Raw genomic sequence first — 57,671 nt, 5'->3', positions numbered from 1 at the left:
CAGCTTGATGGAAATTTTAAGGGGTTTGTTGGACTGGGCGATTATATTGTCTATTGCCAGATTCCGTAACTTAAAAAAACTATATGATGTTTTTCCTGCAAATCGCTCAGCATGGTCAATATCTAAATATGCAGTTTTAAATCCCAACCACTTAACCGATATGGGGAACAAACGGTTCTGCTCCCTCAAAAGCCTGAAGCTTTCAATCACCTTAGCATGGTATATGCCAAAATTGGCTATTGTATTGTCACTTTGCTGTTCGGTGAAATAATCCAAAGTTTTATAATAAAGTTTAGATCCAAGTTTTTTGAAAAAACCGTCTTTTCTCTCTGCTCTTCGTCCGAAAACAACCTCATATCCCTCCTTTACCTTGTGGTACAATTTTGGGATCTCTTCTGGCTGGTCCTGAAGATCGCAGTCCATAACAACGACCCACTGTCCTTCCGCAAAATCCAACCCGGCTGTGATCGCATAATGCTGGCCAAAATTGCGAGAAAAATTGATACCTTTTATTCGGGAATCCTTCTGCGTTAGGTCTTTAATCGCGGTCCAGGCTCCATCAGGGCTATCATCATTAACCAGTATTATTTCATAATTATCTGCAATCTGAATTAATGCCTTTTCAAGTCTTTTTACCAACTCTCCTAAACATTCCCTGCATCCATACACAGGCACAACAACTGAAACTTCATTTTTAAAAACCATGGTAGATTTTCTATATTTTTCTTAATCTATTTTTTCTTTATTCGATCTTAGCTTATCTATCTTTTTATAAACTTCAAACATCCCATTTTCGAATGTCTTTTCGTAATTTTTATCTTTCATCCAGTATCGAATATAATCAAATTTTTTTAAGTCTGGAATCCAGGCAGTGTCTTTTTTTCGGTACACCTCATCCTCTAGTGGCCAGAACGGATTTCGGGTTATTACTTTTGAAAAAGTGATATATATTGGCGGAAACTTTTCGCTATTTAGATCGTACTCTTTCCTAAATTTATGAAAAACCACACAACCGTGCCACGGATTGTTTGCCATACAATTTGTTTCTGTCAAATAATACATTATTGGAATCCAGCTTAAGAATAAAGCGGGAGTATTATTACGTTCATATTTTTCGTTCTTAAAATACTCCAGAACCTCATCAACCACTTTAACTCTTTGGGGAAAAGTGTGGATACCAAAAAGCTGAGGTGATTTAAACATTTCAACCATCAAGGACCTGTCGGCGATATCCCTGTGAGAATTATTATATCCCCATGGTTTTAAAATCCCAAACATAATGGCGCAGACAAATATGATGACATAATTATTAAGGTTAAATATATGATTGTTCACCTTCAGTTTTCTATGAATCATAAAAGATAGCGGAAATGCTAAAAAAAGAAGGCCGGTCCCAGACCTGTATATGACATTAAAGGATATATTCGACCCAGGAAACGAAAATAGAGCTAACAGAAGAATCAACACTGTAGGCCCAGTAAGGTTACCATTATATCTCAGGCAATAAACAAGATAAATATAGGCCGGAAAAATCAACGCACTTAAAAAAATGAAATCAGCCCCCTCAAGCCTTAGATATGTTGCATAATAGAGGATAAAAGAAATTATCAGTAATACAGGATATCGTTTGACACTTATTTCCTTCCCAAGAAGAAGAAGGATAATAACAAGCAAAACAGAGAATAGGGCTCCCATTTTAAGAATCTGCCAGAACCCTATAAAATAACTGTTAAACAGATTTTTCAGAGAGTGTGGGTCTGCATCATTCGAATAATATGGATTTTGGCGCTCTGAAGTGATTTTTTGGCCTTCTGTTAAAAAAAAGAATTTATCCTGGTCGCTGCCGATGGGTTGTTCAAATGATTTTTCATTAACTATAATATCTTTAATATTTTGATCATACTCGGAGATATAAGATTCTTTATTTACCAGATTTTTATCAATATAGTTTATATAAGTTCCAAGGTGTCCGACCGCAACCAATAATAAAACTCCTGCAAACAGAACAACAATATACCCTGCATATAAGTACAAGGTTTGAAGCAGCCATTTTTTTTCTTGTTCGAAAAGAATCCACCCGTATATCCCAGGTAAAACAATGATGAAAATAAAATTAAATTTCAGCCATATGGTTAAAGATAAAAAAACACCGGAAATAATATAAGACACCCATCTTTTTTCTTTTTTAAGTAAGAACCAGATACCCGTAAGGGCTGATAAGACAGGGAGATTATCGTAGTTGATGGACAGATAATAATTAAAATGTATAAAGAACAGGGACAGTACGAAGAAAATAAACCACTCAGAGAGCCTTGTAAAATAAACGGAAAAAATCTTAAACGAAACAATGGAAATACTTGTAACAACTATCACATATCCGAACCTGGCCCATAAAACGTTTGGCTCACCTGCGATACATAACCAGAGTCCGTTGACAAAACTTGTCCCAACCAGAAAATCAACATTTTGCGTCAGGCTGCCGTGGAACATCCCCCAAGCCTTTGTGAAATGAAATCCTGTGTCTGTCACATCCAGGCTTTTAAATGTTCTGAACAGCGCATAGAAAAAATTTACAAATATTAAAAGTGGAAACTTGTGGTCGGCAAGAAAACTTTTAAAATTCGCTTTTGAAAAAGCATAATATAAAAGAGGAATGGAAATCAGTATCCATATAAAAAATTCAAGGTAAAAATAATAAACTTCTAAAAAGCGTGATTCAGTTACAGCCGAATCGTTAACAGAAGCAGTAAACGTAATTGGTGATTTTAAAATAAGCCAAAGCAACACCCCTAAAAGCATCAATAGCTTAAAATACCTGTGAGACAGAACATTTTCTATTTCGCGTTTATTGGGAATATTCATATAGGAAGCGTTAAAATAAACAACAACCGACAATCAAGATTGCCGGTTGTTGTTGTGGTTTCAGATCTTTCTGTTGAAGATTAAGGCATTACCCAATCATCAGACACACCCGTATTAAGTGCCACACCTTGAACCTGAGTAACAGTGATTGTCGCACCTGTTCCACTTGGAGCTATAGTGGCAGTAAAATCAGCTCCCATCGGTACTGCTCCGCTTGCATTAGCAGGCATAATAGTGGCATCAGAAATACCGCTTGCACCACAAACAGCAGCTGCGTTAGCAGGTGCAGCACCGTCATTTTTAAGAAGATACTGGCCGTAACCGGTAGACAGCCTGGCCTTTGCTTCTGCTATTGCAGATTCCGCAGCCTTGGTCCTTGATTCATCCTGAAGATCGATATATTTGGGAACTGCAACGGCAGCCAAAATGCCGAGAATAATCAATACCGCAATAATTTCGATCAGGGTAAAACCGTTCTGATTCTTTAAAACATTTTTTCTTTCCATGATAAATCTCCTTAACAACAGTTAAAAATTAAAAAACAACAAAAGTTAAAACAAGTACAACTCGTCTGGGTTAAAGCCAAAGATAGCAAGTACCGGGCCAACACCAATCAGCCTGTATTTATCCTTTAAATTTAAAATATCTTACACTTTTTTCCTGCAAATTTTGCAGATCCATCTACAAAGTTTGATGCACTATAGTTGCACACATTTCAGGTATATTTCTTAGTTGCTGCAACCAGGCACGAACTTCCGAAAAAAACCGGCCGCTTTGCTGCTATTTGTGACACTTCCTTCTGGAACAGCTTATCTATCATTTTAACAAAAATCCCGTCTTTGACTCTATGATCTCTTTCAATGTTTTGATCATCTCTTTTTTCATATCCGAATTTTGACGGCATTGTCCGAAAAAGATAAATAGGAAGAGGAAGAAAACTAAAAAAATAAGAAGCAAAATCAACAGAGAATCCAGCTTTGGTAACTTTTTTTATGATCTGATTTAGCGAATACCTTCTGAAGTGTCCGGCTTTAAAGTCTTCGTTTGACCATAAAAAAGAATATGCAGGTGCTGTAACATAAAGTCTTCCGTGGATTTTAATAATTTTGTTTACAGACCTGAGGAACTCAAAATCATCTTCGATATGCTCGATAACATCAAATAGACTAACGGCAGGTAAAGATTCTGGTTTGAACCCGGCTGTATCCGTTGTGGCGCAGATAATATTTTTAACACCTCTTTTTTTTGCATTATGCACACCAGTCAGCCCTGGCTCCACCAACACGACTTTAAAACCTGCGCTGGCTAATCCAGCCGATACAAATCCATTCCCTCCCCCCACATCAAAAATGGCCCCATTTTTTCCTGGAGGATAAGACTGGACAGTGGAAATGATGCACCTATTTCTATGTTTAAACCAAAAAGAACTGTCTTCAACCTCAAAACATGCGCTATTACCTTTGGTTGGATATGATATGGGTCCTGTACTCTTTGAATACCAGATACCGTCGTCTCCAAGGTTAAGCCCATTGGATATCTGTTGTATGTAGTCTGTTTCGTTTTTACACGGCATTTCTATAATCTGGTTTGTTTTTGTACCTTCCTGCATCGATATTATACTTTTTAACCCTGTTCCACAGACTGCGTTGTTTTATGCCTAAATCCTCCGCTGCCCTGGCCTGGATTCCGTTGTTCATTTTTAAGGAAGTGCAAATGAAATTGATTTCTATTTCAGCCATTCTTTGATCCAGGTTTTTACAGTCCCTATCAAAACCAAGGGAATCTTCTGATTTTAAAGAATCATATATAGCTGTTGGCAGATGTTCCGGAAGAATAGTTTTTTGGTCATTTGAAATGATATTCGCTCTTTCCACAACATTTTTAAGTTCTCGCACATTGCCAGGCCAACTATATTCTTCTAATTTTTTTATAGCTTTATGTGTAATGCATTTTCCCAATCGGTTGCAGTCTATAAAAAATTCAGCCAAAGGCCCGATATCCTCTTTTCTCATTCGCAGTGGGGGCAGATTTACGGGAAACACATTCAGCCTGTAATAAAGATCCTCTCGAAGTTTTCCTTCTTTTACCAGAGTTTTTGGATTTTTATTTGTGGCTGCGATGATCCTGACATCAACTTTTACAGGCTCTTTTCCACCGACTCTGTAAAACTCCTTTTCCTGCAATGCCCTTAAAAGCTTCACCTGAAGTTCCAAGGGCATGTCTCCTATTTCATCAAGAAAAAGAGAGCCCTGATCAGCCAACTCAAAACACCCTTTTTTCATTATGCTGGCCCCTGTGAATGCCCCTTTTTCATGACCAAACAATTCGCTCTCAATTAAATTTGACGAAATAGCCCCGCAGTTGATTTTAATAAAGGGATTGTTTTTTCTGGTGCCTATTTTTACTATGCTATCCGCAACAAGTTCCTTTCCGGTGCCGCTTTCACCTAAAATAAATACAGTGGCATCGGAGCGGGCAACTTTTGTTATATGTGACAGCACTCCCCGCATTATCTTACTTTTGCCTATTATATTTGGGAACAGGGATTCTGCAGTGGAAAGGTCAAGCGCCTCCCCGACCTGTTCGAATATGGTTGAAATCTCATCCAGCTTATCCATGTTCCGGATATTTTCTTTTAAGTTGCTTTCCGAGCAGACGGCCGGATGATTTTTAGCTTTCTCTATTAAGCGTTCAGAGGGTTCTAATATCTTTTTGATGATAAAATAGCCTGCAATAATGGAGAGCAATGGTAGGGCCACAGCCGGTGTCAGTAAAAGCAAATCAGCAGAAATCCTCCTTGTGGAGGCATATTCTATGACGCGGTAGGTGACAATAAAGGAAAAAAAAGAAAACATACCCATGATGAGGGGAACGATTAAGTATACGCTGATCTGTATTTTCTTCATTTATACTTTAAACCATTTTTGTCAAATCCCACATGGGCAGAAAAATTGCCATGGCAAAAAATCCGACAACGCCTGCCAAACCTACAATCAAAAGGGGTCCTATGGCTTCTGACATGGCTTTGGTGGAATATTCCACCTCCGCATCATAATGGACCGATATTTCAGCCAGCATATCGTCCAGGTTTCCGGATTCCTCTCCGATGGCCACCATATTGATCACCATGGGGGGGAAATATTTTGATCTTTTCAGGGGCTGGGAAATCCCCCGGCCTTCCGTCAACAGTTCGGTAATTTTTTCAAATTCCTTTGTAATAGCAGCATTATTTATTGTTTTTCCCAATACTTCCATAGATTCCAACACGGTCACCCCGCTCATCTGAAGGATGGAAAAAATTGAAGCAAATCGTGACATGGCAGCTTTTAAAACAACCGGTCCTATAAGCGGTGTCTTTAAAAAAGCGGTGTCTTTGAATACCCTGCCCTGATCGGTTTTAAACAGGGCATAATATAGGCCGATTCCGCCTAAAACCATCCCGACAATTCCCACATGCCAGTATGCTTCTATGGCCTGGTATAAATTCATACAAATTTTTGTGGGAAGCGGCAACTCCAGGCCGGCTTTTTGGAATATGGTAATAAATTTTGGGATGACAAATGTCAGCAGTACGAAAAATGCAATGCCGAGACAGAACACAACCATCATGGGATACCGCATGGCTGACTTAATATCGGATTTTATTTTGTGTTCGTGGTCAAGTATATATATCAGCCGTTCGAGAACATCAGGCAGAGAACCCGATGCTTCACCGGCCTGGAGCATATTGCAGTAAAGCTCTGAAAAAACGGTATCATGCTTGGAAAAAGCGATATAAAGATTGGCGCCTTCCCGGATATCCGCCCGGATTACCCCGATGACTCTTTTCAGTCTTTTGTTTTCTGTCTGCTCCTCCATGGTGGAAAGAATATCCATCATGGCCACCCCGGCCTGGATCAGGGTTTTAAACTGTTTGGTAAACAGGATAAGATCCCTTGGTTTTACAGGGGTTAATGCATCCTCAATTTTGGAAGCAAAGTCGGAATCGTTAAGAGCGGATGCGCCCTTTTCCCGGACCGATTCAGGTATATATCCCCGGGCGGACAGGATCTCAAATGCCTCATCCTTTGATCCGGCCTGGAGTTCGCCGGTAATTTCGTTGCCGATTTCATTGATGGCTTTATAGGTATACTTCATGGCGTTACATCATTACGGCCGAGGCCGCCTCTTCCGGGGTGGTGATGCCTTTGGCCACCTTTTCGGCGGCATCCTGTTTCAGGGTGGTGAGCTGGCCGGAAAGTTCGCAGGCCTTGGTGATCTCCTGGGCGGACTTGCCGGTAAGGATCATGTTCTGGACGTCTTCGTTGACGTGAAGCACTTCGTAAAGGCCGGTCCGGCCGGAATAGCCCGTGTCCTTGCAGTTGATGCAGCCACGGCCCCGGACAAAATCAACGCCGTCGGCGTTTTCAAGGCCCCAGTATTTTCTGACTTCCGGGGGCGGGGAATAGGATTCCTTGCAATGGGGGCAGACCCGACGGATCAGGCGCTGGGCAATGGTAACCAGCATGACAGATGAAACCAGGAAGGGTTCGATGCCCATGTCCACGAACCGGGTGATGGCGCCGGCCGCGTCATTGGTGTGGACGGTGGAGAGCACCATGTGGCCGGTAAGGGCGGCCTGGGTGGCGACGCCTGCGGTTTCACCGTCCCGGATCTCACCGATCATGACCACGTCCGGGTCCTGGCGGAGGATGGAACGAAGCCCCGAGGCGAATGTCATGCCGGCCTTTCTATTGAGCTGGCCCTGGCGGACATGCTCCATCCGGTATTCCACCGGGTCCTCCAAGGTGATGATGTTGATGTCGGGGCGGTTGATGATCTTGAGCATGGAAAACAGCGAGGTACTCTTGCCCGAGCCGGTAGGGCCGGTGGCCAGGATCATGCCGTAGGGCATTTTGATCATCTTTTCAATGGTGGCGATGTCCTGAGCAGCCATGCCCAGCTTGTCCAGACTGTAGATGCCGGAACTGGTATCCAGGAGCCGGAGAACCACATTTTCCCCGTATACCGTGGGGATGGTGGAAACACGGATATTGATCTCCTTGTCCTGGACAAATACGGTGAACCGGCCGTCCTGGGGAATCCGGGATACCGAAATGTCCAGGGAGGCCAGGATTTTAAGCCGGGATACAATGGAGAGGAACATGGATTTGGGCGGGGCCGGGATGTGATGGAGCTTGCCGTCCACCCGGAAACGGATCTCCACGTAATTTTTTTCCGGGGAGATATGGACGTCCGAAGCCCCTTCCTTGACCGCCTGGGTGAGGATGGAGTTGACCAGGCGGATGACCGGGGCTTCTTCGGCCATATCCATGAGGGAGGTGATGGCATTTTTCTGCTCGTCTACCTCGTCCTTGACCTCCATCTCCTCCATCTCCTGGATGTTTTCCATGACCCCGTCGGAGCCGGAATAGGTGCCGTAGATGGTGGAAATCAAAGAGTTTAACTCCTGTTCCGTGCAGATCACAGCCTCGGCTTCGGAATCGGTATGGACCTCCAGATGGTCCAGGGCGTTGATATCCAGGGGATCTGTCATGGCCAGGGTGACCATTCCCCCTTTTTTATTGACGGGCACGGCCTGGAATTTTCTGGCCGTGTCCACATCGATGATGGCGGCCAGTTCCGGGGATATGGTGAAATCGTTGGGGGTATACCGGTTGATGCCCACCTGGGTGGATATCAGGTCCACGATGGCTTTTTCACTGACGACGCCTTCGGTCACCAAATACTGTCCCAGGCGCTTGCCCTGGTTTTTGATGGCGATCAGGGCCTTGTCCAGCTGGGCCTTTTCAATGAGGCCCGCATCCAGCAGCATTTCTCCCAGGCGTTTACGTTTGGTTAACATCCCTATCCTCTTTCTCTCATAGTATGGTTCTGCCCTGAACCAGAGCAGCGATTGTCGATTCTTCCAGCGGCAGTTTTTTGTTTAAACCGGATTTTCTCCGGCAGGCCTCTTCGGCGGTGTTGAACACCCTGTCCAGGACCACGGCATACATAAATCCGTCATCGGGTCCCCAGGCGGAGATTACCCGGGCATCCAGCCCTTTGCTCCGGCACGCCCTTGCCTTTTCATAGGCCGCTTCAAAGCTATTTTCCCGGGCGGCGATGAGGCAGGCACGGGTTTCTTTCCACCTTGCCCGGCTGTCGGCGATCACCGGGAAATCCACCAGGATGCCGTGGCGGATCCTGTTGGGGTTTTCAATATTTTTATTTTCTTCCATGAACCGGGCCACATAGGGCCGGGTATAGCGGCCGTATACGGTTTCCAGCATATTGTACAAGGTTTCGTCTTTGGGGATCCTGATGCTGCCCAGAATGTCCGGCAGGAGGATTGTCCGGGCCGGCACTTCGGCAGGGAGGACCACCGGGACAGGCTTTGGAGCCGGAGTTTCGTCAGGGGGCGTTTCCGGTACGGCTACCGGTTCCGGCGGTACGGCCTTTTCCGGTACGGGCATGGAGACGGCGGCAACGGCGGTTTCCGGTGCAGGCTCCGGCAGGGAAACCCGGGCGGCAATAATCCCGGTTTTAATCCGTTCCGGGATCAGGTTTGTCATTTTATCCAGGTTCATGAGGCCGGCGGCGGTGAGAAGGATAATCACCGGCATGGCCACAGCGGCAAAAGAAAACCCCGGTTTTACATTCTCCGGGGATAATACCTGGCGGGCGCAGGACTTTACAAAAAAATACCCGGCATTTGATTTCTCTTTGATGATCAGGGCCAGGAGGACATGGTGGCAGAGATTGATTATTTTCCGGGGATATCCCTGGGTCAGCCGGTAGACGGCCCAGAAAGCCGGGTAGGAAAATTCCGGCAGCCGTTTGCCGGTATAGGCGCCGCAGGAGGACTGTTCTATCCGGTAGCGGATCAGGCCCCGGGTTTCCTTGAAGTCCAGGGGGGAAAAGGTGTACCTGAAGTTGATCCGGTCCACAAAATTTTCCATGCCCGCGATCATGGGGTTGAACTCTTTCTGGGCGAAGATGACGATCTGCAGCAGCTTGGTGGCGTTGGTTTCGTAGTTGAGCAGTTCCCGCAGGGTCTCCAGGCAGAAGGGAGGCAGTTTCTGGCCCTCGTCAATGAGGAGCACCGTGGTCATATCCTGGTCAACCCCCACGGAAAAGAGAAAACTTTTGATTTTCTCTTTGAGCAGGATTTCGTTTTCAGCCTCTTCTTTTGGGGGAATGATGCCGGTGAACTGGGCGAGAACGGCGCAGAGGAATTCCGCGGCAGAGGCAAACCCGGGGTCAAGAATCAGATAATACCGAATCTTTTCATCGCTGGATATTTTGCGGATGAGCTGGCGGCAGACCGTTGTTTTTCCGGTGCCCACATCCCCGGTGACCACATTGAGCCCCCGGCGCAGCCGGATGGAAATTTCCAGTTGCTGCAGTGCCTCCCTGTGCTGCCGGGAGTTAAAAAACAGGCCCGGGTCAGGGGAATTGGAAAAGGGTTCCTTTTCCAGGTTAAGGGTCCGAAAATAATCCATTATACGTTTTCTGCCTAATTCCCTATTGTGCAGCTACCTTGGCCGGCAGTTCGCTTTTACCCTCCAGGATGTGGGGGGTAATGAAAATGAGCAACTCTTCCATATCGGCGGCATCCTTCTGGGTTTTAAACATGTATCCAAGACCGGGGACATCCTTGAGCCAGGGCACACCGCTTTCACCTTCTTCGATCTTTTCCTTGTTCAGTCCGCCGATGACTGTGGTCTGGCCGTCAAAGAGGTTAACCATGGTCTGGGCGTTTTTGGTGATGATGGTGGGGTTGCCGTTGACGGTTTTGGTAAAATCCAGTTCATCCTTGTGGGTAATAATATCAAGCTGAACGATTTTATTGTCAATGACATGGGGGGTGACGTCCAAACTAATCACCGCCTTTCGCCATTCAATCTTAACCTCTCCGTCCTCAACGGTCTGGAAGGGGACTTCCTCCCCGCTTTCAATGGTGGCCTTGCGGTGGTCCAGGGTGGTAATGGAGGGTTTGGAGAGGATGTTTAGTTCACCTTCCTCCTCCAGGGCCGTAAGTTGAGCGTAAAGGGCGTATTCCCCGATTTTCTGGGTCATGACCCCCAGGGACATGCCGGATGCGGCCACGTCGACCGGGAAATTCACGATGCTGCCATCTGTGGGATCATAGGCCTGGTTGTTACCGTCGGAATCCCGCAAACTCTGGCTGAAATCCGTGAACTGACCGCCGCCGATGGAGTGGCGTTTGGTGCCGTTGCTCTGGGATACCTCACCCAGGCCGCCCCATTGGATGCCCAGTTCCTTGGCCGTTTCCGAAGTCGCTTCTACAATGTGGGCCTCGATGAGAATCTGGCGGTTGGGCCGGTCCAGTTTGGCGATGATGGGCATGATCTTTTGTATGTCGGCTTTTGTGGCGTGGATGATCAGGGAGTTGGTATTCATATCCTTAAGAATAGCCCCTCTAAATCCTTCTGAGCTGTCTGAAGAAGCTGTTTTACTTTTCCCGCTTTCCATGGAGGCTTTCTTCAGTTCAGTTTCCTTAAAGTTAGACTTTAGATATTTTTCAAGATTTTCCCTCAGGGAACATATATTGGCAAAGTTTATTTTTACCACCCGGGTGACCAGGGGTTCAAGCTTCTCGGCCTTGCGGGCAATTTCCCTCAGGGCCAAGGCGTGCTCTTTTTTGGATTTCTGAAATTTTTGGGTGGCCTCCATGAGGGCAATTTCCTTGTTCAGGTCTTCCACGGTGATAACCCGCAGGATGTCACCACTCCATTTGTAGGTTAACCCGTAGGTGGACAGCAGCCCTTCAAAGGCCTGGTTCCAGGGAATGTTGACAATGTTAATTTTGGCCTGCCCGGTGACGGTTTCATTGATCATGATGTTGAGGTCGGCGGCCCGGGCCAGGGTCCGCAAAAGAACGGCCACAGGTACGTCGTGCATCTTCATGGTCAGGCGTATTTTGGGCAGGGGTTTGACGGGGGGTTTGGCTGGTACGGCTTCTGCCTCTTGCTTTTCTTCAAGGGCTCTGACAATTTCCTCGGCATCCCTGTCCAGCTTTTCAGTCATGGGCCTGGGGTCCGGGGTGAGCTTGGGGGAATCTTCGGCCAGAACCCGCCATTTTTCAAAACGGTCCGGTTTTTCCGCCTTTTTTTCCGTGGTTTTGCAACCGGAGATCAAAAACATGGTCATCAGTACTATGATACAGATTTGTAAGCTCTTTTTCATTTTTATTCCCATCGCCTGTTGGATTTAATCTTCCTGCAAGTAAATTGTGATCTGTTTGTTGGATTCGGTTAATAGGACCACCTTGGAGGGGGTTATATTATGGACCTTATATCCGATATCGGCAACCAGTTCGCCCACCGTGTATTCCATCCCGTTGATGACCGCGAGGACTGCGGCGCCCGCCCGGATGTAACCAGAATATATGATTTCAGGCAGGTCGGCGGGATTGATCTCCTCCTGGTCAACGGTTTTATCCGTGCCGGTGTGAACGATAAATGGATCCCGGGGCCAGGGGGTTTCGGCCATCTTCTTTGTATAGGTGAGGTTCTTTCCCTTATTCTGGGTGACCATTGCCGTGAGTTGGGCCGTGGCCGCAGCGGCAAAGGCGTCGGTCTGCTGTACGGCAGCCTTTATTTTATCCTCTTCCCCTGTGGCTGAACTCTTTTTACCCAGTACAAAATAGTCCAGGGCTCCATAGAGGGCCATTAGCCCGGCCAGAAAAATAATGATCTTTTCTCGTTTATTCATGGTTTAGCTGTTCCCCTTGGGGGTCTGGTTTTTCTCGACGGCAATTTTCAGCGTTGCCCCGCACTGCCTGACATTGCTCTGGTCTGTGGTAATATCAATATTTTCGATGCCCTTGAAATAGGGCAGCTCTGCAAGGAGGATCAGGCATTCCCTGAAATTGAACAACCCGCCTTTGAGTTTGACATCCATGGAGAGGATGCCGGATTCCCGGTCAAGGCCGCTGATGTCCAGGCTGTTTTCCTCAAGGGTCATCCCCCCCTTCATGGCGATATTATTAAATACCGTGGACAGGGTGGTAATCTCATTCCTGGGCATGGCCTCTCTTTCAGGACAGGGAAGCTGGGGCTCAAACTCTCTATTGGCCAGGCGGTCGGCCTGGGCGTAGATGGGGAAGAGCCGTTTCTGCTCCTCCAGGCGGATGGTCTTTTCCACCCTGTCCTTTTTGACCAGCTGGATGCGGCGGTACTGGGGATAGAGCACCCCCAGGGCAACGGCAGCCACTGCAACGGCCGACCCCACGATCAGGCCCAGGGTCAGGGGAGATATCTTTTTGAGTTTATCCTTATCCTTGTCTGCCATTAGAGTATCTCCATATTTGCGGTGAATTTCAGGACGCTGTTTTCACCGGCCTGTTCCACTTTTTTGTTTTCCAGATCGATTTCCCCGAAGAGCGGGGAATCGCCCAGTTTGAATACATAGCCGGTGAGGGAGGATTCCAGTGATGTAAATTCTGCCGAGACAATCCCCTGGATCTTCAGGTATTTTTTATGGGCCGTGTCTTTGGCCGGTGCTTTACCCGCCCCTTTTTTACCGGTTTTTGCCGGGGCTTTATCTTTCAGATCCGCATCCAGGGAAACAATGGAGATGTTGGCCGGGGTGAGGGTGCAGATTTCATTGACCACGGCCAGGGAGATGTAATCGCTGACATATTGGCTGATAAACGCCATATGTTTCCTGGCATCACCAATTCTTTTGTTCAGGACATCCTGGGTTACGGATTTTGTAAATCCGGCCAGTTCCTTTTCCACGGCGGTGCGTTTGGCCACTTCCTTATTCTCAATACGGTCCATGTAGAACCAGATCCCGCCGCAGATCAGCAAACCGGCAATGCCGGCGGCGACGATGCCACGGTTCAGCTTTTTGGCCCTGTTTTCAACTTCTTTTTCAAGGTAGGTGTACAGAAAATTCGGGGTATAGTCATTGTTGGACAGGGCCAGGCCCAGGGCCGGGATAATGCCGTTTCTGGCCTGGGCGTCGGTTGGGAGCTTGACGCCTACGGCGGCGATGTCATTATCGGTGGGGGTAAATGACGCGGTCCTGTCCACAATCATTTCAGAGGCAAAGGTATTGAAAGCCGGGCAATTGTCTGTTTCACCGAAAAAATAGTACCGGGATATGGGTTCGTTGGACAGGTACATATTTGAACAATATTCCCCGGTACGCTGGATCTTGCCGATGAGGCGGGAGGCCGGGCCTTCCATGGGCTCGAAATCCGGGCTGTCATGGGCGGTGCGGACAGCCAGCAGGGCCGGGACGTCCGCCTGTACCGGTCCGGTGCTGCCCACGGCAGCTTCCAGGTAATTTTCCACCAGGCTGTAGGAACCGGTTTTAATGCTCCTGGCCACCAGGATGCCATTGTTGGAGAGGCAGAATATTTCAGACCTGTACCGGCGGACATTGACCACGACGATGGGATCGCTGCCGGTATCGAGGCGGCCGGTGAGGATATAGTTCTGGATGGCAAAGGGGGTGGCGGTGATGCCGGCCAGGTTGACGCCGGCAGCGGAGAACATGGCCTGGATCCGGTTTATATTTTTTTTATCCCCGGTAAAGGCCACCACATTTTTCTTTTTGACACCGTTGATCCGGGTATCTTCGATGAATTCATAATCAAAGACTTCAGATTCCTGGTTGACTTCGACTTCTTTTTTCAGTCCCCAAAGGGCGGCGTTGGCTATTTTGGCATCCGCCACATGGGGAATGATAAGATTTCGCAATTTCAGGTGGTTGGTTGAAATTGACGCCCAGACCGAGATATTTTTTTTCTTGCCGAGGAACGCATTCAACGATGCGCCGAGAAAGGAAGAAAACCGGCTGCTTTTAAACTCCATATGGTCTGGAAAGGGGATCACCTCCCATTTCACCACTTCCTTTCGGCCCCCCTGCTTCTGCTCCCCGGTGAGCACCAGGGAAAGGGTACTGCTGCCGATATGCACGCCGGCACATAGGTTGTGCTTTATGTTGGTCTTAATATTGGCACCCCCCCGGGGCTCGGGTCTGGGCACCCGGGTTTCAGGTGCAGATGCGGCAGGAGGCGGTGCATCCCCCCGGATGGTATCGAGAAGTTTTTCTGTTGAGCTTAGATCTTGTGAAATTTTCACAGCAGCCTCATGGGTTCGAACTCTAATTTTGACATCTTAACCGCCTGTTAACCGCCGAAGAGTTATATGGTAAGTAAGCAGAGCTCCGCCCTTTTAATTACATTCCATCCGTCGGGGTAATGGCACGGCAATTAAACACTGTTAACATTTAAAAATAGTCAATTAGTAAAGAAGCTATAAAAAAGCAATAGGTAAATCTACCTAGTTCTTACAGAAAAAAATAACTAATTTTAGTTTTTTTTAATTAAAAGGCAGAAAAAAACAGTTTAACGAGTCACGATAACCATAAGTAATCATGGATAAATCGCAATTTGAGATATGTTTTATACGGGCAGAACAACTATCTGCAGGTAAAATGAAGTTGCCGGCCCGCGATCACCCGCAGGCCGGCAGAGGCTATTGGATGGCGCAGCAGATTGTCGCCACAGTTTTATCCACGGACAGGGTGCCGGTGTTCAGGACCATATCGTAGTTTTCAGGATTGGCGGCGTCTGCATTAAAATACCGTTTAACAAAGGCGATTCTGTTGGCGTCGGTGCTGTTCATATATTTCCAGGCATTATCGGCATTCATGTCACGGTTGCGCTGGATATATTCCCTGCGAATCTTTTCAGGCGCAACGATCCTTATTTTCAGGGCATGTATTTTTTCAAGGGCAAAATTGGCACCCCGTCCGAGGATAACTGCATTTCCGTGTCTGCCCACGGTGTTGAGAATTTTGAGGAGCAGCTTTGAATACTCGTCCGGCCAGAGGTGGTGTTCATTGACAAAATTGGAGACAATGTCGTCCACCACATTCATGGCTTTTTCATCCAGGGTTTCCAGCAGGTTTTTTGTGGTTTGGGAGGACTGGATCATGGCTTCAAGGATTTCATTGTGGAAAAGGTCGAATCCTATTTTTTCGGCCAGTTTCTGTGCAACTTCGTGCCCCCGGCTGCCGCATTCCCGTGAAATGGTAATCACGCGGCAGGTGTCGATGCGTTCCGGCGAGGTATGTTTGGCCATCTCCCACCGTTTGATCTGTTCGTCAATGATTTGATGAATGGATCTTGTCATGGGGCCTCCTTTCTCCTTTTCAGGAAGAGAAATAAATTATATTCACATAATAAATCATATTTATTGCTAAATCAATTTATTTCATTCCGCCGGAGGCTGCGGCGAAGGGATGAATCCGCACAAAAAAAGAGGCGGGTACGGGGATATACCTCCCGAAACCCACCTCTCTTTGTATAAATAGAATGACTGAATTAATAATCCAGGGATGACACCTCAAGGGCATGCTTCTGGATGAAATTCCGCCGGGGTTCGACTTCTTCACCCATGAGCAGGGTAAATATTTCGTCGGCCTTTTCGGCGTCCTCGATGTCCACCTTGAGCATGATGCGTTTTTCCGGATTCATGGTGGTTTCCCACAGCTGGTCGGCGTTCATTTCACCCAGGCCTTTGTACCGCTGGATGTTGATGCCTTTTTTGGCCTCGGCCATTATAAAGCCGTGCAGGTCTTCCAGGTTGTCCACCGTGTTGACGGTCTTGGCATCGGCCTGTTTTGAATATAGGGCAAACGGGGCGCAGTCTTTATCTTTGATTTTGTCGTAGGCGGCGCGCATCCTCTGGTAATCAGAGGTGGACAGGATTTCACGGCCGACCCTCAGGAGCTTGGTCTGGCCGGATTCGTCCAGAATATCCATTTCGTATATTCCTCTTTCCGCATCAAACTCAATCTCCCCGGCCCGGTATTTGTCAGCGGGCAGTTTGGTGGCCAGGGTTTCAAGTTTTTGCCTGTCTTCCAGGAAAATCTTGGAGCTGACGCCCTCGCTGATGAGGGTAAAGAGAAGATCCGTATCAAAATCCCGGCGGCGCAGAAGGTTCAGGGCCTCGAAATAGGCATTCATATCCTGGAGGAAGCTGTAGAATTCCTCTTCGGACAGGGGCTCCTGTTTCATAACCGCTTCCTCATCTTCTGCGGCGTTGAGTACCAGGTTCTTCTGGGAAGATATCCTGCGGACCAGGTAGGTGGCATATTCATCTTCGTTTTTCAGGTATACCCCGCTTTTGCGTGACCCCACCCTGAAGAGGGGCGGCTGGGCAATATAGAGATACCCCCTGGAGATCAGATCCGGCATCTGGCGGTAGAAAAAGGTGAGGAGCAGGGTCCGGATATGGGAACCGTCCACGTCGGCGTCGGTCATGATAACGACCTTGTGGTAACGGATCTTTTCAATATCAAACTCTTCACGGCCGGCACCGGTGCCAAGGACCGTAAAGATATTTTTAATCTCATCGCTTCTCAGGATCTTGTCGAACCGGGCCTTTTCCACGTTGAGGATTTTGCCCTTGAGGGGGAGAATGGCCTGGAACCGGCGGTCGCGGCCCTGTTTGGCCGAGCCGCCTGCGGAGTCGCCCTCGACCAGGAAAAGTTCGCGTTCGGCCGGATCCGCGTACTGGCATTCGGCCAGTTTGCCGGGAAGTGAGGCGTCCAGGAGGGTGCCTTTTTTACGGGCCAGTTCCCGGGCGCGTTTGGCGGCATCCCGGGCCCTTGCCGCATCCACGGCCTTGGCAATGATTTTTCTGGCCACCCCGGGGTTTTCCTCCAGGTATTCGGCCAGTTTTTCATTGAGCAGGGATTCCACAATGCCTTTGACTTCATTGTTGCCCAGCTTGGTCTTGGTCTGGCCCTCGAACTGGGGCTCCATGAGCTTGACCGAAATGATCACAGCCAGGCCTTCCCGCATGTCGTCCCCGCCGATCTTGATGTTCTGCATGTTCTTGGGCAGGTTGTTGTTCCCGGAGATGTAGGCGTTGACGGTACGGGTCAGCGCGCCCTTAAAACCGGAAACGTGGAAACCGCCTTCGATGGTGCGGATGTTGTTGGCAAAGGAGTAGAGTTTTTCCTTGAAGGTGTCATTGTACTGAATGGCCACCTCGATCTGCACATCCTTTTTATCCCCTTCGATGTGAATGGGCTCGTGGAGGGCGGTGCAGGAACGGTTCAGGTATTCCACGAAGGAGACGATGCCGCCTTCGTAATGGAAATCATCCTTCTGGGCCGAGCGTTCGTCTTCAATAACGATTCTGACCCCTTTGTTGAGGAAGGCCAGCTCACGCATACGGCGGGACAGGGTTTCGTAAATGAACTCGTTGGGGTTCATCACCGTGAAATCGGGGTGAAAGATAATTTTTGTTCCCCGTTTTACGGTGTCACCTTTGATTTCCAGTTCCGTGAGCTTATTGCCCTTGGAATAGGACTGATGGTAGATTTTTCCATTTTTGTACACCTCCATGACCAGATGGTCGGAAAGGGCATTTACAACGGAAATACCCACGCCGTGGAGGCCGCCGGACACCTTGTAGGCGTCCTTGTCGAATTTACCGCCGGCATGGAGCTTGGTCATGACCACTTCGCAGGCCGGAATATTTTCGGTTTCATGCATTTCCACGGGGATGCCGCGGCCGTTATCCTCCACACTGACCTTTCCGTCTTCGTGGATGGTAATGAGTACGGTGTCGCAATGGCCGGCCATGGCCTCGTCAATGCAGTTGTCCACCACCTCGTATACCAGGTGGTGGAGCCCTTCCAGGTCCACGTTGCCGATATACATGGAGGGGCGTTTGCGGACGGCCTCAAGGCCTTCCAGTATTTTAATGGAGTCCGCGCTGTATTCTTTGGTTACTTCGTTTTTATTCATGATATATGCATTGCCATAATTACGCAGATTAGATTGTCAGCATCAAGGCCTTTGACGATACACGGGCTGTTGCTGCCCCTGAAATTCAGGGAGACCATGGGCTCTTCAAAGAGGCTCAGGGCGCTCATAAAATATTTGGGGTTGAAGGCACTTTTGATTTCCTCGCCTTCGAATCCGATCATGAGCTTTTCCTTGGACTCGCCGATTTCCGGGTTGGTGATGGTGACCGTGAGCTGGTTTTCCTGGAAATTCATGATCACGCTTTTGTAATCGTCCGAGGTCAGAATGGATACCCGGCGCATCAGGGTGGAAAACATGGTGCGGTCCACTTCCACGGGGGTCATTCCCTCATAATTGATGATGGGGAGGTAGTCGGGATATTCGCCTTCCAGCAGCTTGATCATCACCGATTCATTGGCCCGCTGGAATATAAAGTGGTTGTCTTTGATGCCGACCTTGATTGTTTCCGATCCGGCATCAATGAATTTGCCCAGTTCTGACAATCCTTTTTTGGGGATGAGGATTTTCTCTTCACCCAGCTCAAGGCTGCCGGTAAATGGGGCCTCATAGCTGTGCAGCCGTCTGGAGTCCGTTGACACCATACGAAGGCGCTGTTCTCCGTCCACTTCGGCTCTGTCCACAAGGACGCCCAGCACATAGATCCGCTTTTCATCGGTCTGGTATCCCACCATGGAAGATACAGAGACCATTTTTTTCAGATCTTTGGATGCCATTTCAATGAAGTTGATATCTTCAATAACCGGGGTTTCAGGAAAATTTTCATAATCCGAGGATACAATATGGTATACGGTATCACCGGTGCCTATTTCAACCCAGCGGTTTTCCACTTCATTAACAAAAATTTCATTCTCAGGGTATTCTCTGATGATTTCAAAGAATTTTTTGGAATTGATGGACAAAATCCCTTCTGTTTCCACCTCGGCTTCGTAGGTACCGGTAAAGACGGTCTCCAGATCGTTGGCCGTGATGCTGATCTCCGAACCATACGCCTTGATCAGGATATCCGACGTGATGGTCAGATTGGTTTTCCTCCCTGTGATGCCCTGAATCTTGGATAAGATTTCAAGAATATCTTTTTTGTTAAACGAAAATTTCATTTAAAGTCCTTTTCCTAATTTAAAAATACTCCGAAGTTTATATCAAAACCCTTATTTTATCAAAACTTTTCTTTTTCCAGACGGTACTGTTTTATTATATTTTTAATTTAAATAAAGATAACAACAATAATAAGGGCGGTTCAGATGTTCATAACTTTTCAATACATTGAATTTATAAGGGTATATTTATGTGCGCGGCGTTTAAAACCCGGTGTAAAACCCGGATAAAACCCTTTGGTTTTGTGCACATATTCATTCATGTTTAAAACCTGCAAGTTTTGAACATTTTATTGTCATGAATGAATCCAGTCTGAAATGGCTTTAAATTCAGTGCTTTTAAAGTCATCTGAGATTCTTTTCTCAATATATTTTAAAAAGAGGGTGTCAATAACCTGGGTAACCTTCAGTAATAGATAGGTTTTTTCAATGACCATGCCCTCAATTTCATCTTCGCCGGTTGAGGTATCCATGGACGGGGTTTTCAGGCCGGTGAGGTTGAAGCTCTCCCCTTTTATGGAGAATTTGTATTCTTCCTCTCCGATTTTGCAAAGCAGGTTGATGTCCGTGACCTGGGCCCCCTTTTTAAGGGCGGTGGTGCCCTCTTCCAGGCCGGCCTGGTCCCCTTTAATGGTAATTTTTTCTTTGGACTTGTCTCCAAGATTGTTTTCCAGGACCAGTGAATTGCCGATTTCAAGGGCGACCGGTTCTTCTGATCCGGAAAGCGCCGTAATGTCCTGGCCGGTTTCAATGAGGAACCAGAGCCATGTCAAAAACTCGTTGCCCAGAAAACTGTATCTATTGTATGCGGTGGCGATATCAAGCATGTTTATTATACCTTATAAAAAGAGATTAGTATTTCAGCGGTGCCAGGGATAGAAAACGGTCTTTTTCCGTGTCCGTGAATTTTCCCAGCTTTTCAACCATGGTGTAGGGGAATATCCGGACGGGCTTGTGGTTGAAGGATTTAAAGAATAATGTTTCAAACAGTTCATTGGCAGCTTTCTGTGTTGAAAAGAGGTAGAGGCTTTTTTCTTCATAGCTCCAGAGGATGTCATAGATGCTGGGGATGGATGGAATCTTGTGCATCAGGATGTCCAGGATAAACTCCTTGATCTCGGCTTTTTCGTTTTTTGACAGAAAGTCCCGGCCGGTTTCCTCTTTTTTCTTTTCGATTTCAATGGCCATGTGTTTCTGGACCAGCTTGGCCGGTATTGATTTTTTGTCAATGCGCAGCGAAAATAGAAAATAGGTGCCGAAAATAAAGGAATATTTTTCGAAGTCCGGTTTATACGGGCTTTCAAAGGGGGTCCAGCCGGCGGATATTTCATCGTATTCGCTCTCTATTTCAGGGATGGCATTCTGGATCAGGCCTTCCCGGACTGCTTCCATGGTGCTGCCGTCAAATTCTCCTTCGATGTGGTACCGGCTCAGGGAATGGGTGGATGAAATAAATCCCATATGGTCTCCTTATATAAATGATTGTTATCTTTGATAAAAGATATTGAATTTAAAACGTAATATAATATCATAGATGTGTTAAAAAAGACAGTAGCATCATTTTTTCCTTGATTTAAGAGGTGGAAATATATGAATAGAGAAGCTCAATATCTAACACTCTAACCGACGCTGCAAGAGGATATTTTCATGAGTTCTGAATGGACCAACCGTGACTTGATCATTCCATACGCCGCACCGTATTTTGCCTATGTGGGGCTGTCCTCTTTTTTTCATAATAAAATTCCTGTTGAAATAAATTATGTGCTCAAGCTCATCATTGTAACGGGGCTGCTGATCTGGGCATGGCGCTGGTATTTTCCGGTGGCCGGGCCGAAAAACAGGTGGGGCTCTGTTGGTTATGGTGTTGTGTTTGGCGTGGTCGGGCTGGTGCTCTGGGTTGTCTGTTATCAGCCGTTTGCCGGCGAAGGCGGGGAACCCTGGAGCGATACCGGGTTTTATCTGAGGCTGGTCACGGCCAGTCTGGTGGTTCCGGTATTTGAAGAGCTGCTGATGCGGGGGTATATATTCCGTTTTGCACTTCAGTGGGACAGGTTCAGAAAGCAGAAGCATACGGAACCTTTTTCAAAAACTTTAGAAACGGCAAGTGTTTTTGATATTGAGCCCGGGGGATGGAGTATTGCGGCAATTATGATATCCAGTGTTATCTTTGCCCTGGGACATACCACCGGGGAATGGCCGGCCGGAATTGTATACGGCGTATTGATGTGTGCCTTATATATAATAAGGAAGGATCTGATTTCCTGCATGGTGGCCCACGGTACAACCAATTTCGGCCTGGCCCTTTACGTTTTCTACACCGGCCACTGGGAACTCTGGTAAGATGAAACGATTGATATGTTTTTTTATATGTTTCTGCCTTTTGGGTCTTATTTCATCTGCCCATGCACTGGAAGCCGATGAAGTGCTGGTTCTCGCGAATATGAATGCCGCCGCCAGCAAAGGCCTGGCAACCTATTACATGGAAAAGCGGCAGATCCCAGAAGAAAACCTTGTATTGCTGTTTGTAACGGATAATGAAACCTGTTCCAGGGAAGCCTATGAAAAAAAGATTATTCCGCCCGTCCGCCGTGCCGTGGAAAAAAATCCAAAGATCCGGGCCCTGGTCACGATTTACGGGGTGCCCCTAAGAATTGCCTCCCCTGGTCTCACACTCAAAGAACAAAAAGAACTGGACCGGTTGATCCTGAAAAAATCCAAAATAGACTCCCAGTTGACAGATAACAATGGTTCGGAAACGTTCAAAAAGCAGCTGAGCCGTGTAAATAAAATGATCCGGAACTTAAAAAAAAGCAAGGATAAGGTCGCCTCTGTCGATTCTGAGCTGATGCTGGTCAAAAAAAAGGGGTATGATTTGAATTTCTGGCTTCAGAATCCCTTTTTTTTAGGGTGGAACAATAAGAAAACGCCCATTGGCAAGTCCGAGGTGTTAATGGTCAGCCGTCTGGACGGCGCTGATGCAAAAACGGTCAGGCGTATCATTGATGACAGCATGGAAGCTGAAAAAAAAGGGGTATACGGCACTGCTTACTTTGATGCCCGGTGGGAAAATCCGGGAGACAAAAAGGTGTCTGGATATGGTCTTTACGACCGGTCCATTCACAGGGCTGCAGACCTGCTGTCAGAAAAAAAGAAGTTAGACGTCGTGATAGATAATAAACAGGACCTGTTCCAAAAAGGGGAGTGCCCCCATGCGGCGTTGTACTGCGGATGGTACAGCCTGGCAAACTATGTTGATGCATTTACCTGGCAGAAAGGTTCTGTGGGATTCCATATCGCAAGTTCCGAATGTGTGACCTTAAAGAGAGACAACAGCAGGGGCTGGTGTAAAAAAATGCTGGATAAAGGCGTTGCTGCCACCATTGGACCGGTGGGAGAGCCCTATGTCCAGTCCTTTCCCGTTCCTGAGATATTTTTTGATTTTCTGGTCCAGGGGCATCTGACCCTGGCTGAATGCTATCTGGTGAGCCTGCCGTATGTGTCGTGGAAAATGGTCCTGGTGGGAGATCCCCTTTACCGATTCAACCTGAAAAAGCTGTGAATTCGCCTTACGATTCTTGATACCCAGCGTTAAAAGGAAAAATAAAATGCCTATATTCAATTTTCGATTATTTATCGCACTGTCTGCCGGACTGCTTATGCTGATTTGCAGTTGTGCCAATGAAAATGAAAACCAGACAAAAACGTATATTGATAATGCCCGGCGGTTTGTCGCCCAAAAAAAAATTCAGACAGCCATCGTTGAATATAGAAATGCCCTTAAACTGGCACCCAAAAATGAGATCGCCCTGTTTGAACTGGCAGAGGCATATGTCTTAAACGGGCAGATAAAAAATGCCGTTCGCTATTATAATTTAGCCGCCAAAGTCAATTCGGATAATATCCTTCCCTATTTGAGGCTGGCACAGGTTTTTATTCAAAAGGAGCAGCTTATAGAGGCCAGGAACCAGATTTCAAAGGCATTACGCATTTCCCCTGAATCCATTGAAGCTTTCCACCTTCTTTCTGCCGTCCAGATTAAAGAGCGGGATATTGATTCCGCCATTGAGACCTTAAAAAAAGCCCTTTCCTTTGACGGTAAAAAAGCCAAAACATATTTATCATTGGCCAAGCTTTATATTAACAGACAAGATCTTAAAACAGCCGAAGAAATATATATCAAGGCAATTGAGCATGATTCGGCATCTCGCGAAGCATATATGGGGCTTGTCCGAATATATGGATTTCAGAAAGAATGGAAAAAAATTGAAGCGCTTTTAAAAAACGTACTGGAAACACCTGGTATTCCGTTTGAAAAATGTACAGATCTGGCAAATTTTTATCAAAGCCGGAAACAATTTGACCTGGCTGAAAAATATTTTAAAAAAGCGGTTGATCAGGAGCCGGAACGGATAGCCCCCCTGATAAACATTGCGGAATTTTACACCCGGATGAATGACCAGGATAACGCTATTGTTACTTTAAGGAATGCCCTGGCCAAACAGCCAGACTCTCCAAAAATTCTGACCAACCTTGCCCAGGTCTATCTGCATTTTAACAGGATTAATGAAGCCCGGACGGCGGCTGAAACAGCATTGAAACAGGATGACAATTATGCTGACGCATTGTTCCAGCGTGGCCGGATTTATATGGTTGAAAAGAATTATAAAGCGGCATTGGACCTGTTGGATAAGGTTATTTCGCTTAATAAATTTAATGCGAAAGCCTATTATTACAGGGCGCTATGTATTGAAAAACGCGGCGCCACGGATCGCCCGGAACAGGAAATATTCCGCGCTGCAGCCGGCCTGCTTGATGACCCGGAGGAATTTGAAAAAGTCCAGATTAAAGAGAATCTTCTGGCGGCAATTACTGTAAATCCGCGTTTGTTAAAGGCCAGAATCAAGTTATTGAATATTTATATTCTTGAAAAAGATCTGAAAAATGCACGGGAGCAGATGGATGCCGTAATAAAACTGGCACCGAAGAGTATTAAAACCATGACTCTTTTATCGGGCGTGCGGTTGCTTGAGGGGGATATCCAGGGTGCGGAAGATATTCTCCACTCCATCATTAAAGCACAGCCCGGCTATGTACCTGCCTATATCCGCATGGGGCTGTTATATCAGACCACCGGCAGAGAAAGTCTGGCCTTGGATTTTTTTCAAAAAGCATATGATCTGAATCCTGAGCAGATCGGACTCATCACACTGATGATCCAGGTTTACCAGAATCAGAAAAATTATACCCGGGCCATTGATCTGGTAGACACGCTGTCTGATAATGCATCAACGGATAAAAAGGCGTTTTTAAAAAATTTAAAAGGGGAAATATACCTGGCAGCCAATCAGGAGAACAAGGCCTTTAAATGTTTTAAGCAGGCTGCCGAGGCGAACCCCGAGTTTATCCCCCCAAAAATGCATATGGCCCGCCTTTTGATAAAAGAGAAAAAAATGGACCAGGCATTGTCGCTATATAAAGGAATTGAAGGCCTGAACCCGGAATATATTCCGGCACTTATGGCTGCAGGAGTGATTTATGATACGTTGGGGGATTTTGATGAAGCGGAAACCTATTATAGAAAAGTGCTCGACTACAACCCCAAACACCTTGATGCGGCAAATAATCTTGCCTTTATCCTGTCAGAGAAAAAAGGGGGAACAGACGAGGCGCTTCACTATGCTGTCATTGCACGGGAGAACGCCCCGAAAAATGCCAATATCCTTGATACCATGGGATGGATCTATTATCAGAAAGGCAATTACCTGAATGCATTGTCAGAACTCGAAGAAAGCCTGAAAATAAATCCGAACAGCGCCCTTGCCTGTTTTCATTACGGCATGACCCTGTACCGAACCCAGGAATATGAGAAAGCAAGGCAGTATTTTAGAAAAGCACTGGATATCAACCCGGGTTTCAGAGATGCAGAAAAGGCAAAGGAAATGATGAATTAATATTCTTATAAATGAAAAAATATTCACATGTTTATTACATTTTTTTCGCAAAACAATAATTATTTCCAGCTACCATATCGTTAAATTGCGAAAAAACAACACAATTTCAATTATTCTAAGAAAGTATATTCTGGCACCCAATTTGCACTTAATCCTCAAATGTAAGTAATGCTGAAATTTTACTGTAAATTCAGGCTTGATAAAATGAAAAAGCTACACGTTCTATTCATTATAATTTTTATACTGACTATCTATGGATATCAGGCCATTGCAGCGCCCAATGTTGACGGATATATGGACGAACAAGCCGGAATCAAAGAATGGGCAATGATTTATGGATCTGAGAGTTTGACGGAGGCGCCGCATGCGTCCTCCGGTGATATAAACCCTTTCCCCACCAGCAGGGGAAACCTGCATGTTGAACATGGGTGGGAAAGTGGCGATGCATATGATGCTGAGCGGTTAGGTTTATATATAAATGACAATATGCTCTATGTGGGACTACAGACAAATTACGATTTAAAAAACGGGCTGCGGTATGATGCCGGTGATTTTATGTTCCAACTCTATGATTCTCAAGAGGCTGCTGCTGCCAATTACAGTGATATCAATGACAACACCGAGGTTGCCTTGGCGTTTAGTTTTAATAATGATAATTCTGTTAACTTGGGATTTCATTACGGCGACAATATGACATTTGACACTGCGCTTTACTACCAAACAGGCTTGGCCTACAGGGTCAGCGATTCAACTCAAAGCGCATATGATGCTGTGGATTTAGCATCTTTAAATAATGATGCCGTCTTTGCCAAACGGATGGATGACAATTACGATTATACACTTGAACTGGTCATTGACCTGACGACGATAGATAAAGAATTACAACGGCTTTTTGCCGATAATACCTATGCCCAGATGCACTGGCAAATGGAATGCGGCAACGATATTCTTTATGTAGCGGATAGTTATTCCTTTAATCAAGTGCCAGAACCCGCCACCTTTATTTTGTTCGGTTTAGGGCTTCTGGGAGCCGGTGCCCTTGGACGCAAACGGCAGCAAAAAAAGTAAGGCCTTACATATTTATAAAAATAGACTGCAGCTTATATGCAGTCTGTTTTTTTTGGGAAAATTTAAAATAATAATAACATCAAGGTAGCATCCCTTGATTTTCCTGAGAAATTTAAGCATTGACAAAAAGGCAGGACCTGATAAGAAAATAAAACCCCTAATTTTTGTGTAAAAATTGATCTAACCTTAACTCCGGGATGATTATGGCCGACCCTTTCCATTCACAGGCGCAGATCAAGCCTGATCAGATTATCGATATTGTGATCCGTGGCAGATGGATTCTTATAATTCCGCTGTGCATTTCCCTGACACTGGGACTAGCATTCACCCTTACTGCTGATAAAACCTACCAGGCATCCACGCTGATCCTGGTTCAGCCCCAGCGGGTACCAACCAATTATGTTCAATCTGTCGTTTCCTCCAGTATCAACGAACGTATCAGTACGATATCCCAGCAGATTCTCAGCCGAAGTAATCTTGAACAAATCATTGATCAGTTCGGGCTATTTGAAGATGCAAAAAGTATGTATCTGGAAGACAAGATAGAGGGGATGAGAAGAAAGATAAAGGTAAGGATTGAACGTGCCAGGCATGGTGCCGAGGCATTTTCAATATCATTTACAGGTAGCAGCCCGCAACGGGTGATGAGAGTGACCAATACCCTGGCATCCTATTTCATGGACGAAAACCTTAAAGTCAGGGAAGCCCAGGCAATAGGGACCAGTGAATTTCTGGATTCGGAACTTGAGAAAACCCGAAAACGTCTTGAAGACAGGGAGCAGAAACTGGCGGGCTATCGTGCCAAGTACCTTGGCGGCCTGCCTGACGAACTTGAAACAAACTTAAGAACCTTGGACCGCCTGCAGACCCAATTAACTGATAAAAGTACCCAATTGAGGGAAACCAAAAATGCATTAAGCTTGATTGAAACCCAGATATCAGAATTAAAAAGAGATGTAGAAAAGAAATCAAAAGTTACGGCTGAAGCAGGAGATGAACAGACGATTGATTCAGCCTCTGATAATGAGCAGAAACTGGCAATAGCTCAAAATCAGTACGAGAATCTGTTGCTGAAGTATACAAAAAAACATCCGGATGTCCAAAAGCTGAAGAAGACAATTGAAAAGCTGGAAAAGACGATACAGGAAGAAAAAGATACCGCTCAGGCACCAAATAAAGATACAGAGAGTGGCCAGGGGAATGATGAAAATACCGGGGACAATATACCAAAGAATCCAACGTTAACAAGGATGAATATCCAGCGTAAGCTGATTATAAATGAAATTAAAAATATCCAGATTGAAACAGCCCAAATAAAGGAAAAAATGAAGGTTTACCAGCAGCGTGTGGAAGATACGCCCAAACGTGAGCTGGAACTACAAGCATTAAAAAGGGACTATACGAATATCCAGGAAATTTTCAATTCACTGCTGGATAGAAAACTTGAAGCAGAACTTTCCGTTAATATGGAAAAAAAGCAGAAGGGCGAACAGTTCAGAATTCTGGATCATGCGAGACTGCCCGAAAAACCGATTTCACCCAATGTTAAATTATTATTCATTCTATCGGTTGCATCGGGTTTAGGTCTTGGTGGTGGTATTATTTTCCTTAGTGAGGTTATTAATTTATCTGTAATCCGTCGGGAGGAGCAGATTGAAGATACTTTGGGGCTTAATATCCTTGCATCGATTCCCCATCTTAAAAGACGTGCAAATAAGCTTCGCCAAAGAATATTCGGGCTTGTTTTTATGGGGTGTTGTTTTTACGCCGTAATGTTTTTAGGTTTTTTTGCCCTACTGAATTTTAAAGGATTGGACAGAACCATAAATATCATAAAAACATATATCAACATTTAAATCCGGGAGTATAACAATTGGGCAAAATTTTTAATGCCTTGGAAAAAGCAGATAAACAAAAGCAGCGCCCGATACAGCAGGCTGAGCGTGCAGATTCGCATGAAGCGGCCCCACATGATGAATTCGTTGCTACCGTTAATAAACCCGTTTTTGAAAAAAATCTTCAAGTGCCTGAAATTACCCAACGGGATATGGTGTCTGTTTTAACGCCACACGCCATAGCCTCAGAACAGTTCAGGCTTTTAAAGAATAATATCCTTTTTCCTGAAAAAGGGGACCCCCCTAGAACCATTATGGTTACCAGTGCCTCTCCCAATGAAGGCAAATCCTTTGTATCGGCCAACCTTGCCGTAACTATGGCCCGGAGTATTGATGAATATGTTCTGCTGATGGACTGTGATCTACGGACACCAACGATTCATACGCTATTCGGTTATAAAAGGGAACCGATGAAAGGGTTGAGTGAGTATCTCACAAACCAGATTTCTCTTTCTGAAGCGATGAAAAAAACCGCCGTAGAAAAGCTTACGATTTTGCCGGCAGGGAGTATACCGCCGAATCCTTCAGAGTTGTTATCGTCGGAGCAGATGAGACGCATGCTTCATGAAGTCAAACTGCGGTACAATGATAGATATGTCATAATTGACACCCCGCCCCCTTATATTACTTCAGAAACCAATGCCATTGCCCGGTATGTGGATGGCATTATTCTAATTGTGCGGCATGGAAAAACCCGGATAAAGGAGGTTCAGGATATAATTGATATATACGGTAAAGAAAGAATTTTGGGGGTTATTAAAAATTTTTCAGAAAAATCCGCCTTCGGATATGGATATGGATATAATAAATCCGGATACGGAACTAACAAGGAATAGCATTGCTATATGCTTAAAGTATTAAGACAATACTTTCCAATCAGGAATATTATTTTTCTTTTTCTTGAAGGCTGTGTGATATTTGGGTGTTTTTTGCTTTCCACAGTTCTGCTGACTTTTTCTAATTCTTACTGGTTTGATGTGATGTTGGTCCTGCGGATTATGCTCATCACTATTATCTGCCAGGTCAGTCTGTATTATAACGACCTTTATGACTTTGATGCGGTTTCAACTGTCCCTGAAATTTCCATACGTCTCTTACAGGCCTTGGGCATCACTTCAATTGCCCTGGCTATGATCTATTATTTTTTTCCCCTGGTGATTCTGGACCAGAAGATATACATCCTCAGCATCTTTTTTTTAATGGTTTTTATCGTATTGTGGCGGATTGGATATATTGAGATACTTAACCGGGGGATATTCAACGAAAAAATCATTATCCTGGGATCCAGCGATCTTGCCATTGATATTTACAATACGGTCAGTCGGACAATCGACTGCGGGTATACAGTCTCTGCAATCATGCCGGATAAGGGGTATAAAACGGAGGATGATGAATTACCCAAAGAGATTATTTTTACCCAGGATACAATTCCACTTCGTGAACTGTCAAAATCAAAATCAATTGATAAAATTATTGTGGCCATAAAAGAAAAACGGCGCAATTTTCCTACACAGGAGCTGATTAAATGCCGGACCGAAGGGGTTGAAGTATTAGAAGGAAGTTCGTTTTACGAAATGCTGACGGGTAAAGTACTCGTCGAAAAAATAAATCCTTCATGGCTGATTTTTTCACATGGGTTTAGAAAATCAAAAACCAAATCTTTTTTTAAGAGAGTTGAAGATATCGTTCTATCATTGGTGATGCTTATCTTATTAGCACCTTTATTACTCATCGTTGCCATTTTAATTAAGCTGGATTCAAAAGGACCTGTTCTTTTTGCCCAGGACCGTGTTGGTAAAGATAAAAAAGAATATATGATGCACAAGTTCCGGTCCATGGTGGCAGATGCTGAAAAATTAACCGGCCCGGTATGGGCAGAGGATAACGATGACAGAATAACCCGAGTGGGGCGCATCATTAGAAAATACAGAATTGATGAACTGCCCCAGTTATGGGAGGTGCTTATCGGCAAAATGAGTCTTGTGGGCCCCAGGCCTGAGCGGAAGCATTTTACCGACAAGCTTGAAAAACAGATCCCGTATTATGATCAGCGGTTCAATGTCAAACCCGGACTTACCGGATGGGCCCAGGTCTGCTACGATTACGGGGCCACTGTTGAAGATGCCGTGGAAAAATTAAATTACGAGCTATTTTATATCAAAAATATGTCCCTTGCCATGGATGTGGTGATCATCCTCAAAACCATAAAAACGGTTCTTTTCGGCAGGGGGGCCAGATAAAAATGGATATCACCACGTAATTAAATAATAACCTGAAATGATTATCATTGATGTAATCAAGGGAGCGGAGCTATGTCCAGATACTATCTCAAGCAAATAGTGATCTGCATGTCTTTTTTTTACTTATTATTGTCCGGATCAACAGGGCTGTCGCAGGAAAGCGCAACGGGATCGCGTGACTATAAAATAGGTATAGGGGATGTTTTAAAAATCAGCACCTGGAAAGAAGAAGACCTTTCATTTGATACGGTTTTTGTCCGTAATGACGGAAAAATAACCTTTCCTCTGCTTGATGATATCCAGGCAGAAGGCCGGACAACCATGGAACTGAAAAAGTTTATTGAAAAAAAACTCTCAGATTTCGTTGAAGCCCCAACAGTTACCGTTACCCTGGCCAATCCCGGAAGCCAGAAATATTATATCCTTGGGGAAGTTCAGAATGTGGGTGAATACCCTTTGGTTAAAAAACTCACTGTGGTTCAGGCTTTTGCCCTGGCCAAAGGTTTTACCGAATGGGCCTCCAAGGATGAAATTATTTTATTCCGCAGGCATCGTGGAAAAGAAAAGATGATAAAAATTGATTACGATGATATCACCGACGGAAATTTGAAAAACGATATCCAGCTATTGGCAGACGATATTATCATTGTGCCTTAATATATCAACCGTTTGTGAAAAAGGAGGTAAAAATGAAATCCAATACTAAATTCAGGATCGTATCATGTTTATGCCTCCCGGCAATCCTGATATGCTTGTTATTGCCGGTTTCTAACGTATCGGCAAGGATGATCACACAGATTCTTCCGACACTTACCATTACTGAAGAGTACAATGATAATTATTTTCAGACGGGTACGGATACGTTTGAGGAATGGATTACTTCCTACGAGCTTGGTTTTTCAGTAGGTTTCCTTAATAAAAAAAGTCAGGTTTACCTGGAATACAATCCGGAATATAGGGATTTTAAAAATATGGATGACCGGGACAGCCTTGACCATAATGCAAGTCTTTCAGGAACATTTCAACCCACAAAGTATACTACAGCCAGAGCCAATATTGCCTATGACGGTCACGATGGAAATAATGAGGGCGATTCATGGCAGCATTCTGCCGGAGCATCCATAGAAAGCCAATTGACGAAAACAATAAATATTTTTTTCTCCCATGATTACTCAAATAGTTTTGATCAACAGGTCAGGACAGGCGACTATAAGGAACATGAAACCCATACAACCCAGGCCGGTATACATAAATTGTTTGGTGAGAAAAACCGGATGGGACTGGATTTTGCCTACGAAAAAGATAACTATAAAAATTCAGATGCGGATGAATATACCAATTATGAACCTTCGGCCTTTATGCAATACTGGATGACGCCTAAGGATGGTATTGAAGCCAATGCGGAATTTGAGAAAAAGGAATTTGAAGTAAATTCGGATGATGATTATGAAACCATTGCCGGAGATATCCGGTATATTCGGAAATTTACCCGTCATCTTGATGGGTATGTAAAATACCGGCATTATCTGTCGGACCGTTCTGACGGAGACCACCAGGTGTTTCACCCTTCTGTTGGTGTGGACTGGGATGTAACTGAAGATTCAGGCATTTCAATTGGTGTGGGTATTTTATTCCATGAATGGGACAATGAAAATGACGATTCTGAAGATATTTTCTTTGACATTGATGCATATAAGGTTTTCAATTTCAGCCCAAGGGGGTCATTGTCCATCACCGGCAGCAGCAAATATGAAGAATCCGACGAAGAGGCTGCCAGCCTGGGGTATAACATCAGCTATCAGGCAGGTTTTAGCCTGAACTACCTGTTAACCAAACAATTATCCTCCAGCCTGTTCGGATCATATCAAATCCAGGATTTTCAGGAACAGAATGTGGATCGTCAGGACGATACAGTCGAAATAGGGGGAGGTTTGACCTGGACCCCGTTAAAGTGGCTGCAGATTGGCGCAAATGCCTCACACACCAATTTCAACTCGGATGGCCTTCAGAGAGACGATTACGAGGAAAATAAAATTACATTTTATGTCAAGTTTATCCCGGAAAAGCCCATCCGGCCGGATAAAACGGTATCTAGGAAATCTTTGGAAAAGGAAATTTTCGATTGATCTTTAAAAGAACAATCATCATTGTTGTTATTCTTCTGGCAACAGCAGTTTTAACAGCCGTTGCATCACATTCGGAGCGGATTTCGCCAAATAAACCATTTAGTGAGTTTCCGCTAAAGATAGATGCCTGGCAGGGTATTACAAGTGAAATGGACCAGAATGTTTATAATATCCTCGGTGTGGAAGATTATATCCAGGCAAATTACTGGAAATCACCAAAGGAGATGGTCAACCTTTATGTGGGGTTCTATCAGAGCCAGAGTGAGGGAGATATCATTCACTCCCCCAAGAATTGTATGCCTGGAGCTGGCTGGAATATTGTAGAAACCAAAGTGATCCCGGTGAACCTTCCATCCAGCAAAGAGACCATAAAGGTGATTCAGCTGTTATTGGTAAAGGGTAGTCAAAAACAAGTGGTCCTTTACTGGTTCCAGTCCAGAGGAAGGATTATCGCTTCAGAATACATGCAGAAAATATGGCTGGTTGTGGATTCCATAATTAAAAACCGGACAGACGGGTCTTTTGTCCGGCTGATATCTCAAGTGATCGAAGATGAGCAGACAACCGTAACGCTTCTGAAAGAATTTGCAGATAAAATATATCCTTTACTCAAAGAGCATATCCCAGGATAGGCAAATGTCTACAACAAAATCAATTGCGATTCAGATTCTTATGTTGCTGTCTGCATTCGCAGTGGTGTACCACCATACAATAGTCAAGCTTATTTCAGACTGGTCAACCGATCCTAATTTTTCACACGGTTTTCTCATTCCTTTTGTAGTATTGTATATGATCTGGCATGAGCAAAACAGGCTTAGGCAGATATCTATTCAATCTTCAAAAGCTGGCATTTTTCTGATCCTTTTTGGGATGTTGGTACATATAATTGGAAATATTGGATCAGAGCTTTTTTTAATGAGAACCTCCATGGTCATCACCGTTGGGGGAATCGTATCTTATTGTTTGGGTAATAAAATGCTAAAAGCCCTGATCATACCGGTCTGCTACCTCATGATGATGATTCCTATTCCATCCATTCTCTGGAACAAAGTCGCCTTTCCTCTACAGGTGATTGCCGCAAATCTATCCAGCCATACGATCAGCATGCTGGGAATTCCGATTTTCAGGGAAGGAAACATTCTTCATTTATCTAACACTTCCCTTGAAGTGATAGATGCCTGTTCCGGGATTCGGTCCCTAACATCCCTGTTGGCTTTAACCGGAGCGTTATCTTTTCTGGTACCGTTGAGTTCTATGAAAAAATGGGTGCTGTTTTTATCCGCAGTTCCCATTGCTATTGTCGTGAATGTGGTGCGGTTAACCATAACAGGAGGGTTGGCCGCATGGGTGGGCCCTGAGACTGCCCATGGTTTTCTACATGACATGTCCGGGCTTATCATTTTTACTTCAGCACTGTTTTTTGTATATCTCGTATATTTAGCTTTAAGCAAGATCGAGAGTAAGCAAAGTTAGTATCTGATTAGATACCATGGAATTGTCACAGAAGCATACCATACTGCTAACATTTGATGTAGAAGACTGGTTCCAGGTTGAAAATTTTAAGGATTACATAGAATTTTCAACCTGGAACAATTTTGAGCTAAGGGTGGAGAGAAATACCCACCGAATTCTAGATTTTCTTGATAGTTTCGTTTTTGAGCCTAAAGCCACTTTTTTTATTTTGGGGTGGATTGCAAAACGATGCCCTGATCTGGTTCGCGAAATTCATTCACGGGGCCATGAAGTGGCCTCTCACGGTTTTGACCACCACCTGTGCACCAACCTCAGATCTAATCAACTTGTGTTAGATCTGGTTGACAGTCGAAAACTGTTGGAAGATATTTCCGGCCGGCAGGTTACAGGCTACAGGGCACCCAGTTTTGCTGTTTCGCATAAAACTTTGGCAGCTATCCAGAAAGCAGGGTATCTATATGATTCAAGTTACAATTCTTTTTCCGCCCACGGAAGATACGGTGTTTTGGATCTGCCAAACGAAAATAGAATTAATGGGTTTTATAAGTTGTCAAACGAGTTGTATGAAATACCTATCAGCAATTTAAGGGTGGGTGACAAGATATTTCCCCTTGGCGGCGGTGGGTACTTCCGCTTATTTCCTTTGTCTTTATTTAAATTTGGAATGCACCAGGTATTCAAACAGCAGGATGTATTTTTGTTCTATGCCCATCCATGGGAATTTGACCCGGGGCAACCGAGGGTTCGCCAAGCCTCAAATTGGTTTAAATTCAGGCATTACATAAATCTGAATAAAACAGAAAATAAACTGAAAACATTGATAGGAAATTTTTCCGATTTCCGGTTTATCACCTGCTCAGATTACATTACCGACTCAGTATCTAAAGGATAGGATAAACTGCGGATAGTATCACAAACGCGATGTAACTATGTATAGTTCCATGAAAATACAAGAATACACACCCAAGGATAAGGAGGCTTGGGACGAGTACGTACTGAATCACCCTTATGGCCTTGCCTACCATCTGATTGCATGGAAGGAATCCGTTGAACAGGCATATAATTTTAATAGCCTTTATCTAATTGCAAAAAAAGGCAACACTATAAAAGGTATTCTCCCACTTATTCATCATCATTTACCCTTTTTAAAAGGAAAGCTGATATCCCTCCCTTTCTGTGATGCTGCAGGGCCGCTGGCTGATTCACCAGATACGGAGAAATATCTTCTGAAAACGGCGGTTAAAAAAGCAAGTGAAAGAGGTATAAAAGAGATATCCATCCGTTCATCAAAACCTTTTGCAGGCCTTAATGAGGATCAAATTATAAACAATTCAAAAATTGGAATGATATTAAACCTGCCGGATAATTCCAATATTCTTCTTTCTTCATTTAAGGCAAAGCTTAGGAGTCAGATTAAAAAGCCGCTCCGTGACGGTTTGACCATAGAAACGAGCGGTGTAAAACTGCTTAAATATTTTTATCCACTATTTGCTGAAAATATGCACGCCTTGGGATCCCCTGTCCATAGCAAAAAATGGATTGAATCTATTCTTAAAAATTATAGAAACAGGGCTCATTTGTTCATTGTCCGTATGCCGGATAAAAAACCTGCAGCCGGCGGAGTTCTACTTTGCCATCCAAACCGGGTTTCGGTCCCTTGGGCGTCCTCCAGAAGAAAATTTAACCGCTGGAATCCCAATATGCTGCTTTATTGGAATTTTTTAAAATTTTCCTGTGATATGGGATATCCTTTCTTTGATTTTGGAAGATCCACACCCCAAGAGGGAACCTTTCGTTTTAAAAAACAGTGGAAAGCACAGATATCGCCCCTTTTTTGGAGTGACCTGGCTGTCAAATACAATTCATGGTCCAGTATGGAATCAATAAATAAATTAAGCTCTTCAGAATTAGGTTGTTGTTGGAGAAAAGTACCGCCGTCGGTAGCACAAGGCTTTGGACCGGAATTAAGGAAATTTATTGACCTGTAATCACTAATGAGGCAGGGGGCTAAAATATTAGTTGACGCTCATGTCCATATGTATCCATGTTTTAACTTTGATGTTTTCATGGATAATGCATATTCAAATTTCAGAAAACAAATTGGTTCAGACTTAGGAGAAAAAGACTTCCAGGGAGTTTTGTTTTATTCAGATTCTGACGCAGGAATAAAGTTCAGCGATTTAAGGAATAAAGATTTTGAGAGAAGCCATTTTAGAAATTGGAAGTTTATCGAAACAAATGAAAAAAGGTCTATAATCGCCCAATCTGGTACGGATAAAACTTTAATTCTTATTGGCGGCCAGCAAATAGTGACGAACGCAAACATTGAACTGCTTGTAATAGGGCCAGAAATCAATCTCCCAAAAGATACACAATTATTAGACCAAATCAAAATAGTGGATAGGGGTGGCGGTATACCGATCATCCCCTGGGGATTTGGCAAATGGTGGGGAAAGCGTGGAAAACTTGTCGACCAGGTGATAACAAAAAAGGAGGAAATTAGATTTTTTTTGGGAGACAACAGCGGCCGGCTGAAATATATGCCGCTTCCAAAACAATTTTTGCGTGCGGAATATGAAAGCATTAAAATTTTGCCTGGCAGTGACTCTCTGCCGTTTAAAAAAGAAGTTAGGAAACCAGGATCATTTGGTTTTTTCTTGGACGGAACGCTTGATAAAAATCGTCCCTATAACAGCTTGAAGCGAAAGCTATATGATCCGTCAACCAGATTAAGAACTTATGGCGATAAAGAAAGTTTAAGTAATTTTATTTTTAATCAGTTGAATATGCAGATTAGAAAAAGGTTATTAAAAAAATAATCACAAGATGAAAGCTCTCGTAATTTCACCTCAACCGTTTTTTTCCCCAAGGGGCACCCCGTTCAGTGTGTATTATAGAACCATGATCACCTCTGAACAGGGAATTGATATTGATTTATTGACATATGGTGAAGGACAAAATGTAGATCTCCCGGGAGTTAATATCATCCGAATTCCAAGGTTTAAAGCTTTGGGGGATGTAAAAATAGGTCCATCGCCTCTAAAGTTGTTTTTGGATATAGTTATGGGGATTTGGACGATTCTACTGCTGATTAAAACTAGATATAATTTTGTTCATGCCCATGAGGAGGCTGTTTTTTTATGTTCTGTGTTGAAGCCCATTTTTCGATTTAAACTGTTGTATGACATGCACTCCAGCCTTCCCCAGCAATTAAGTAATTTTCAGTTTTCATCTTCAGCTGCACTTATAAAAATTTTTGAGATTCTTGAAAATTTTTCAATACGTCAATCGGATGCCGTAATAGCCATATGCCCTGACTTAGAAACGTATGCCAAATCTCTAACCAAAACACCAGATAAGGTGGTTTTGTTGGAAAATTCTATTTTTGAACCGGTTAAGCTGGTGACATCAGAAAAATCAAATTCGAATAACAGCGATAAATACGATAGAATTCAGCGTATTTTATCATCTAATAATATGCTGGTTCTATATGCTGGCTCGCTGGAATCATATCAGGGTATCGGGATGACCCTGGAAGCATTTAAACAGGTTCTTTCTAATCAAAAAAATATACGTCTGATGTTTCTTGGAGGAAGTAAAGAACAGGTAAAATACTATAGTAAAATGGTAAAAAAAATGAGTCTCCAGGATGAGGTAGAATTTGTGGGTTCAGTATCAAAAGAAATTGTACTTGAGTGTACGAAAAACGCCAGTGTATTGATTTCTCCACGATCTGCCGGTACAAACACCCCTCTAAAAATATATGAGCAAATCGCCAGTGGGGTTCCCCTTGTTGCAACGAATATCTACTCGCATTCACAGGTACTCAATGATGATGTTGCTTTTCTGGCGAAACCGGAACCGTATGATTTTGCAGCTAAAATAATAGATGCTTTGGGGGATAAGAAAAAGCGCGAAAAGAAAGCCTGTAATGCATGCAGGCTTTACGAAGAAAAATACTCCAAAATGGTTTATAAGAATAAAATGCGAAATTTGTTGAGCAAACTGAAATAATGTGCGGAATAACAGGTATTGCCGGGTTTAAGGGATATTGCCCCAATATGAATCAGCTTCAGTCCATGTGTGATACACTCTATCATCGGGGGCCGGATGATGAAGGGCTTGAAATTCGTAACAATGTTGGCCTGGCAATGCGCAGACTCAGTATTATAGATATTTCTGGTGGAAAGCAGCCAATATATAATGAGGATAATACCGTCAGGGTAATACTGAATGGCGAGATTTACAATTTCAAAAAACTTCGGCAAGAACTGGAGTCAAAAGGACATCTATTTAAAACCAGAAGCGATACGGAATCTATAGTTCATGCCTATGAAGAATATGGCATAGACTTCCCCTTGTATTTAAATGGAATGTTTGCAACCGTTATTCACGACCTTAAAAAAAAAAGAATATTGATCGCCCGGGATCATCTGGGTATCAAACCTCTATTTTACTATTACAGTGAGAAATGCATCATATGGGGATCTGAGATTAAATCCATATTGGCCAGCCGGCTTGTAAAAAAACAATTAAATATGGGTGCACTAGGAGAATTCATCTCTTGGGAGTATATATCGGGGAGTCAGACTTTATTTAAAAATATTCATAAGCTTGAGCCAGGGAATATTTTGGTAGTTGATTTAGAAAATCCCTCTTGCAAGCCAAAGACTTACTGGGATATCCCGAATGGAAAAGAATCGATTTATAAAACCATGGATGAATGGTCAGAAGAAGTCGATTTCAGATTAAAGCAAAGCGTTAAAGATCAGCTCGTAAGCGATGTTCCTCTGGGCGCCTTTTTGTCCGGCGGTGTAGACTCTTCCCTTATTACGGCAGCAATGGGGCAGGCAAGTACTTTTAGTATTGGTTTTGACGATCCGACATACAATGAGTTGAAGTGGGCCAGAGAGGTTGCTGAATATTTGAATTTGAACCATACAGATGAGATTATTAAGCCGGATATAACAGGGTTATTTGATAAGTTGATGCACTTTATGGATGATCCTATTGGCGACTTTTCAATTTTCCCCACGTTTTTAGTTTCCAAATTGGCTAGGAAATCGGTTACCGTTGCACTGAGTGGGGATGGAGGAGATGAACTGTTTGGAGGATACGAGACGTATCTGGCAGATCAAAAAGCAGAACAATATAACCGTATCCCCCTTTTTTTGAGACATTTTGCCATTGAACCCGCAATCCGATCATTAAGGCCCCGTAGGGCAAAAAAGGGCTTGGTAAATAAAGCTAAAAGATTCATTGAGGGGCTCACGCATCCCCAGGAATTTTCTCATGCCAGATGGCGTCTTTTTGCAGGAGAAGAAGCCAGAAATAGGCTTTTTACAACAGGTGCATTGCAGCAGATGACAGTCCTCCCCGAGAGTCATATTCTCAATTTGTTTAACAGGGCAGAAACCCAAGAGAACTTGAACAAAAGTCTTTATGTCGATGTAAAAAGTTATTTATGTGATAATTGCCTTGTAAAAACTGATCGCATGTCCATGGCAGCATCATTGGAAGTCAGGGTCCCCTTCCTTGATAAGGAACTCGTCGAATTGGCATTTAAAGTTCCCTCAAGGTTTAAAATCCATAAGGGAAAAACAAAAGTTCTGCTCAAAAAAATAGCAGCACAGCATGTGCCGAATCATTGCGTATACCGACCCAAGGAAGGATTCAGTATTCCCATTAAAAATTGGCTGGCTCAGGAACTGAGGCCGTTGATGAATTTCCTTCTGGAGCGAAAAAGATTAGAACAGGCAGGTATATTCAATTCTTCTCAGATAGAAATTATGAAAAATGAACATTTGACAGGACGAGAAAACCATAGCCATATTTTATGGACGTTAATGGTATTTGAATCCTGGTATGACAGATGGTTCAAGGGGTGAATATTTGGGGAAGACACTTGTAACCGGGGCAACAGGATTTACAGGGTTTAATCTGTGTAGAAGGTTAATGGCAGACGGTGAGATTGTCACCGCTTTTGTTAGAAAAGGCCCCAAAGTAGCTGATCTTGAACGATTAGGGGTAGAGTGCAGAATCGTTGATATTACAGATCCGGATTCTGTCATGGACAATTTTGAAGACATTGATACCGTTTATCATATTGCAGCGGCCTATAGAACCGAACACAGTGATAAAGAGGAATTTCATCAAGTTAATGTACTGGCATCCGGTCATCTGCTTGAAGCAGCTTTTCAAAATAATGTCAAAAGATTCGTCCATTGTTCCACGGTAGGTGTCCAGGGAGAGATTGATAAGCCTCCAGCAACAGAAGACTATAGAATAAAACCTGGTGATCATTATCAAAGGTCAAAGCTTGAAGGAGAAAAACTTGCCATCCAGTACTATCAGAAGGGGCTCTCTGTCTCTGTTGTAAGGCCTGTTGGAATTTACGGACCAGGAGACACACGGTTTTTAAAATTATTCAGGCCTATCAGCAAAGGGCTTTTTGTAATGATTGGATCGGGTAACGTGCTTTATCATATGACTTATATTGACGATCTTATTGAGGGGATTGTACTTTGCGGAAGGGAATCCGGAGCTCTAGGAGAAATTTTTACCATAGGAGGCGAAACATATACCACCTTAAGTGAGTTGTGCAATTTGATAGCGGATATACTGAATAAGCCCCGGCCCATGCTCAAGGTACCTTATAAACCAGTATTTGCCGCGTCAGTGATTTGCGAGAAATTCTGTAATATATTGAAGATTAATCCGGTATTATTTCCCAGAAGAGTCGAGTTTTTTGCTTTAGACAGAGCCTTTTCTATAAATAAGGCCAAACGAATACTTGGTTACGAGCCCAAAGTCTCTTTGCAAGAAGGGATCAGGAAAACTGCCCGATGGTATATCGACAACAAACTGATCAGCGAATAGATAATACCACTTATGACATGATTGTCATAGGAGGAGGGATCTATGGCATCATGCTTGCGTATGAGGCTTCAAATCAAGGAAAAAAAGTACTTGTCCTGGAAAAGGATAGGTTTGGAAGCCAGACCAGTTCAAACAGCCTTCGCATAATTCACGGCGGATTAAGATACCTTCAAAAGATGCATTTAAGAAGATTTTTTGAGTCTGTTGCAGAACGGCAATGGTTTTTACAAAATTTCAGAACACATGTATTTCCAATGAAATGTTTAATGCCTCTCTATAATAGAGGGTTGCACAGGCCTGGCGTTTTAAGGGCCGCGTTATTGGCTAACGATATATTATCGAATAAACGAAATCGCGGCTTAGACAGAACCCGCCAAATTCCTAATGGAAAAATAATAAGTCCTAGAGAGGTAATCCGTTTCTTTCCCCGGGTTGACCGGCAAAATTTAACCGGTGGCGCAGTCTGGACTGATGCATTTATGCCAGACCCCAAAGGGTTAATGGATGAGGTTATTTATATGGCATGTCGTAAAGGAGTTATTTTTCATGATAGGGTTAAGGTTAACGGCTTAAAAATCAAAAATAAAAAAATTTATGGTGTTAAAACTTGGGACCTCAGTAATGGAGACAAATGTGATTATTTAGGGAAAGTGGTTGTTAATACAGCGGGCCCTTGGTGCAGAAATATTTTAAAATACGCCGGCATTGATGAAGCAGATTTTTTTTATCCATCCTTGGCTTGGAATGTTTTATTTAATAGACCAGCACTTGGTAAAACCGCAATTGCCGTTACCCCTATAAAGAAAAATGCAAGAACATACTTTATCGTTCCTTTAAGAGGAAGGCTATTAGCAGGAACAGGCCATCAACCATGGGATGATGGCAAGGGGGTTGATAACCCACAACCATCAGACGATCAAATTAGGAGCTTTATTTCTGATATAAATACTGCAGTTCCGGGGCTATCTTTAACTCAGGCGCAAATAGTGAAAATTTATTCTGGAATTCTTCCTGCAGAAAGAAGAAATACCTCCATGCTGAAATGCAGTGAATCAATTATAGATCATAAACCTGAAATTAAAAATTTTTACAGTATATCCGGTGTAAAGTTTACTACTTCTAGAAAAGTCGCTCAAAAAGCATTGAAAATGATTTATTAAATATAGGCACCACTTTTTTTTAAAATATTGATAATATAGCTTTTTCGGCATGAAATAAATTTTAATTATCAGGATAAGCTTATTCACCTCAATCTATATATCGTTTAGTAATGGTTGTGCTTTAAAATAAAAATATAGGTATTCAGATTTCGCAATAGGGATAATTCATGATTTTTGGGATACTAACAAATGATAATTGGGATAAAAAAGCCATAAGCCAATCGGGTTTGGGTTGTGATAGCTTGAAAGAAGATGGGCAAGAATTATATTGCGATGATGAATTTAGTTTAATTTTTAACAGGTTGAAAATTAATAATCTGCAAAAAAAGAAAAAATTAATTTATAATGATAGTCAATATTTAGTACTGTGTTTTGGTAATATTTTTAATTATAAAGATTTGGCAAACCAATTGGGAGCATCGAAGCAATTCGAAGATGATTCTAATCCTGCTGAGCTTGCTTCCGCTTGTTTCAAGAAATGGCAGACTGGTAGTTTCGTTAAGCTAAATGGTAATTATATACTTGTCATTTGGGATAAACGGAAAAAAGAATTGATAATCGCCCGTGACCATTTGGGAATTGAATCTGTTTTTTATTCATGGAAGAATCAAAAATTAATTTTTAGTACATCACTTATTCAACTATCTAATCATTCTGATATTAAAAAAAATTTAAACTACAGGACGTTATATACATATCTCTTGTTTAATTATAATCCTGGCAATTCTACTTTTTTACAGAATGTTAGAAAATTACCGGCAGGCCATTATTTAAAAATTTCAAATCAGAGTCTGGAAATAAAGAGATTCTGGTATTTGTCTTTTGAGAAGGTATCACTTTATAATCATGAAAATGATTACGCTAAAAAAATGTTTCGCCTTTTCAAAGATGCTGTTTCCATTCGGGTTGCTGAGAAAGAAAAAACACATGGTGCTTTTTTAAGCGGTGGAATGGATTCAAGTTCAGTTGTGGGCCTATTAAGTGACCTTAGTGTAAATCCGATTCACACCTTTTCGTTTCGTTGTAAAGGAAAAACGTTTGATGAATCAGAATATGCACAAATTATGGCAGATAGTTATAAAACAATACATCATTTAGTTGAATATCCGGCATCAGCGATTTCTGTTATTGAAGATATGGTTTCTTATATGGAGGAACCTTTTTCTGATATTGGTATTGAAATAGCCACTTATATTTTAGGGAAAGAGGCCCATGGTAAAACGAACTATGTGTTTACTGGTGACGGCGGTGATGAGTTGTTTGCCGGTCACCCTGTTTATTTAGCGGATAATATAGCTTGTATGTTTGATAGAATTCCTAATTTTATAAGAAAGCCATTGATTCGCTTATTGCAATATCTTCCCGATACTAATAAGAAAAAAAGTATTATTGTCAAAATGAAGCGTTTTTCATACAGCTATCAATTTGCTGCCGACCTATACAGTAATCGGTGGCGAGTCTACTATTTACCAAACGAAATAAGAAGGTTGCTGTCTTTAAATTTGTATGAGGAATTAAAAGAGTTTAGCCCATTATTAAGTATAGCGAAAATTTATGATGATGCTAATGGTCAAGATTTTATGAGTAAGGCAATTTATGGCGATTATTTAACAGTAGTTGGGTTTTATTTTGCCAGAATGAAACTACTTAGAAAGTTTGGTATTGAAAGTCGATTCCCCATGTTTGACTATCGATTCGTAGAATTCGCAGCAAAAATGCCAAATATATTAAAAATTAATGGATCTAAAGAGAAGTATTTGCTCCATAAAGCTATGACTGGATTTCTTCCAGATGAGATCGTGTTTCGAAAAGATAAATTAGGACATAGCGTTCCAATGAAAAATTGGATACGTGATGAAAAAATTGTTAAAGAATTTGTAAATGATCATCTTTTGGATATTTCTAATAATACCGTATTGTTTAATACTAAGTATATTAACAAATTGATTTTTCAGCATATGGCAAAAACACATAATCATTCACACCGACTTTGGGCATTAATAGTTTTACATTTGTGGATGCAGAAAAATAAGTTTTAAACCTTAGTAAAATTTATGAGTATGAAAACAATTGGGTGGTATTGGTCGGAATGTTAAAATCTAAAAAGAAAGAGCTTTTAAGAGAACAACTTCATGACGAAAAACAGCCCATTATTTATAGGTATATGGATAAAGTTCTTGGATACAGAAGCGTTTTTCAGCTCATAAAGTATGAATTGGTAATATGTATTGCCGAAAGTTTATCTGGCGGATTAGGTTTTTATTTGAGGAAATGCCTTTATCCAAGTTTAATGAAACAAATCGGGAAAAATATTATTATTGGGAAAAATGTTACATTTAGACAACCTGGAAGAATATCTATTGGAAGCTATGTCTCAATTGATGATAACGTTTTGATAGATGCAAGTGGTAAAGGACAGGACGGTATCGTTATTGGGGATGATGTAATTCTTTCGAAAAATTGTGTTATTCAGAACAAACTAGGTAGCGTTTTTATTAAAGACCGTACAGATATTGGCTGCAATGTTGTAATCTCTTCAATCTCGGGCATAAGTATCGGAATCGCTACTTTGATAGCTGCAAATACATGTATTGGTGGAGCTAGATATCATTTTAAGAATATTGAAAAGAACATGATGGATCAGGGTATATATTCTAAAGGGCCTATAATAATTGGGGATGATGTTTGGATTGGGTTGGGCGCCATCATTCTTGATGGTGTTACCATAGGAAAGGGTTGCATTGTAGGAGCTGGTGCTGTTGTAACGAAAAATATACCAGATTATGCAATTGTCGCTGGCGTTCCTGCAAAAATTTTAGACTACCGTAATTCTGGAAAAAATTCTGTTGAATAAGAAATTATTATTAAAATTTGTATTCAGCGGTTCGCTTTTGATATGGATCATTTATGTCAAACTAGATTGGGAGGCTTTGAGAAATATTGTTGGGAACTTAAAAATCCATTGGCTTATTATTGCTTTTCTCATGCATTTTACCGGTTTGTTTTTCAGTGCATGGAGATGGAAATGCCTTTTGAAGGGGCAGCAAATTGATGCAGAACTGCCTTTGCTTTATGAAAGTTACCTAATATCTTCATTTTTTAATCTATTTATGCCTACTCGGATTGGAGGAGATACAGTAAGGATTCTTCACCTGAACCAGGCGATAAAATCGATTCCCCAAAGTGCATCATCTGTTGTTTTAGAGCGTCTTATCGGAATAAGTGTCCTATGTATATTTGCCATGATTTCATCATCCATTGGGCTCATCATGGGGAATTCGGTTAAAGTTATTTGGATTGGATTATTTTCTGGATTTTTAGGTGTTTGCGTTTGTTTTTTATTGGTTTACACGGATATTGTTAACGGTATTATTTCTTTTTTTCCCTTTAAAAAAACAATGGTTAAAGTTCGGAATAATTGGAAGGATTTTTCACAGAGCATTAAACGGATATCGTCTGATTATAGTTCCGTTTTTATGGGTGTAATTATTTCAGTATTTCTACAGTTAAACGTAATTATCCATTTCTGGTTGATTGGAATGGCCCTTGAATTGAATATAAAATTTCTTGATTATTTTTTTCTTATACCGATTCAGCTTTTTATTTTAATGCTACCAAGTATAAATGGAATTGGACTCAGGGAAGCAAGTTGTATTGCACTTTTTGATTTTTATGCCATTGATCCAACTACAGCGGCGATGTTTGGTTTTATTGACTTATTTATGATGATCATTATCGGCGTTTTGGGATGGGTTTGTTTTATGAGGAAGCGAAAGTTAATAGCCTCATTCTATGATCAGTCACTGAAACGATAAAACACACACACTTATAATTCTGCAAAAAGGGGGGACTCATTTTCAACAGTCCAATCCAAAGTTTTTTATACCATTTATAGCAAGAAAATAAATTTTATGCCGCTTCCAATCGCACATTCAGCAACCGGTTTTTCAATCTATTATCTGATAAAAGGAAAGCCAAAAAGAAAGGAAGAGTGGGTAGTGTTGGGTGCCTGTTTAGTACTTTCCATTCTTCCTGATTTAGATTTTGTGCCCGGTTTCTTACTTGGTGAACCTCACATGTTTCATCATGGCGTAAGCCACTCTCTCATTGCCTCTTGTATTGCAGCTTTGCTGTCAGCTTTGATTCTGATAAAATTGTCAGGGAATGAGGTAAGAATTGAAATAGTTTTTCTTTGCTGTTTTCTGGCAGGCTTGTCACATCCTCTCTTGGATTACCTGTGTGAGGATTACTCTCGTCCATATGGAGTCCCTCTGTTCTGGCCATTTATTGAAGATTATTTTATTGCAGACAATCCTGTATTCTTAGCTATAGATAAATCAGGAACAACATTTAGCTCATTCATAAAAAGCATGATTACCTTTAATAATTGTAAAGCCGCATTTGTGGAAATACTATATGCAACGGTTCTTTTATCAATTATATGGTTTGCGAAAAGAAGGAAATATTATTTTTGTTTTTTGATTTTACTCGTATCTGTATATCTGTTTTACGGATGCAATGAAAATCAAAAAAAAGTTCTACCGAACAATACGGCGAAAAAAGTAACCATTCGATTGGATGATATGCCTGTCAATGATACGGGGAAAGGTGGGATACTGGTCTATGATATTGATGATGATAGCCAAAAAGATTTCATTATTACAAAGCCGGGATACATAGGTGTCTGGAATAATTTAGGGGAAAAAATTTGGCAGATTAACTTTGACATTCTGGTAACAAGAAAAGCCGAATATGAAGGACTTCCCGGGCTGCATGCTCCAGGTTTACAGATTGGTGACATAGACGGTGATGGGAATAGCGAAGTGATAGTTCTTTCAAAGGGTTCAAAGCTCAATATCTTGGATGGTAAAACTGGAAATATAGAAAAATCAATATATGTTGAGCCCCCAAAAGGAGCAATCCAGTGGGAACACGTTGTATTGGCTGATTTCCGGGGGACTGGAGATCATGATGTATTGCTCCAGGCTACGGGGAATTATAGCTATAGGCTGGGTAAGTATATTGCGGCGTATTCATGGGATGTCTTGAATGGAAATCTGATTGAATCCATGTGGAGCAGGGATGATTTCATACCGAATGCCCATAATGGTGCAAGGGTAGCAGACCTTGACGGTGATGGGAGAGATGAAGTCCTTGGCGGCACAATCATAACCCCGGACGGCATAATTTCGTGTAAAATACCTCTTGAAGGGCATATTGATTATATATCGGTAGCCGATGTTAGGCCCGATATTGAAGGCCTCGAAGTTGTCGCCTTAGAAGAAGGGGGGGGATGGGTGCCATTTAGAAACAGAAATAGATTCTTTTATTATCTGAACAGAATATATCATCGTCTTTTTGGAACAGGAAATCATATTTTTTTATACAATATAAATGGACTGATTTGGAAAACACAGTTTAAGCATCAAGAACCACAGAATGCAGCTATTGGGAATTTTGATGTCCAAAAAGAAGGTTTGGAGATATGGTGCCGAAGTAGGTACAATACCGGACAGAAACCATTTATATTTGATTCCCGTGGGAATTTTATCGCCATGTATAAAATTAAAGATGTGGCTTCTGATAATTGGACCAATAAGGGGGTTGAGGTCATCACGACGATTGACTGGACAGGGGAGAGACGCCAGTTCTGTGTTGCCAAAGAACGTCATAAGTCAGGCAATATTGCTATTTTTAATGGCTTAACTGGTGAATTTATCCAAGTATTCAAGGAAAAGGCTGACCGTCTGTATGTGGCTGATGTATATGGAGACTGGCGGGAGGAAGTCATTGTTTTAAATGGAAATGAGCTGCACATCTATTGCAATGGACAGCCAAACACAGCCCCTGAAAGGAACAGGCTTTGGTCTTTTGAATACTACCAAAGAAGTAAAATGACCTGGAATTATTACAATCCATAAACGATTTATAGCACCTGTAGGGTTATTTTTTTGAGTTGTTTTAAATTTGTTTAAATATGGCGCTGACACTGGAGTTTCTATCCGACCTCAACATATTGAGAAGTAGATATTCTTTGGTATTGCTATGTGTCAGGGCAATTCTCTCGTTTTAATTCCTTTAATGGTTAGAATATATGATATTCTTAACGGGTTCTCTTTTTTCTTCAATTTCATGCAACACCCGAAGTAGCGAAAGAGAGTAATTGCTATGAATAAATCAGATCAAAATTTTCCGGTGAAAAGATATTTTTTTGGTATCTTGTTAATCGCTTTCATAGTACGGGTGTGGGGGATTTGGCACGGGTATCCTTACTCCTTTTACCCTGATGAGGCTCATTTTGTAAAAAGATCGCTCTCTTTTGGTTCAGGAGATTTTAATCCCCATTGGTTTCATAAACCTGCTTTCCTGATGTACATTTTGTTCTTTGAATATGGATTGTTTTTCATAATAGGAAAGATGATTGGTCTGTGGCAGACTGTTACTGATTTTGCAGTATTTTACATTATAAACCCAGGGCCGTTTTACCTAATTGGCAGAATGACAATTGCGATGTTCAGCACGGCCACTGTGGCGATGTCCTATCTTATCGGCGTTAAAATCGAAGGGAAAAAAACAGGGTTGATTGGCGCTTTAATATTGGCTCTGTCAATGGGGCATGTATACGTAACCAAGGATATAAAGGCAGATATTCCGTGCACTTTTTTTACAATTCTATCTGCCTACTTTTTGATTTGTTTTTTTAAGGATAGTTTGAACAAATACTTATGGTTGGCAGTTGCGTTTGCCGGTATAGGAACTGCAACGAAAACCTATACAATTGTGATGTTGTTTCCGATTTGTTTGGCTGTATTTTCAACTGATGGGATTCTAAATTTAGGTAATTTCTTACAAAAGATAAAATATGTATTTTTTTGTTTTGGTCTGTTTATGGTATTTTATTTTATCTTCTCTCCTTATAATTTTATTGATCCATTAGGACGTGATTTTACTTTCAGACCAATAATTTCTTTGTCTAAAAAAGTTGAATTACTGGTTACAGGAAAAAAACTTGATCAATCGGTTCTGGAAAAAAATATGGCACAAAATATTAAGAATCCAGAAATATCTCTTTCTGTTTATATTTCGAGTATAAAATCTTATTTATCTGTTGTTAAGAAAGGGATCGGAGTTGTTGCTATGGTTTTATGCACTGTCGGATTTATTTATATACCAATGCTCAAAGAAAAGGTATATATATTAGGACTTCTCGCATTCCCTTTGTTGTTTGCAGCGATTGCAGTTTTTGCTAGCCCCGGTTATTCTGAAATTCGTCACCAGGTAGTCATTTACCCATTTCTGGCAGTAATTGCTGCAGTTGTTGTTACTAAAGGGGCTGTAAAACTACCGGTCGTTTTACAACCGATTGCTATATGCATTGTACTCTGCAGTTTACTTTCCCCTTTGTATGGGATTTATTTATACAATAAAGAGATATCCCAGCCCGAAACTAGAAATATTGCAAAAAAATGGATCGAGACGAATATACCGGATGGCACAAAAATAGTAATGGATGAGAGTGGTCCAAGGCTTTATCAAAGCGAAAGGCAGTTAGAACCTAAATTAAAACAAGCCGCTCAAGCCGACCCAAAGGGGCAATTTACAGCTCATTATGACAAATACATAGAATATCAAATTAAGGCTGTTCAAAATAATGAGTTGGTTAAATACCAAATTGATGAAATTCGAATTCCCTGGTGGAAGCAAAAAGAGGAGAAGCCTGGTGTACATTTGTTAGATTCTGAATTTGACAAAGATATGGGTAATCCTCTCAGGCCAGTAGGGGTCTATTCTTACGATTATTACATCCAAAATGGATATGGATATGCAATAGTTCACAGTAAAATGTATGGTTCTTTCGTCAGAAGTGAGTCGGATTTGTCAAAGCGTTTCCCTTCATTCAATAAGTTCTATACATGTTTGTTTGAGAAAGGTCTGCTTATTAAGGAATTTAAACCTGAAAAGGGGAAATCCAGAGGCCCGATAGTTAGGATTTATCAATTAAGGTAGAGAATTTTGTCTGTTTATCTCAGCGTTGTTGTGCCCTTATATAATGAAGAGCAATCCCTGAACTTGCTTATCGATGCCTTGACGCGTGCCTGTATAAAAATAAACCGGAATTATGAAATTATACTTGTTGACGACGGTTCCGTTGATGAAACCTGGTCGATAATTGAAAAGGCAGTCGATTCACATCCCGAAATATGTGGTTTGAAATTACGAACCAATAGTGGTCAAACCCCAGCAATGGTTGCCGGTATAACATATTCAAGAGGAGAGTTTATCATCACCATGGATGGTGACCTGCAGAACGACCCTGATGATATTCCTTTACTTTTAAGTAGAATTGAACAGGGGTATGATATTGTCAGCGGATGGCGAAAAGATAGAAAAGATCATTTTTCCAGGGTGTTGCCTTCAAAGGTTGCCAATTGGGTGATTTCAAAAACAACCGGTGTTCATCTTCATGATTACGGTTGCTCTCTAAAGGTTTATCGCGCTGAATGCATAAAAAATATTGAAGCCTATGGCGAAATGCACCGTTTTTTTCCAGCCCTGGCGAGTATGACGGGCGCAAGAGTAACGGAAATGCCTGTCAAGCACCACCCCAGAAGTTTCGGTGTATCAAAATATGGGTTTGAGAGAATTTTAAAAGTGTTGGCCGACATCATTTCAATAAATTTGATTATTCGATTCTCATCTATGCCGCTTAAAGGGTTTTTTATTTTTGCCTTGCCATTTATTTTTTTTGCATTTTTTTTCGGTTTATTGGGATGTATTTCTGCCATTTTTGACTGGACTTTTGGAAAATCATATTTTTTTCTGATCATGGGAGTTCTTTCCTTGACATCCGGTGCACACCTTATTGTTCTTGGGGTTCTGGGGGAACTGGTTGTTAATACGAGTGATCTGGCTTTTACAAAACTACCTGAAATAACACGTAAACGATTGAAATAAAATTGTTAAAGAATAAGACTTAACTTTATGACTAACAAAAATGGACAAACCGGATTTTCTATTGTCATTCTTTTAGAGGAGCATAGCGATTATATTGAAGGTTTTATTCATGACCTGTATGATTTTTTTATAAGAAGAAAGTCTGGTTTTGAAATTATTATTCTCGCTAACGGGACCGAGCCATTTATTGCGAAGAAGTTAGATATTCTCGAAAAGAAAGCTGAGAATATAAAAATTTTTTCATTTTACAGAAAAAATACCCAGGCTGTATGCATGAAAGCCGCATTGAAAGAAATTAACTATGAGATTGTTGTTGTGTGCGGATCTTATCAGCAGATCTCCATGGAGGGGTTGAAACTGGCAATAGATAAGTTCGATGGAAAAATAGATATGGTTCTTCCGTGCAGAAAAAAAAGAGTGGACCCGGTTATTAATCAATTCCAATCTAAATTTTTTAATTGGATTGTTCGAGGTATCACGGGATACCATTTTTCGGACCTAAGCTGTACAGTGAGAATTATCAAAAAAAGTGCACTTGAATCTATTGATTTTTATGGCAATATGTATCGATTTTTACCTTTGGTGGCAGCAAAAAATGGCTTCGTGCTCAAAGAAATAGAAGTGGCTCATCATAAAGAAATGGGAAAGACGGGATTTTACAATATCTCTGAGTATATGATGAGAATTTTGGATATTTTTTCTCTGATTTTTCTTTTGGAGTATACCAAAAAGCCCTTTCGATTTTTTAGTATTATCGGGATTGCTTTTTTATCAGTGGGGGGCATCTTTATAAGTATTACAATCTTTGAGAAGCTATTTTTATCTGGATCGCTGGGGAACAATTTATTTTTATTGACCGGTTTTTTATTTATTTCAGTGGGACTTCAGTCCGCCGGAACAGGGCTTTTAGGAGAAATTATTACTTTTACTCATGGAAGAAAAAAGAAAGAGTACATGGTTGATAAAGTTGTTTCAAATAAATTTTCAGGAATAGAGAGGCGTTTAACACCCGATAGAAGAAAATTGTACGAAAGAAGGAGTCAAACTCGGGAGTCATGAGCGGGCTATATGGAAACTCTACAGGTGTTATGAAGTTGCCGAAAAGCGACTTCGAGCAACAATGCGGAATATCCCACGCTACTGTTTGTAAGTATTTGACTTTGTCATTTGAATAGCATGAATCGCGATTTAGTTATTTCAAGCTCCTGCAGCATACTAAGAATTTTAGCTACTCTAGGGATTTTTTTATTTCATTCTTTGGGTTTGTTTGGGAATGATAATACCGGATATGATTTTTCATCTCTTTGTATTTTTTCTTTTCTTACCGGTTATTTTTCTATAGGGATAAAATTCGAAACCGGACCCGAAAGATGGTTATATAAAAGATTGATATCAATCATGCTGCCATATTGGTTTGTCATTATCCCTGTTGTATTTATTAATCGTCTGATAGGTTATAAAGAAACTTCTTATCTGATGGATATAATAACGATATTGGGGGGCAACCTGTTTTTAGATAACCCAATTTACGTTATTGCTTGGTATATTACTTTTGTTGTTCTCTTATACTGTTTTGTTTATTTGCAATACAAAGTTAGAACCCCCTTTTTAAAGATGACATGGTTCGTAATCGTATTATATTTTTGTTTTATTCTAAATAAATCTATTTACTTTGTTTTTTTTATAATTGGATATACCTTCCACAATCTATTTCCTTTTCATGGAAAAGAGATACATACAAATTTCACGGTAAACATATTATTTAAAATTCAAAAAAGATGTTATGCTTTTTTCCTTGTCCACGGAGGGGTGCTACTCTTTTTGTTTCATTTTTTTGAAATCGATTGGATTAATTTTATCACGCTTGGGTTATCACTATCTATATTAGGAGCAATAATTCTTCAATGTGTAACGAACCCGATAATCAAGCAAATTTATTTAAAGTATACAAGTCCTTAGATTGAGAATGAATAAAGAATATAGTAAGAACAGGCACCTCATTATGTTGGCCCATCGTATTCCATACCCTCCCAACAAAGGAGAAAAAATACGTTCTTTTAATCAGATAAGGTATTTGCAAAAAATGGGGTGGAATATTCATCTATGCGCATTGGTTGATGATATAAGTGATTTGCAATATGAAAAAGAATTGGAAAAATACTGCAAAACAGTGACCTTAGTATATCTTTCTAAGTTTCGGAAATTATTAACTGTCATTTTGAAATTTTTTTCAGGCAAACCGCTTTCAGTGGGATATTTTTATTCTAAAACCATTCAAAATCAATTCAACCAATTGATAGGATCATTTTTCATTGATTCTGTTCTATGCTCATCTTCACCCATGGCTGAGTACCTTATTTGCGGAAAAAAAATAAAAAATAAACAAAAAATAATACAGGTCATGGATCTTATCGATGTCGATTCTGTTAAATGGAAACAGTATGCCGCCCAGAAAAAATCCATTGCATCGATTATATATTTTATTGAAAGCTGCTTATTAAAACTATATGAAACTAAAATAGTTGATTTTTTTACTGCAGTGACTTTGGTATCATCTGCTGAAGTTGACACTCTGAGATCCCAATTGCAATCTAATCAAGGAGAAAATATATATGCAGTGGGAAATGGTGTTGATTTGGAGTTTTTTTCTAAAAAATCTGAGCGAACTCATTTTGATCCATTAAAAAATAAATTGAATGTGATCTTTTTCGGGAGAATGGATTATTACCCGAATGAAGACGCTGTCGTCTGGTTCGTAAAACAAGTTATGCCTTTAATAAGGAGGAAAATTTCTATAACGTTATCTATCGTAGGAGCAAAACCTTCACGAGAGGTTATTGCTTTATCAAAATTTTCAGGGGTTGAAGTGACTGGTGAAGTAAAAGATATACGGCCATATGTCTTAAGTTCAGATATATGTGTTTTTCCATTGCGTATGGCCAGAGGCATTCAAAATAAAGTACTTGAAGCGATGGCTATGGCAAAGCCAATAGTTGTTTCAAAACAGGCCTTTACAGGTATTAAGGCGCTATCAGGAAAGCATCTTATAGCTGTTGAAACAGAGCCAAATGCTTTTGCAGAAGCGGTTTTATCCATTTGGAAAAATAATAATTATGCTTCTTTTTTAGCAAGCAATGCGCATAAACAAGTTCATCAATATTATTCATGGGATAGTCAGCTAAAACAATTACATGATTTGTTGGTATAGTTATGAGAAGGTCTTTTTTTTATGTGTGGTGTAGCAGGATTTTATAATTTTCAAGGTCATAATCAGGATGAAGCGAGGGTGCAGGTTTTAAGCATGGTCCGGGAACTCGTACATCGGGGACCTGACGAGGAAGGCGTGTATGTTGATGGAAAATATGCACTTGGGCACCGTCGTTTGAGCATAATCGACCTTTCTTCTGGTCAGCAACCTTTAGCTATAGATGGAGGTGCGCTTTGTATCGTATTCAATGGAGAAATTTATAATTTTATAGAAATTAGGAAAAAATTAGAGGGGCTTGGGCACGTTTTCAGGACTAAAAGCGATACAGAAGTCATTTTACGCGCATATAAACAATGGGGAAAAAAATGTGTTGCCAGGCTGAATGGAATGTTCGCATTTGCCGTCATCGATCAAAATAATCAGTCCCTTTTCCTTGCAAGGGACCGGTTGGGTAAGAAACCATTGTACTACTACCATGATGGCAAAACATTTGCGTTCGCTTCAGAAATGAAAGCTATTTTAAAAGGCGGATTTTCCAGGAAACAGATTGATTGTAGTGGGTTAGATTGCTTTTATTCATTCGGCTACATTCCGTCTCCTTTGACGATATTTTCTGACATTAAAAAATTAGAGCCCGCAACTACTCTTGAGGTGAAAAATGGTGTCGTAAGAAAGCAAAAATATTGGTCTGTTCAGTTTGATGAGAAGAATAGTCTTACTTTGAGAGAGGCCTCTCAAAGACTTGAAGATCTATTGGAGGACGCCGTAACTCAAAGATTGATCAGCGATGTTCCTCTCGGGGCGTTTCTCTCCGGGGGACTGGACTCTACACTTGTCGTCTCTTACATGGCTGGTATTCTTCCTAAACCTGTACTGACTAATTCCATCGGATTCGGCCTTAGGGAATTGAACGAGCTTCCTATCGCTGGTATAGTAGCGGACCATCTTCGTACAGATCATCGAGAATTTATTTTAGAACCTTCTGCTTTGGATGTTATTAATGATATTGCTTGGCATTTTGACGAACCCTTCGCCGATTCCAGCGCTATACCCACCTGGTATGTGTGTAAAATGGCAAGAAAGAACGTTACTGTAGCACTGTCTGGGGATGGAGGCGACGAAACCTTTGGAGGGTATACTTTTAGATATATTCCCCATATGTTTGAGTCTGCAGTTAGGCGGTTGATACCTGATCGAGTCCGAATATCTTTGTTTGGTATTTTAGGGAGTGTATATCCGGAAAGAGCGTCTCTGCCAAGGCCGTTTCGATTAAAAACCATTTTTCAGAATCTTGCTCTAAATGATGCCGAAGCCTTTTATCGTGATCTAGTTTGGCTTCAGGCTGAGACTAAAAAAAAGATATACTCCATGTCATTCTGTAATAGCATTGGATCGTTTTTTCCAAGTCAAATGGCACTTAAGCATTACATGGGTTGCGCTTCAAAAAATCCACTAAGCAGGAGTCAGAATGCAGACCTATGTTTCTATATGCCAGAGGATGTTCTCGTGAAGGTAGACAGAATGAGTATGGCGCACTCCTTGGAGGTGAGAAGCCCTTTACTTGATTACCGGATAACCGAATTTGCTGCCACCCTTCCTGCCAGATTGAAAATCAGGAAAAGTCAGGGAAAAGTCCTGCTCCGCCATCTTGCAGGAAGCAAGTTGCCTAAAGTCGTTATAAATCAACCAAAACGAGGTTTTTCCATACCGGTGGCTAAATGGCTCAGAAACGAGCTCAAACCCCTTGCTAGGGAGATGATATTTGAAAAAAGTCATATTATTCAAGAAACTCTGATAAAGGAAAACTTAGGCCGTTTGTGGGATGAACACCAGACCGGCTTAAAGGATCACAGTGTTTTTCTTTGGGGTTTGACAATGTTAGGATTATGGGAAAAGCATTATTATTAAAAGTAACATTAAAATTTGGAAAAAATATGTTGTCTGATCATTCGGATACAGTACCGATAAAGGTTTTACAGCTTGGAAGCCCTATGGGCCTTTTCGGAGCGGAAAGATGGATATTGGCCCTGATTCGTCACTTGAATCCTGTCGTGATAGACTCTTTTGTGGGAGTGGTGAAAGATGATTCAAGGGCTGATTTGCCAGATCTTTACCGGGAAGCTGGGGAACAGGGATTTAAAACAGTAATGTTTCATACTCCAGGCAGGGTTAATCTGAAATCTGTTACTCAATTAAGGCGATTTATATTCAAACAAAAAATTCAAATATTGCACACCCACGGTTATAAACAAGATGCTATCGGTTATCTTGCCACAAGAGGAACGGGATGTAAGATTGTTTCAACACCCCATGGCTGGAGCAAAAACGCTGATTTTAAGCTTATGTGTTATGAAATGTTGGACAGGGCACTTTTTCCCTTCTTAGATGTTGTTTCTCCACTTTCCAGGGAGTTGGAAAGGAATCTTCTGTTTTTGGGAAGAAAACTTCATTACATAGGGAACGGAGTGGATATATCGGAAGTCGATTCCCATTCCGGAATATCCGAAAAAATGGAGTTGTGGAGAAAGAAAGAATATTTTATTATCGGATATATCGGCCAACTTATACCAAGAAAAGGTATAGACATTCTATTAAGGGCCGTATCAGAATTGAAGGAAATTCCGTGGAGGTTAGCTATAGTAGGTAGCGGTGAACAAAAAGAGTACCTCTGCAAGCTCTCAGAAGATCTTGGTATTTCAAGCCAAGTCAGATTTTTTGGATTTCGGGATGATCGATTGAGTTTTTTAAAGGGGTTTGATGTTTTTATTCTGCCATCCCGCCTGGAAGGTATCCCAAGATGTCTTATGGAAGCCATGGCTGCAAAGGTACCCATTGTTGCTTCAGATATTCCCGGAAGCAATGATTTGATTGATCATAATGTCAACGGACTGCTTTTTCCTGAAGAAGATCACGCTACTTTGGGTATGACTATTGAGCGTCTAAGTCGCGATC

At 42.0% G+C, this 57,671-nt stretch carries 45 protein-coding genes (2 of these 45 running past the window's edge); 28 read left to right on the top strand and 17 right to left on the bottom strand.

The features are described 5' to 3' along the window. The 17 genes from HUN04_14305 to rdgC all read right to left on the bottom strand — a co-directional run. Nucleotides 1-705 carry the 5' portion of a glycosyltransferase family 2 protein gene (locus HUN04_14305; protein ID WDP90805.1) on the bottom strand. It extends 231 nt beyond the left edge of the window, so only the first 705 of its 936 coding nucleotides appear in the window; it begins with the start codon at nt 703-705; its stop codon lies beyond the left edge, outside the window. A gap of 21 nt (nt 706-726) precedes the next feature. Further along, nucleotides 727-2,895 (bottom strand): hypothetical protein, encoded by a 2,169-nt coding sequence (locus HUN04_14300; GenBank protein ID WDP90804.1) that lies wholly within the window; start codon nt 2,893-2,895, stop codon nt 727-729. Nucleotides 2,896-2,942: 47 nt separating this feature from the next. Next, complete coding sequence (locus HUN04_14295) at nt 2,943-3,368, bottom strand: prepilin-type N-terminal cleavage/methylation domain-containing protein (GenBank protein WDP90803.1); 426 nt, start codon at nt 3,366-3,368, stop codon at nt 2,943-2,945. A 209-nt stretch (nt 3,369-3,577) separates the two neighbouring features. Next, on the bottom strand, nt 3,578-4,471 hold the full coding sequence (locus HUN04_14290; GenBank protein ID WDP90802.1) for a class I SAM-dependent methyltransferase: 894 nt from the start codon (nt 4,469-4,471) through the stop codon (nt 3,578-3,580). Beyond that, nucleotides 4,425-5,768 carry a sigma-54-dependent Fis family transcriptional regulator gene (locus tag HUN04_14285; GenBank protein ID WDP90801.1) on the bottom strand — a complete coding sequence of 448 codons (1,344 nt, stop codon included), beginning with the start codon at nt 5,766-5,768 and terminating at the stop codon, nt 4,425-4,427. Before HUN04_14285 ends, HUN04_14290 begins: the two co-directional genes overlap by 47 nt. Before the next feature lie 7 nt (nt 5,769-5,775). Further along, nucleotides 5,776-6,999, bottom strand: a complete 1,224-nt coding sequence (locus tag HUN04_14280) for a type II secretion system F family protein (protein WDP90800.1) — start codon at nt 6,997-6,999, stop codon at nt 5,776-5,778. 4 nt (nt 7,000-7,003) lie between these two features. Beyond that, the gene (locus HUN04_14275; GenBank protein WDP90799.1) at nt 7,004-8,707 is read right to left on the bottom strand and encodes a type II/IV secretion system protein; all 1,704 of its coding nucleotides are present in this window, start codon (nt 8,705-8,707) and stop codon (nt 7,004-7,006) included. A gap of 16 nt (nt 8,708-8,723) precedes the next feature. Further along, on the bottom strand, nt 8,724-10,346 hold the full coding sequence (locus HUN04_14270) for an AAA family ATPase (GenBank protein ID WDP90798.1): 1,623 nt from the start codon (nt 10,344-10,346) through the stop codon (nt 8,724-8,726). 22 nt (nt 10,347-10,368) lie between these two features. Continuing rightward, complete coding sequence (gene pilQ, locus HUN04_14265) at nt 10,369-12,054, bottom strand: type IV pilus secretin PilQ (protein WDP90797.1); 1,686 nt, start codon at nt 12,052-12,054, stop codon at nt 10,369-10,371. Nucleotides 12,055-12,078: 24 nt separating this feature from the next. Then, a complete protein-coding gene (locus tag HUN04_14260) occupies nt 12,079-12,582 on the bottom strand; it encodes a hypothetical protein (GenBank protein ID WDP90796.1) in 504 nt (167 codons plus the stop codon). A 3-nt stretch (nt 12,583-12,585) separates the two neighbouring features. Then, the gene (locus HUN04_14255) at nt 12,586-13,161 is read right to left on the bottom strand and encodes a hypothetical protein (protein ID WDP90795.1); all 576 of its coding nucleotides are present in this window, start codon (nt 13,159-13,161) and stop codon (nt 12,586-12,588) included. Further along, complete coding sequence (locus HUN04_14250; GenBank protein WDP90794.1) at nt 13,161-14,963, bottom strand: hypothetical protein; 1,803 nt, start codon at nt 14,961-14,963, stop codon at nt 13,161-13,163. The genes HUN04_14255 and HUN04_14250 overlap by 1 nt, the downstream gene beginning before the upstream one ends. 396 nt (nt 14,964-15,359) lie before the next feature. After that, a complete protein-coding gene (locus tag HUN04_14245; GenBank protein WDP90793.1) occupies nt 15,360-16,019 on the bottom strand; it encodes a cytidylate kinase-like family protein in 660 nt (219 codons plus the stop codon). A gap of 191 nt (nt 16,020-16,210) precedes the next feature. Next, nucleotides 16,211-18,649 carry a DNA topoisomerase (ATP-hydrolyzing) subunit B gene (gyrB, locus tag HUN04_14240; GenBank protein ID WDP90792.1) on the bottom strand — a complete coding sequence of 813 codons (2,439 nt, stop codon included), beginning with the start codon at nt 18,647-18,649 and terminating at the stop codon, nt 16,211-16,213. Continuing rightward, the gene (gene dnaN / locus HUN04_14235; protein WDP90791.1) at nt 18,646-19,767 is read right to left on the bottom strand and encodes a DNA polymerase III subunit beta; all 1,122 of its coding nucleotides are present in this window, start codon (nt 19,765-19,767) and stop codon (nt 18,646-18,648) included. Before dnaN ends, gyrB begins: the two co-directional genes overlap by 4 nt. A 293-nt stretch (nt 19,768-20,060) precedes the next feature. Further along, the gene (locus HUN04_14230; protein ID WDP90790.1) at nt 20,061-20,591 is read right to left on the bottom strand and encodes a hypothetical protein; all 531 of its coding nucleotides are present in this window, start codon (nt 20,589-20,591) and stop codon (nt 20,061-20,063) included. Nucleotides 20,592-20,616: 25 nt separating this feature from the next. Further along, nucleotides 20,617-21,225 (bottom strand): recombination-associated protein RdgC, encoded by a 609-nt coding sequence (rdgC, locus tag HUN04_14225; protein WDP90789.1) that lies wholly within the window; start codon nt 21,223-21,225, stop codon nt 20,617-20,619. A gap of 186 nt (nt 21,226-21,411) precedes the next feature. On the opposite strand from rdgC, the gene HUN04_14220 reads away from it, so the two are divergent. The 28 genes from HUN04_14220 to HUN04_14085 form a co-directional block, all read left to right on the top strand. Then, nucleotides 21,412-22,104 carry a CPBP family intramembrane metalloprotease gene (locus HUN04_14220; protein WDP90788.1) on the top strand — a complete coding sequence of 231 codons (693 nt, stop codon included), beginning with the start codon at nt 21,412-21,414 and terminating at the stop codon, nt 22,102-22,104. 1 nt (nt 22,105) lies between these two features. Continuing rightward, a complete protein-coding gene (locus tag HUN04_14215) occupies nt 22,106-23,323 on the top strand; it encodes a TIGR03790 family protein (protein ID WDP90787.1) in 1,218 nt (405 codons plus the stop codon). A 46-nt stretch (nt 23,324-23,369) separates the two neighbouring features. Further along, complete coding sequence (locus tag HUN04_14210) at nt 23,370-25,715, top strand: tetratricopeptide repeat protein (GenBank protein ID WDP90786.1); 2,346 nt, start codon at nt 23,370-23,372, stop codon at nt 25,713-25,715. Nucleotides 25,716-26,009: 294 nt separating this feature from the next. Then, a complete protein-coding gene (locus HUN04_14205) occupies nt 26,010-26,783 on the top strand; it encodes a PEP-CTERM sorting domain-containing protein (GenBank protein WDP93295.1) in 774 nt (257 codons plus the stop codon). 203 nt (nt 26,784-26,986) lie between these two features. Further along, nucleotides 26,987-28,639: a protein GumC gene (locus HUN04_14200; GenBank protein ID WDP90785.1), complete on the top strand. Its 1,653-nt coding sequence runs from the start codon at nt 26,987-26,989 to the stop codon at nt 28,637-28,639. Between the two features lie 191 nt (nt 28,640-28,830). After that, complete coding sequence (locus HUN04_14195) at nt 28,831-29,514, top strand: CpsD/CapB family tyrosine-protein kinase (GenBank protein WDP93294.1); 684 nt, start codon at nt 28,831-28,833, stop codon at nt 29,512-29,514. A 9-nt stretch (nt 29,515-29,523) separates the two neighbouring features. Next, nucleotides 29,524-30,918: a TIGR03013 family PEP-CTERM/XrtA system glycosyltransferase gene (locus tag HUN04_14190; protein ID WDP90784.1), complete on the top strand. Its 1,395-nt coding sequence runs from the start codon at nt 29,524-29,526 to the stop codon at nt 30,916-30,918. Between the two features lie 108 nt (nt 30,919-31,026). Further along, entirely contained in the window at nt 31,027-31,575 is a 549-nt protein-coding gene (locus HUN04_14185) for a polysaccharide biosynthesis/export family protein (GenBank protein WDP93293.1), read from the top strand. A 32-nt stretch (nt 31,576-31,607) separates the two neighbouring features. Then, the gene (locus HUN04_14180; GenBank protein ID WDP90783.1) at nt 31,608-33,044 is read left to right on the top strand and encodes an outer membrane beta-barrel protein; all 1,437 of its coding nucleotides are present in this window, start codon (nt 31,608-31,610) and stop codon (nt 33,042-33,044) included. Continuing rightward, the gene (gene epsI, locus HUN04_14175) at nt 33,041-33,676 is read left to right on the top strand and encodes an EpsI family protein (protein WDP90782.1); all 636 of its coding nucleotides are present in this window, start codon (nt 33,041-33,043) and stop codon (nt 33,674-33,676) included. The genes HUN04_14180 and epsI overlap by 4 nt, the downstream gene beginning before the upstream one ends. A gap of 4 nt (nt 33,677-33,680) precedes the next feature. Further along, the gene (locus tag HUN04_14170) at nt 33,681-34,517 is read left to right on the top strand and encodes an exosortase/archaeosortase family protein (protein WDP90781.1); all 837 of its coding nucleotides are present in this window, start codon (nt 33,681-33,683) and stop codon (nt 34,515-34,517) included. Between the two features lie 22 nt (nt 34,518-34,539). Further along, nucleotides 34,540-35,409 carry a DUF3473 domain-containing protein gene (locus HUN04_14165; GenBank protein WDP93292.1) on the top strand — a complete coding sequence of 290 codons (870 nt, stop codon included), beginning with the start codon at nt 34,540-34,542 and terminating at the stop codon, nt 35,407-35,409. Between the two features lie 49 nt (nt 35,410-35,458). Continuing rightward, the gene (locus HUN04_14160; protein ID WDP90780.1) at nt 35,459-36,505 is read left to right on the top strand and encodes a peptidoglycan bridge formation glycyltransferase FemA/FemB family protein; all 1,047 of its coding nucleotides are present in this window, start codon (nt 35,459-35,461) and stop codon (nt 36,503-36,505) included. 78 nt (nt 36,506-36,583) lie between these two features. Beyond that, entirely contained in the window at nt 36,584-37,336 is a 753-nt protein-coding gene (locus HUN04_14155; protein WDP90779.1) for a hypothetical protein, read from the top strand. A gap of 82 nt (nt 37,337-37,418) precedes the next feature. Continuing rightward, nucleotides 37,419-38,531: a glycosyltransferase gene (locus HUN04_14150; GenBank protein ID WDP90778.1), complete on the top strand. Its 1,113-nt coding sequence runs from the start codon at nt 37,419-37,421 to the stop codon at nt 38,529-38,531. Beyond that, nucleotides 38,531-40,405 (top strand): asparagine synthase (glutamine-hydrolyzing), encoded by a 1,875-nt coding sequence (gene asnB, locus HUN04_14145; GenBank protein ID WDP90777.1) that lies wholly within the window; start codon nt 38,531-38,533, stop codon nt 40,403-40,405. Before HUN04_14150 ends, asnB (HUN04_14145) begins: the two co-directional genes overlap by 1 nt. Next, the gene (locus tag HUN04_14140) at nt 40,383-41,396 is read left to right on the top strand and encodes an NAD-dependent epimerase/dehydratase family protein (protein ID WDP90776.1); all 1,014 of its coding nucleotides are present in this window, start codon (nt 40,383-40,385) and stop codon (nt 41,394-41,396) included. Before asnB (HUN04_14145) ends, HUN04_14140 begins: the two co-directional genes overlap by 23 nt. Nucleotides 41,397-41,446: 50 nt before the next feature. Beyond that, nucleotides 41,447-42,556 (top strand): FAD-dependent oxidoreductase, encoded by a 1,110-nt coding sequence (locus tag HUN04_14135; protein WDP90775.1) that lies wholly within the window; start codon nt 41,447-41,449, stop codon nt 42,554-42,556. A 167-nt stretch (nt 42,557-42,723) separates the two neighbouring features. Then, entirely contained in the window at nt 42,724-44,595 is a 1,872-nt protein-coding gene (locus HUN04_14130) for a hypothetical protein (GenBank protein ID WDP90774.1), read from the top strand. A 50-nt stretch (nt 44,596-44,645) separates the two neighbouring features. Continuing rightward, nucleotides 44,646-45,410: an acyltransferase gene (locus HUN04_14125; protein WDP90773.1), complete on the top strand. Its 765-nt coding sequence runs from the start codon at nt 44,646-44,648 to the stop codon at nt 45,408-45,410. Beyond that, nucleotides 45,403-46,371: a flippase-like domain-containing protein gene (locus tag HUN04_14120; protein WDP90772.1), complete on the top strand. Its 969-nt coding sequence runs from the start codon at nt 45,403-45,405 to the stop codon at nt 46,369-46,371. The genes HUN04_14125 and HUN04_14120 overlap by 8 nt, the downstream gene beginning before the upstream one ends. Nucleotides 46,372-46,467: 96 nt before the next feature. Then, nucleotides 46,468-48,477, top strand: coding sequence for a metal-dependent hydrolase (locus HUN04_14115; protein ID WDP90771.1), 2,010 nt, complete (start codon nt 46,468-46,470; stop codon nt 48,475-48,477). A 247-nt stretch (nt 48,478-48,724) separates the two neighbouring features. Beyond that, the gene (locus HUN04_14110; GenBank protein ID WDP90770.1) at nt 48,725-50,563 is read left to right on the top strand and encodes a glycosyltransferase family 39 protein; all 1,839 of its coding nucleotides are present in this window, start codon (nt 48,725-48,727) and stop codon (nt 50,561-50,563) included. 3 nt (nt 50,564-50,566) lie between these two features. After that, entirely contained in the window at nt 50,567-51,511 is a 945-nt protein-coding gene (locus HUN04_14105) for a glycosyltransferase family 2 protein (protein ID WDP93291.1), read from the top strand. Between the two features lie 27 nt (nt 51,512-51,538). Then, on the top strand, nt 51,539-52,570 hold the full coding sequence (locus tag HUN04_14100) for a hypothetical protein (GenBank protein WDP90769.1): 1,032 nt from the start codon (nt 51,539-51,541) through the stop codon (nt 52,568-52,570). 907 nt (nt 52,571-53,477) lie between these two features. Further along, on the top strand, nt 53,478-54,719 hold the full coding sequence (locus HUN04_14095; protein ID WDP90768.1) for a TIGR03087 family PEP-CTERM/XrtA system glycosyltransferase: 1,242 nt from the start codon (nt 53,478-53,480) through the stop codon (nt 54,717-54,719). Nucleotides 54,720-54,740: 21 nt separating this feature from the next. Next, complete coding sequence (gene asnB / locus HUN04_14090) at nt 54,741-56,627, top strand: asparagine synthase (glutamine-hydrolyzing) (GenBank protein ID WDP90767.1); 1,887 nt, start codon at nt 54,741-54,743, stop codon at nt 56,625-56,627. Beyond that, nucleotides 56,606-57,671, top strand: partial view of a glycosyltransferase gene (locus HUN04_14085; GenBank protein ID WDP90766.1) — the 5' portion only. It continues 113 nt past the right edge of the window; only the first 1,066 of its 1,179 coding nucleotides appear in the window; it begins with the start codon at nt 56,606-56,608; its stop codon lies beyond the right edge, outside the window. The genes asnB (HUN04_14090) and HUN04_14085 overlap by 22 nt, the downstream gene beginning before the upstream one ends.

Origin of the sequence: Desulfobacter sp. (genome assembly GCA_028768525.1) — a bacterium.
In the GTDB taxonomy this organism is placed as follows: Bacteria; Desulfobacterota; Desulfobacteria; order Desulfobacterales; family Desulfobacteraceae; genus Desulfobacter.
The sequence above is the reverse complement of the archived record's forward strand: the minus strand, read 5'-3'. Positions and strand labels throughout refer to the sequence as shown.

Bases quoted from the DNA above. Each gene is read 5' to 3' on its own strand.
- asnB (WDP90767.1), top strand. From the start codon at position 54,741: ATGTGTGGTGTAGCAGGATTTTATAATTTTCAAGGTCATAATCAGGAT.
- HUN04_14190 (WDP90784.1), top strand. From the start codon at position 29,524: ATGCTTAAAGTATTAAGACAATACTTTCCAATCAGGAATATTATTTTT.
- HUN04_14215 (WDP90787.1), top strand. From the start codon at position 22,106: ATGAAACGATTGATATGTTTTTTTATATGTTTCTGCCTTTTGGGTCTT.
- HUN04_14195 (WDP93294.1), top strand. From the start codon at position 28,831: ATGGTGTCTGTTTTAACGCCACACGCCATAGCCTCAGAACAGTTCAGG.
- HUN04_14205 (WDP93295.1), top strand. From the start codon at position 26,010: ATGGACGAACAAGCCGGAATCAAAGAATGGGCAATGATTTATGGATCT.
- HUN04_14275 (WDP90799.1), bottom strand. From the start codon at position 8,707: ATGTTAACCAAACGTAAACGCCTGGGAGAAATGCTGCTGGATGCGGGC.
- gyrB (WDP90792.1), bottom strand. From the start codon at position 18,649: ATGAATAAAAACGAAGTAACCAAAGAATACAGCGCGGACTCCATTAAA.
- HUN04_14285 (WDP90801.1), bottom strand. From the start codon at position 5,768: ATGAAGAAAATACAGATCAGCGTATACTTAATCGTTCCCCTCATCATG.
- HUN04_14180 (WDP90783.1), top strand. From the start codon at position 31,608: ATGAAATCCAATACTAAATTCAGGATCGTATCATGTTTATGCCTCCCG.
- HUN04_14160 (WDP90780.1), top strand. From the start codon at position 35,459: ATGAAAATACAAGAATACACACCCAAGGATAAGGAGGCTTGGGACGAG.
- HUN04_14220 (WDP90788.1), top strand. From the start codon at position 21,412: ATGAGTTCTGAATGGACCAACCGTGACTTGATCATTCCATACGCCGCA.
- HUN04_14255 (WDP90795.1), bottom strand. From the start codon at position 13,161: ATGGCAGACAAGGATAAGGATAAACTCAAAAAGATATCTCCCCTGACC.
- rdgC (WDP90789.1), bottom strand. From the start codon at position 21,225: ATGGGATTTATTTCATCCACCCATTCCCTGAGCCGGTACCACATCGAA.
- HUN04_14100 (WDP90769.1), top strand. From the start codon at position 51,539: ATGACTAACAAAAATGGACAAACCGGATTTTCTATTGTCATTCTTTTA.
- HUN04_14210 (WDP90786.1), top strand. From the start codon at position 23,370: ATGCCTATATTCAATTTTCGATTATTTATCGCACTGTCTGCCGGACTG.
- HUN04_14150 (WDP90778.1), top strand. From the start codon at position 37,419: ATGATCACCTCTGAACAGGGAATTGATATTGATTTATTGACATATGGT.
- HUN04_14185 (WDP93293.1), top strand. From the start codon at position 31,027: ATGTCTTTTTTTTACTTATTATTGTCCGGATCAACAGGGCTGTCGCAG.
- HUN04_14095 (WDP90768.1), top strand. From the start codon at position 53,478: ATGAATAAAGAATATAGTAAGAACAGGCACCTCATTATGTTGGCCCAT.
- HUN04_14290 (WDP90802.1), bottom strand. From the start codon at position 4,471: ATGCAGGAAGGTACAAAAACAAACCAGATTATAGAAATGCCGTGTAAA.
- HUN04_14155 (WDP90779.1), top strand. From the start codon at position 36,584: ATGGATAATGCATATTCAAATTTCAGAAAACAAATTGGTTCAGACTTA.
- HUN04_14230 (WDP90790.1), bottom strand. From the start codon at position 20,591: ATGCTTGATATCGCCACCGCATACAATAGATACAGTTTTCTGGGCAAC.
- HUN04_14115 (WDP90771.1), top strand. From the start codon at position 46,468: ATGCCGCTTCCAATCGCACATTCAGCAACCGGTTTTTCAATCTATTAT.
- HUN04_14260 (WDP90796.1), bottom strand. From the start codon at position 12,582: ATGAATAAACGAGAAAAGATCATTATTTTTCTGGCCGGGCTAATGGCC.
- HUN04_14245 (WDP90793.1), bottom strand. From the start codon at position 16,019: ATGACAAGATCCATTCATCAAATCATTGACGAACAGATCAAACGGTGG.
- HUN04_14270 (WDP90798.1), bottom strand. From the start codon at position 10,346: ATGGATTATTTTCGGACCCTTAACCTGGAAAAGGAACCCTTTTCCAAT.
- HUN04_14295 (WDP90803.1), bottom strand. From the start codon at position 3,368: ATGGAAAGAAAAAATGTTTTAAAGAATCAGAACGGTTTTACCCTGATC.
- HUN04_14140 (WDP90776.1), top strand. From the start codon at position 40,383: ATGACAGATGGTTCAAGGGGTGAATATTTGGGGAAGACACTTGTAACC.
- HUN04_14280 (WDP90800.1), bottom strand. From the start codon at position 6,999: ATGAAGTATACCTATAAAGCCATCAATGAAATCGGCAACGAAATTACC.
- dnaN (WDP90791.1), bottom strand. From the start codon at position 19,767: ATGAAATTTTCGTTTAACAAAAAAGATATTCTTGAAATCTTATCCAAG.
- HUN04_14170 (WDP90781.1), top strand. From the start codon at position 33,681: ATGTCTACAACAAAATCAATTGCGATTCAGATTCTTATGTTGCTGTCT.
- HUN04_14200 (WDP90785.1), top strand. From the start codon at position 26,987: ATGGCCGACCCTTTCCATTCACAGGCGCAGATCAAGCCTGATCAGATT.
- pilQ (WDP90797.1), bottom strand. From the start codon at position 12,054: ATGAAAAAGAGCTTACAAATCTGTATCATAGTACTGATGACCATGTTT.
- HUN04_14110 (WDP90770.1), top strand. From the start codon at position 48,725: ATGAATAAATCAGATCAAAATTTTCCGGTGAAAAGATATTTTTTTGGT.
- asnB (WDP90777.1), top strand. From the start codon at position 38,531: ATGTGCGGAATAACAGGTATTGCCGGGTTTAAGGGATATTGCCCCAAT.
- HUN04_14135 (WDP90775.1), top strand. From the start codon at position 41,447: ATGCTTGCGTATGAGGCTTCAAATCAAGGAAAAAAAGTACTTGTCCTG.
- HUN04_14130 (WDP90774.1), top strand. From the start codon at position 42,724: ATGATTTTTGGGATACTAACAAATGATAATTGGGATAAAAAAGCCATA.
- HUN04_14125 (WDP90773.1), top strand. From the start codon at position 44,646: ATGTTAAAATCTAAAAAGAAAGAGCTTTTAAGAGAACAACTTCATGAC.